This is a genomic window from Nitrosospira sp. Nsp1, from assembly GCF_900100985.1.
In the GTDB taxonomy this organism is placed as follows: Bacteria; Pseudomonadota; Gammaproteobacteria; order Burkholderiales; family Nitrosomonadaceae; genus Nitrosospira.
Genome location: NZ_FMUF01000012.1, coordinates 1 through 57,671, shown reverse-complemented (window position 1 = coordinate 57,671; position 57,671 = coordinate 1). Strand labels below are relative to the sequence as shown.

The following is a 57,671-nucleotide window of genomic DNA, read 5'->3' as shown; positions in this document are numbered from 1 at the left end:
GACTCCGCTGCTGCTAGTGAAATAGAGACTGCGATTGATTCTACAAAAGATGCGGCGGGTGAAACAGTCGATGCTGCAAAAGAAAAGATAGCGGGCGCCGTTGATGCCACCAAGAACGCAGCAAGCGACGCCAAGGATGCGTTAAGCGAGAAAGTAGATGCCGCTAAAAATGCAGCCGGCGCCAAGACAGAAGAAGCAACGAATGCTGTAGCGGATACGGCTTCAAACGCGAAAAAAGGCGTCCTGGATGCACTGAAGTGACATTGAAGTAATATATGCGGTAAAAAAAACCCGCCCTCCGGATTGAGAAGGGGCGGTTTTTTTATGGTTGTTACAGAAATCCCTCGCTACAAGAAAAAATCCCGGATTCGGATTCAAGCATCACTCAAAACAGCTGGCGCCAGCTAAAGCCATCGCTCTGATCGGCGACACCAATCCAGTCTAATTCACAGTTCAAGGCGCCGCTCAGCATGGTTTGCGCAAGCAGCGGAGTATTGTTTTTTTGGCTCAAATGCGCCGCGATGACGTGTTGAAGGCGACTGCAGTCAAGACTTGCAAGAAGATTCGCTGACGCAGCGTTCTCGAGATGACCGAGGCGCCCGCCTACGCGTCGTTTGAGACTTTGCGGATAATTGCCGTTTGCGAGCATCTGTGCGTCGTGATTGCATTCCAGCACCAGCGCATGGCAGTGTCTCAAGATTGCCTCGATGTGGGGCGTCGAACACCCGGTATCGGTCAGTACGCCCAGCCGCAATGCACCGTCGCCAAACACGAACTGTGCGGGTTCCTGAGCGTCATGCGGAACCGGATAAGGCTCGACCTCGATATCTCCAATGGAGAAACGCTGGTAGTCCTCTATGATATTAACCCTTGGCAATAACGCAAACGCCTTCCTTGTACTGCGCAAGGTGCCGTGCGTCAACCAGACCGGGGTGCCAAATTTGCGGGCAAACCGCGCTACACCACTGACATGGTCATCGTGCTCGTGAGTAACGACAATTCCATCGATCATGCCGGGCTCGAGGCCAAGCCGCATAAGCCGGATGACGGTTTCCTTCAGTGTAAAACCGCAATCCAGCAGCAACCGGGTATTTGCTACTTCGACTACAAGACCGTTACCTCGTGAACCACTACCTAAACAGGCAAATCGCATGTTTGATGAGAAAGAAAAAGTTTTGAAAAAATGCAATACAGAGGCATGCATGCCACGGTCTTCCGGCATGGCGGTCGACCTCTGGAATTTATGCAGCTCTCGTTGAAATGGTTCTGGACGCTTGCTATGGGAGGCAATATTCGCTAGGCCGTGCGCAAACGTTACAGTACTGAATAACCGATATCCATTATTCTAAATCCGGCAGCTGGCGCTCATTATTCAGCTTATTTTTCACCAAGCGCCATGGCTGAGCTTTGACGATCTCGCCAAGGTGCGTATCAAGGATTATACGTTAATGGATTGCGCTGGCTTGAGAAGCCTGTTACTACCTGAAAGTAATTCGAATATTTTATCCGGGGGTAGCGGCCGCGCAAAATAGTAACCCTGGATTTCGTCGCACCCACGCTCACGCAGGAAATCGAGTTGTTCAACCGTTTCCACACCCTCGGCTACAACCCTGACATTAAGACTGTGGGCCATATCGATAATTGCGGTTGTGATTGCAGCGTCCGCGGAATTTGTAGTAATTTCCATAATAAAGGAACGGTCGATTTTCAACACATCGATAGGGAATCGTTTTACATAGGCGAGACTCGAATAACCGGTCCCGAAGTCATCGATCGAAATCTGAACTCCCAGTATTTTCAATCTCTTGAGAATACCGGTTGTTTTTCTGGCATGCATCATCAGCGAACTCTCGGTCAGCTCTAATTCCAGCAAATCAGAATCAATACTGTTCTCTCTCAGCGCTCTTTCTGTTTGTAATTCAAATTCGAGCAATTCCGGATGAACATCATTCTCCTGCGTCGCCCGAATAACATCCTCGTTGAGTGTGCTCTGCAGGAATTGCCTGCCGGACACGTTGACCGATACCGGGATCTCCCCTGCCCCCGCGCGCCGCCATTCCGCGATCTGCCTACAGGCGCTATCGATAACCCAGGCACCCACCCGATTGATCAATCCGGTTTGCTCGAGGTCCGGTATGAATTCCGCTGGCGCGACGAACCCATACCCCGGCCGCTTCCATCTTATCAGTGCTTCCACCCCCGTGATCCGCCCCATGGAAAGCTCGACTTTCGGCTGATAATGCAAAACGAATTCATTTCGGTCGAGGGCCTCCCGCAGTGCATTTTCCTTTTCCAGCTTCTCGATTGCCCGTACGTTCATTTCTGCCGTAAAGAAACGATAGGTATCCCTGCCCGCGCTTTTCGACCGATACATCGCGGCATCGCCATTTTTGACGAGGGTATCCGCGTCCACGGAATCTGACGGATAAATGCTGATGCCGATGCTCGCTGTTACGGTGATTTCATGACCTTGCAATGTAAAAGGTTGGCGTAACACTTCTCTGATCTTGCTCGCAACCATGCCTGCATCCCCTGAACCGTCAGGAGTAACCAGTATGCAGCCAAACTCATCACCGCCAAGCCGCGCTACCATGTCGGTGATACGCAGGCACTCCGATAAACGATGGCTGAACTGGCGCAGCAACTCGTCTCCCAGCGCATGCCCCAATGTGTCGTTTATATTTTTGAAGTTATCGATACCGATAAATAGCAGGGAGATGATGCGGTGATTTATCTCCGCCTGTTTGATGATCTTCTGAAGCGATTCATCAAACAGAATACGATTGGGGAGGTTTGTAAGGGCGTCATAATGCGCAAGCTGCGGTGGCCGGGGGCCCGCCTCCCTGCGAAGCGTGATGTCTTCCATCATCCCCACGACTCGATATACCCCATTCGAATCCTTTATCGGAAAAGTGCGGGAATGCACCCAGCGTATCGTGTTATCCGGTAGGAGCAACCGATAATCATGATCGACTCCACCGTGCGGCAGTGCAGCCGCTTCATGAATGACTCGTTGCCTGTCTTCCGGATGGACTGCCTCGAGAAATTTTTCCGGTGTGTCGGAGCGCGCGATACGCCGGCCGGTCATCTTCTCCCATGCAGGATTAACATAACGAAACGTTTTATCATGGATGTCCCAGATCCAGAAGATTTGAGGGAGGTTGCCGGCAAGCTGATCGAACAGCTCTTCCGTTCCGTTCTGGGAAGCGGTCCGCTCGCTGAGCGTGGCATCAAGACCCGAAATAAATTGCTGTAGCTCTTTCTGCAGTAGTTTTATTTCCAGAACATCATGGATATGCGTCAATACCTTGAGCCGATCGAAAGGCTTGGTGATAAAGCCTTTCGCACCGGCGCGCAGTGCACGCTCCTTCTGCTCCGGCTGGGCGGTGATCACCAGAACAGGGAGACAGCCGCCGGACTCAAGCCGGGATTCGGCGTCCTGCTCCATTTCCGATTCTATCAACCTCAGGCCTTCCATCACCTGGAATCCATCCATTTTTGGCATCATCAAATCGAGCAGAATGAGATCATATCGATTAGCGCGATGAAGATCGCAAACCTCGAGCGGATCCACCGTCGAAGTCACTGAAGTGTAGCCAGCGGCGGAGAGCATGGCACGGATCAGTTCGACATTGACTCTCCTGTCGTCGACGATCAGGATGCTGGCATTGAGAATATCGGAAGAAGTCGTCATGGAGCTCTACTTAATGTTTGTCAAAACCATTAACCCGGATGTTTTATAAATTCGCGTGATGATTGCGCAGGATTTTGTTTTGTAGGGAGATTTTGTGAAAGAGTGGCGTAGTTATTCATACGCCCGACTGAACGAAATTTTCATACGAAACAAAAGACCAGCAAGGGCGCGCGTCAATTTATGAAACATGCGGGTTAACAATGGTTTATCCGTATTGGTTGCCCATCTTCGGCTCATCTTAACGTTTGATCATTCGGTTTATGCTCGTCACCTGTCTTCCCTTCGTCCGCATCAGGAAGTTTCATTCGCTTAAACGCCGATCCCATGTACGGAGCAACAGCTACGCGAACGCATCATAGTCCTGTTCATCGTAAGCAACGATACTCGCTGAGAAACATTGAACATGGACAGGATTGGAACCGGCTTTAGCCAGAAGATGTACTATTGAACATAAGCAGAATTCGTGCCAAATTTTTAAAGGCACTGTTTCCGGGCATGAGAGGGTTTTTGCAGGAGGACGGGAATATCTATTGTAAAATTTACCGATAAGCAGCCAGGCTAACGTGAAGATGGTGTCCTCGTGCAAGTTGGCCGTCCAGGCCGGTAACCTTCCAGAAGAGGAGACCCTTTTCCCTGTTTGGAATAGCAAGAAAATCAGTATAAACCGAAAAAAAAATAATTGTAATCTCGTCCAGGCGAATATCGGACTCTCGCTCATCCTCATCCGCCAGTAAAGCGTACGATATACTACCCATCGAATAAATTCCGGACCGGTCCATGCTGCACAACATAACTGTATTTCTGGCACACTGGGCAATAATTGCGATCTCGCTATGGCTAACGAGCTTTCTCTTTCACGGCATTTCGTTTACAAGTAAAAAATCCCTGCTTATATCGGCGCTGTTGCTAGGTTTTGCCAATGCCGTCATCAGACCCGCCGTCATCGTTTTAACGATTCCATTGACGCTGATCACATTTGGTTTTTTTTTGCTGGTCATCAATGCCCTCATGATGCTTCTGGTATCGGCGCTCGTTCCTGGGTTCAAGATTTCCGGCTTTTGGACGGCATTTTTTGCCAGCATCGTGGTAACGATCATTAGCTTATTCGCAGGTATGCTTATTTTCCCATCAGAAGATACTCTGCTCAATGTTCCCGCCGGCCCCGTACCTCAAGGCATAATGATCTGAGACTGCGGAAGGTGAGTGGATGAGTATGTGGCAGGCTGCTAGGCTTCCGCCTCCATCCCGCCAACGTTCAACAACACCGACAATTTTTCGGCATCGGCACTGGACTCGAATGGCAGCACGCCCAAAAGTGGGCAACCCAACCGCTGCTTCAAGGCGGATACATTCTCATCGAATACGGTCATCTGGGGATCGATCCGGTTCGCGATCCATCCCGCGAGCGGCAACCCGGTCGCGCGCACAGCCTGGGCGGTCAGCAGCGCATGGTTAAGGCAGCCAAGTTGCATCCCTACCACCAGAATCACCGGCAAACCCAATGCTTTCGCCATGTCAGCGCTGTCTTGATGGTCATTGAGCGGCACGAGAAAACCGCCGATGCCCTCGACAATCACTACATCGGCAATTTTTCCCAGTTCCAGGCAGGCCTGATAAATGATATCGATGTCGATTTCGATGCCCGCCCGAGCCGCCGCGATATGCGGTGCAATCGGCGGGATTAATGCATAAGGATTTATCTGCTCACGCGGGGCGGTCACATTGCTTGCGGCTGCGAGTAATTCCACATCCATCCATTTACCGTTCTCGCAACCCGCCGCTACCGGCTTCATGCCTATAACAGTGTGGCCCTGCTCCGCAAAAGCATGCAGCAATGCGCAACTGACCAGGGTTTTGCCTACACCCGTACCGGTACCGGTAATGAAATAACCTCGTGACATAAGAAGTCGCCGCTCATGCAAGGCCGAGTTGTCGTCTGAGCTCAGGCGTCACGATGGTTGTCCGCGGCTGGGGTTTCCAGGCATGGCCATAAATCACTTCAAAGGTCGCCGGTAATTTTCCTTCTTTCCGCAGAGTCTCGTACTGGCTTATCGCTTTTTGCCATGCGTCTTTCCCGGTTAAACCCCGCCGCCTTCCCTGGGTGACATTGTGGGCGCCGATGGCTTTGAGATCGCGCATGACGCCGACCACGTCATCATAGGTAAGCGTAATATATTCCATATCCATAACCGGCGTAGCGAAACCGTTATGTACCAGCATGTCGCCGATATCGTGCATGTCCGTGAAGCGATTGACATGACTGTAATCATCGATGTGGCGAAATGCCTGGCGCAACTCTTTCAATGTATCCGGCCCGAAAGTGCTGAACATGAACAAGCCGCCGGTTTGCAGGACCCGACGCACCTCGGCAAATGTCTGTTTGAGGTCATTGCACCATTGCAGCGCCAAATTGGACCACACGAGACCTGCACATGAATCCGCCAATGGTATCTGCTCCATGTCGCCCACTATATAGCTGGCCTGATGCCCACGCTTGTCGCCAACAGCTCCCAACAATTGCCGCCACCAGGGTACCGCGGGTCGGGCCTGAAAATGCATTGCCGACGCAATGTCGATCGCCAGCTGGCGGGCCGCCGGATAACGCATGAGCAACTCGCGCGTGCCGTAGCCGGTGCCGCTGCCGGCATCGAGGATGACGTCGGGCTTGTATTTAATGTATGCGAGACGCGCCAGCATACGATCGCAGATTTCACGCTGCAACACCGCTGCCTGGTCGTAATGCGGCGCTGCCCGCCCAAAAGCCTTGCGCATCTGGCGCTTATCGATGGTATGGTCGTAGTTCACTTGGTTTTCAATGCGTACCGGCTACCGGATAAGCCAGCCGAAGCATGCCGGCTACAAATTGCTCGGGATAAGATAAAAACGGCGCATGGCCGCAACCTGGCAACATGATCAGTTCTGAATTTTGCAACTGCCGGTTCATCCACCTCGCCGCGTCAGGATGTGTGATGACATCATTCTCGCCATGAAAAAGTAAAACCGGCTGCGTGATATTCCTGATCCTGTCACGCAGATCGCTCGATAACAGAATCTGTAATCCCGCCTCCAACGCAGTGTCATCCGGTTTATCGCGTTCGAACAAGCTCTTGCGCAACTGCGCCAATGCTGATGCTGTACCGCTGCCGCCACCGCTGATCTGCAACGTCAGAAATCTTTTCATGGTAACGGAATAGTCCCGCTTCAAATTTTCCGTGAATAATTGCAAGGTAGCGGCCTCCATCCCCCATTGCCAGTCTTTACGTCTGACAAAGCAGGGAGTGGTCGAAATCAACGCAAGTTTTCTGACACGTAATGGTGCTCGCAATGCAAGTTCGATGGCTACCTGTCCGCCTAGCGACCATCCGCAAACAATAAAGCTTGCGGGCAAAACATCCGCGAGTATCTCAGCCATGCCTTCAAGCGTATCACTTTGCGAAGCCGATACACGAGCCGGACTGGCGTTCCGGCTGAAACCGTGCCCCGGCAAATCTACCAGATGCAAACGGAAATGCTGTGCCAGATGATCGGATACATCCCGCCACATACCGCTGTGCATGGCCCATCCGTGCAGCAGAACGATATCGGGACCCGACCCGATAGATTCAATGTGAAGATTCATCGGTTATGGAATCCACCATTGAACCCAGGGCCATCGGGAATCGTTATTCGGTGCTTCACGACTCGCTATCCAGTTCTCTTAGCGCTGTCCCCAACCGTGTAACATCTTCCATATTGTGCGTAGCGGACAATGAAATCCGCAGCCGGGCCGCGCCTTGCGGAACGGTAGGCGGACGAATTGCCGGCACCAGAATTCCTCTGTCGCGTAATGCCTCGCTGATCCGCAGGGCTGTTTCGCTTTCGCCTATGAGCAGGGGCTGGATGGCAGTATCCGACGGCAATGGTTTCCAGCGTAACGATTGCATTTCCCGTTTGAGCGCTGCGGTGAGTTGCACCAGGTTCTCGCGCCGCCACTCTTCCCGCTCGATCAACTCCAGGCTGGTGAGCAAGGCGTGGGACAATAACGGAGGAGCCGCGGTAGTATAGATGTAACTTCGCGCATACTGAACCAGGGTTTCGACAACCTCCGCTTCTGCGGCGACGAAAGCGCCGGATACGCCTGCCGCCTTGCCGAGAGTCGCCATATAGATAATGCGTGGCGAACGGATATTGAAGTGTGCCGACACTCCCCTCCCCTGCGGACCCAGCACGCCAAACCCGTGTGCGTCGTCGAGCAACAACCAGGCGTTGTATTTTTCGCACAACGCCAACAGACTGGCCACCGGGGCAATATCTCCATCCATGCTGAACACCGCATCGGTCAGCACAAGCTTAAGTTTTGCCTGAGATGCCGCGAGTCGGCGTTCCAGCACAGCCATATCAAGGTGCGGATAGCGGATAAACTTCGCACGAGAGAGCAACGCGGCATCGTTGAGCGAAGCATGATTGAGCTTGTCGGCAAATATCGCATCGCCACGTCCCGCCAATGCTGTGATCACCCCTGCATTTGCCATATATCCGGTGGAGAACAGCAATGCCCGGGGGAAGCCCGTGAAGCGCGCCAGCACTTCCTCCAGCGCTTGGTGTGCCGAGAAATGCCCACTGATCAGGTGGGAAGCACCTGCGCCGACGCCATATTTCCGGGCCCCTTCGCAGACCGCTGCAATCAAATGCGGGTGATTGGCGAGGCCGAGGTAATCATTGCTGCAAAACGAGAGATATTCTCGTCCCTCCACGCCGACCTGCGTGTTTTGCGGGCCCTCCAGCGTCAGGCGGCGACGGTACAGCTTCTCCCTCTCCCGGCTGCGTAGTTGTTCGCGCAGGTGTTCAGCGAGGTCGTTGCGCATCTGGATGGCTTCGCAGCTAAGGGTTCGGGGATCTGCCAGTTTTGCGGATGGGGGAACGCTATATCGCGCTCAGCCCCAGTTTGTCAAATAACGCCTTGTCGCGATCGGCTTCCGGGTTGCCGGTAGTGAGTAATTTGTCGCCATAGAAAATCGAGTTGGCGCCGGCAAGAAAGCACAGCGCCTGCACCGCATCCGACATCTCCTGTCTACCGGCGGATAGCCTTACCATTGCTTTAGGCATGGTAATACGCGCAGCCGCGATCGTGCGCACGAATTCCAGGGGATCGAGCGCCACAGTGCCATGGAGAGGTGTGCCTTCCACTTGCACCAGATGGTTAATGGGAACGGATTCCGGATAGGGATCGAGATTGGCCAGTTGAGCGATCAGACCAGCGCGGGCATGGCGCGATTCACCCATGCCGACGATACCGCCACAGCATACATTTATGCCCGCACCGCGGACTTTCTGCAAAGTGTCCAGCCTGTCTTCGTAATGACGGGTTGTGATGATTTCCCCATAGAATTCCGGCGCTGTGTCGAGGTTATGGTTATAGTAATCCAGTCCGGCTTGCCTGAGCTGCTCTGCCTGCCCCGGCTTCAGCATGCCCAGCGTGGCACAGGTTTCAAGCCCCAGTGCTTTGACGGCGCTAACCATTTCCGTCATCTTCTCGATATCTCGCTGCTTGGGCCCGCGCCATGCGGCACCCATGCAAAAGCGGGACGCGCCCTGCGCTTTCGCCGCCGCTGCCGTTGCCACCACCTCGTCAAGTCCCAGCATTTCCTGATTCTCGACATCCGTATGGTAGCGCGCTGCCTGGGGGCAATAACCGCAGTCTTCGGGGCAACCGCCAGTCTTGACCGAAATCAATGTCGAGAGCTGTACCGCGTTGGCATCGTGATGTTGACGGTGAACCAACTGAGCGCGATGAATCAAATCGTTGAAAGGTAAATCCAGCAATGCCTCGATCCGGGCAATATCCCATCGCGGGGATTCGGCTGCCGTGCCGGCAACGAAATTACCAGCAGTGTTATTCCCGCATCGTTCCAGATCAGCGGCTATGTCGGAAGTAAGCTGGCTCATACCACATCCTTATCACGTTATATTTTCGTAAGCGATCGTCCGACCCACTTAGCAATGAACGAAGGAGCGGAAGCACCGGCAAGCGCCGAACCACTCCCATCATTCAGAATGACCTGTATCATTACGGATTGCGGCATTCTTGTCAATTTCTTGATACAAATTTTTGGACAATAGATTAAATATTGTGCAGACGTTATTCCAGAATAATTGCCTGCTTTGCGGCGCCAGCGCCAAGGGCGACTTGGGCGACTTTTGTGCATCTTGCCGGGACAGTTTGCCTCATTCGCCACCCCAGCATTGTGTCGTATGTGCATTACCCTTGATGGAATCTCGTATTTGCGGTGCCTGCCTCGCGAATCCGCCGGCATTCGACCATAGCGTGGCGGCGATGAGTTATGCTTTTCCGGTGGATGCACTTTTACATTCGCTAAAATACCAGGCGAACCTTGCCATGGCTTCCGTGCTGGCCGATTTGCTGACAGCGCGGATTGATCCTGATGCACTACCGGATTTCATCGTACCGATGCCGCTGCATCCCGCCAGATTGCGCGAGAGAGGCTTCAATCAGGCACTCGAAATTGCACGGGGCGTATCGAGAAAATTGGGCGTTGCGTTACTGCCAGGTATCTGCCGACGCATCAAAGATACGCCCTCCCAGACCGGGCTGCCATGGAAAGAACGTGAAAAAAATATTCGTAACGCATTCTCATGCGAGGCTGATCTCAGAGGCAAGCACGTTGCCATGCTGGACGATGTCATGACTACCGGCGCCACATTGAATGAACTGGCAAAAGCACTGCGCAAGAGCGGGGCTGCGCATGTCAGTGGATGGGTGGTGGCAAGAACGCTTTCCAGCCACGATAAAATTTCATGATTCCCGAACCGGAATGATCGACGTAATCCTGTACCAGCCCGAAATCCCGCCCAACACCGGCAATATTATCCGGCTGTGCGCCAATACAGGTTCGAAGCTGCATCTCATCCAGCCCCTGGGCTTTACCCTGGAAGATAAGCAGTTATTGCGCGCCGGACTGGACTACCATGAGTTTGCCAGCATAACGGTTCATGCAAGCTGGAAAGCGTGCGCGGAGCAACTGCAGGGCCGCCGCTTTTTTGCTGCCTCTACCAAGGGAAAACAGCGCTATGACCTGGCTTCGTTTGAGAGCGGAGATGCATTTCTTTTCGGTGCGGAGAGCCGCGGACTGCCGGCTGAAATACTGGAGAGCTTCCCCGAACGACACCGCATCCGCGTTCCCATGATGTCCGGCAGCCGCAGTCTCAATTTGTCCAATACGGTTGCGATAGTCGTCTATGAAGTCTGGCGCCAGATGGGTTTCGAGAAAGCCAAATAAAACCTGGGTCAAGGAGGGGGAGGGCTTCCGCCAACCCTTGCCGGCTCAATAATTTTCGGTCTTCGGCTCGCGGTTGAGCAGCGCTTCCACCGCCTCTCTTGCCGGCACGCCATCATGAAGTATGCTGCATACCGCTTTCGTGATCGGCATCTCAATTTTCAATTCCTGACTGAGCCGCAATACTTCCCCCGCTGTATGAACTCCCTCGGCAGTATGTCCTAATTCCCGCAGTATTGCCGGTAACGGGCGGCCCGCTGCAAGCGCGAGGCCCACTCGCCGGTTGCGCGACAGATCGCCGGTGCAGGTCAGGATCAGGTCACCCAGGCCGGTCAACCCCATAAACGTTTCCATGCGACCGCCGAGTTTCAGGCCCAGGCGGGCAATCTCCGCCAGACCTCGCGTAATCAACGCTGCCCGGGCATTGTAGCCAAGGGCGAGGCCGTCGCAGATTCCTGCGGCAATCGATATCACGTTCTTGACTGCCCCACCCGTTTCCACGCCAACGATATCGCTGCATGAATAAACGCGCAACCTCGCGGTGTGCAATTGGGCCGCGATCCGCCGTGAAAACTCCACATCATGAGATGCCAAAGTCAAGGCGGCGGGAAGCCTCTGCGCGACTTCCTGCGCAAAACTGGGACCTGACAATACGCCGCACGGCGCTATACCACCGTATTCTTCCTCCGCAACCTGATGAGGAAGCTTTGCGGATCGGGCCTCGAATCCCTTGCACCCCCATACGACCGGCACGGGCTTTCCACAGGCGGCGATTCCACGTAGCGTCCCGCGCAGCCCGGAAACCGGAACGACGATCAGGGCGAGTTCCGCCGCTTCAACGGCTACATCGAGAGCTGACGTCAACCGCAGAGAATCGGGCAAGGAAAAAGCGGGGAAATAACGTCTGTTGACACGCTCGGAAGCAAGCTCGGCAACATGCTGCGGATCCCTGGACCATAGAGTCACTTGGTGAGCGGAGTTGGAATTCGTACTGAGACTGATCGCCAGGGAGGTTCCCCAGGCGCCCGCGCCCAAAACGGCTATTCTCATGAACCCCAGACCTGGTTTGCTCTGACGTAACCGTTCTGGCCATCGCGATGGCGCACCCTGACCCAACCGTTGGCTGCCGACTCGAGCCATTCCATGATAACGCCTTGCTGTGCCTGGAATACAAGCGGTGAACTCGCATTCGCAGCCTGATACACCTCTGCGAGGGGGACAGTAACGATGACATGGCGTTTTTCGCTCAATGCTTTTGCTTCTACCCAGGCAAGGGTACCTTCGCTATCGCGAATCTTGACCCAGCCTTCGACTTTCACCACGGCCTCTACCGGCAGATCACGGCTGGCAGCGTATAGCTTGACGGCCTTGAGTGAGGGTGCGTCGTACATGATGACAGCATCATCGTTTATCGAGAAAAACTCAAACGCCGCAATGGCGGATGCCGGAAATGCCAGCACGACAATGCATAGTTGCGCCAGAACCCGCTTCAGCAGGACCATTCTCAATAATCCGGCACACGCATATTTCATATCTAATGCGTTATTTTTTGTGTTTCTTCCGCCTTTTCCACCTTCTCTGCCGTTGCCGAGTTCTGCTCGGCCTGCTGTTTACCCTGATAGTAAAGCGCTTCAAAATTGACGGGGCTTAGAATCACGGCGTGAAATCCGGCACGGGTAACAATGTCGGAAACCACTTCACGCAAGTAAGGGAAAAGAATATTAGGACACGCAATGCCCAGCACGGCGTCCATTTCACCTTCGGGCACATGGCGAATCTGAAAAATGCCCGCTTGCTGCACCTCCACCAGAAACATCGTCTTCTCTTTGACTTTCGCGGTGGCGGTTATCGTCAGCAATACTTCATACATACCTTCATCGATGCGCTCACTCTTGGTATGCAATTGAATGTTGACCTCGGGCGTTTCGCGATCAAGAAAAATCCGTGGCGCGTTAGGTATCTCGAGGGACAAGTCCCTGACGTAGATTTTTTCAATGCTGAAAACCGGCTGCTGCGGGTCGCTCATATGGAGTCCATGGGATAATCAAAAGGATAATCAAAAAAATAATCGAAAATATCTGTTAGCGTAAGGCATGCTCGCCGCAGGGATACAGATTCAAGAACCTTGAGCCGGCCTCGGATTCAACCGCGCATGACAGAAATTTGCCTCGGCCGAGAATCCCGCGAGAATGCGTTCAACCAATTGAATTGACCGGGGCTCGGACGCTCACTTTACCAAGGCTCAGTTCACTTTATTTTTCTATCGCGCCACTCAGGCTGCAAGAAGCTTTACCAACCCATCAGTGCGGTCAAGCTTCGCGAGGTCATCGTATCCACCTACATGAGTGTCGCCTATGTAAATTTGCGGGACGGTACGGCGTCCCGTTTTTTCCATCATCTCGGCACGCCGTGCAGGGTCCTGATCGATACGAATTTTTTCTATTTCCGTCACCCCTCGGGCACGCAACATTCGCTCCGCCATTATGCAGTACGGACAAAAAGCCGTGGAATACATGACTACCCTCGTCATTGGCTCCCCTTTATTTTTTTACTACCGGTAAGTTTGCCTGCCGCCATGCATCGATGCCGCCCGTAAGGTTATATACGTGCGTAAAACCATTGCTGCGCAGGATAGAACGAGATTTGCCCGACGAATTCGTCCCGGTGCGATGTATCAATACAATCGGCTTGTCCTTGAATTTTTCAAGCTCCGAGAGGCGCTGCTCAAGTTTATCCGAAGGAATATGCTTTGAATTGGGTAAATGGCCCGCTTCGTATTCACTACCTTCGCGCACGTCCAACGCCAGCCCGTCCTTGTAATTGATCATTTGAACCGCTACCAGCGTCTCCACCTCGCCGCCGGAGCGGCGCGTCAGAATTGGCCACAACAGCATGCCGCCGCTTGCAAGAGCAGCCACGATAAGTGCAATATTGTTTTGCAAGAATGACACGTCCATACTCCTTGATATACTTGACCGTGGATTTTATCAGAGACGGGAACATTGAGGAATTCTCTTGTTCCGTGAATAAAGAAGTGTACGCTCCCATGACTGCTCGGCGCAGAGGCCGGCAGGACGATCAAGGTATGGGCGCAACGCATTGGTAAATAGGGTACAGGGTGGCAGTTTATCTCGTCCTGGAAAACCACTGGCATTCAAGGTATTCAGGCTTGAACCCCTCTCCCATGCTGCGGCCGTGCCCGAAATACATTAAAATACTATAGCATTTCAAACCGCTTTGCGGAAAATCTCATCCTTTCTATAAACAAATATGAAAAAACTCATTCTCCTGCGGCATGGAGAAAGCACGTGGAATAAAGAGAACCGGTTCACTGGCTGGACCGATGTGGACTTGTCTCCAAAAGGTGTGGAAGAAGCTCAAAATTCCGGACGCTTGCTGCGGGAAGGCGGATTTACGTTCGATATTGCGTATACTTCGGTATTGAAACGTTCGATTCGCACCTTGTGGATCGTGCTGGACGAACTGGATCAGATGTGGATTCCCGTTAACTTGACGTGGCGGTTGAACGAGCGTCATTACGGCGCACTGCAAGGCTTGAACAAACTTGAGACGGCGCTCAAGTATGGCGAGGAGCAGGTGCAGATCTGGCGGCGCAGCTACAACGTCCGGCCACCCGCGCTCACCCCGGAGGATGAACGCTACCCCGGCTTCGATCCCCGCTATCGTAATTTGGAGAGAGAAGACATTCCGCTGACAGAATGCCTGCAGGATACCGTCGCAAGGTTTCTCCCCTACTGGAACGAAACCATCGCACCCCAGGTCCAGTCCGGTCAGCGCATACTCATCGCCGCTCATGGCAATTCGCTACGGGCGCTGGTCATGTATCTCGACAATCTTTCCGAGCAGGATGTCATGGAACTCAACATCCCTACCGGCGTTCCGCTGGTGTACGAGCTTGAGGAAGATCTGAAACCTATCCGAAGCTATTATCTCGGCGATCAGGCAGCGATCGAACAAGCAATGCAGGTTGTAGCAAATCAGGGAAAAATATCACCTTAGCCATGAGTTCTACTCATCCATTTCATTTGTACGTACGATAGTCTTCATCGTAGCTTGACAGTTTCCCAAGGTAAATCTGTATCGCTCCCGTGGCGTATGGTTTCTTCGGTAAGATACGTTTGAAAATTTCATTCCTGCGCGGCATCAATATACGGTTGAGTGTGATTTGCAAGCTGATTCTGGCTGGGGCACTGATACTGCCGCATTCGCTCCATGCAGCTCCCAGAGTCGAAAAGGAAGAGCTGAAGCAACTGCGCAGCCGAATTGAAAGCTTACAGGAAGAACTGGCGGATACGGAGGAGTCGAAATCAGGTGCGGCCGGTGCACTGCGTGAAGCGGAGCAGGCAATCAGCGCCGCCAATCGCAAGTTGATGACGCTTGCGCGGGAGCAACATGAAGCCAATGGAAAACTAAGCCAATTAAAAGCGCAGTCCGGGCTGGTCGCGGGGGATATCCAGGCGCAACAGTTGCAATTGGGCAAATTGCTTTATCGGCAATATCTGGATGGGGGTAGTAAAAAAGAGTATCTGGGCCTCTTGCTCAATCAGCATGACCCTAATGAAATTGCCCGTGATCTGCATTACTACGGCTATCTCTCCCGCGCACGCATGGAGGAAATAGATGCGCTCCGCGCAAATCTCCAACGGCTTGATACGCTCGCCAGCCAAAGCCGCGAAAAAACCGTGGAAATAACCGCGATCCAGGCTAAGCAGGCCGAGCATAAAAAACACCTTGAGAAAAAAAAAGCCGAGCGCGCAGAACTGCTCGCACAGATTTCGCTTCAGGCCGATCAGCAGCGGCTTGAAATCAGCAAGCTCAAGCGCGACGAAGATCGCCTCGCCCGTCTGGTAGACAAAATCGCTAAAATGCTCGCGCGAAAAAAACAGAGCTCCCCGCGCGGTTCCGGTTCCAGTTCCCTTAGCAACGAAAGATTACCCGACGCTTCTACACACGGAAACCCGTTCTCGTCGTTGAAAGGCCGCTTAAGTTTGCCGGTACGCGGGGAACTTGCGAACCGCTTCGGTAGTCCACGTGCTGATGGGGGTATTACGTGGAAAGGATTATTCATCCGTTCGGCTATGGGTGGAGAGGTGAAAGCCATTGCCGGTGGGCGCGTCGTATTTGCCGACTGGCTGAGAGGATTCGGCAATCTGATGATTGTAGATCACGGCGGCAGCTACATGAGCCTCTACGGCAATAACGAAACCGTGCATAAAAAGGTAGGGGATTCCGTTCGCGGAGGAGATACGATCGCTACGGTGGGAAACAGCGGTGGTAACCCCGAATCCGGTTTATACTTTGAATTGCGCCATCAAGGCAAACCGTTTGACCCTTTGAACTGGGTCAGAATAAAATGAGTGACGACACTGCGTGGACAAATCTGGAGAATGTTTAATGGGTAACAAGATGCGGCACTTTGGCTTGATCATCTTTGGCGTGATCACCGGCGTGATGCTGAGCCTCAATTTTTCTGCCAATGCCGACAAGGAAACCCAGGGGGTGCTGCATCCTCTTCCAATCGAAGAGCTCCGCGCATTCACTGAAGTATTCGGTCGCATCAAGAGTGATTACGTCGAACCGGTAGAAGACAGGAAACTTATCACGGAGGCGATCAACGGAATGTTGACCGGCCTGGATCCGCATTCAGCCTATCTGGATATGGACGCCTTCAAGGAACTGCAAATCGGTACGCAGGGTGAGTTTGGCGGACTGGGCATCGAAGTCAGCATGGAAGACGGATTCGTAAAGGTCATTTCGCCAATCGAAGACACGCCGGCGTTTCGGGCAGGCATCAAACCGGGTGACCTCATCATCAAGCTGGACGATACCGCAGTCAAAGGCCTCTCGCTTACCGATGCCATCAAGCGTATGCGGGGCAAACCCAACACTTCGATCACCCTCACCGTGCTGCGGAAGGGTGAGACCAAACCGATGGTGTTCACGCTGGTACGGGCAGTCATCAAGATACAGAGCGTCAAGTCGAAACTGATTGAACCGGGTTATGCATACATACGCATCACGCAATTTCAGGAGCAAACGGGCGAAAACCTGACCAAGGCCATCGATAAATTGTTCAAGGAGAGTACTGTGCCGATGAAGGGGCTGGTACTGGACCTGCGCAACGATCCCGGGGGACTGCTGAACGGCGCCGTAGCGGTGTCTGCCGCCTTCCTGCCGGCCAATTCGCTGGTGGTGTATACCGATGGCCGTACTGAAGATGCCAAGATGAAGCTCAAGGCCAGCCCCGAATTCTACCTGCGCGATACAAAAAGCGACTATCTGAAGCGGCTGCCGGCGGCGATCAAGACGGTGCCCATGATTACCCTGGTAAATGGCGGCTCGGCCTCTGCTTCGGAGATTGTCGCGGGCGCGCTTCAGGATCACAAACGGTCCGTCGTGATGGGCACGCAAACATTCGGAAAAGGGTCGGTGCAAACCATCCTGCCGTTGGGTAACAACACAGCCATAAAGCTCACCACCGCGCGTTACTACACGCCTAATGGACAATCTATCCAGGCCAAGGGGATTACACCCGACATCCTCGACGAATCCGCGAAAGATGAATTTGAACGTTTGCGTGAAGCCGACCTGGACCGCCACCTGTCCAATGGAAAGCCACAAGACGCCAAACCTGCGACAGAAGCGATAAAGGTTGCACCTAAGCCCGAGGCCAAGATAATCAAACCGGAAAATGGAGAAGAAAAAAACAAGAAACAGGAGCCCCCAGCGGAATTTGGCTCCAGTGGCGACCTGTTGCTGACCCAGGCGATGAATTATTTCAAGGATAGTCTGGTGAACAAGAATTCGGCAAAAGTAACGAATTGATTCAATGATGACTGCAGCGAAGCGGAGGAATTAGAGGAGCTATAGGTAATTCCTCCGTAGATCGCATTACTGGCGATGGAAAGCTTGCTCAGGTCATATGGAGCAAGCCGGCTGTAAAGCGATTGTTGCTCGGCGCAGTACGCTTTGCTTATTGCAACACCCTACGTTAGATACTGACCGGCAGTCTCGGGTCTGGCAAAGAATCGGATGCCTGGCTCCCCATGAGCGATAGATGTCATGTCGATACGAGCTATCTTTATAGCTCAGCCAGCCCTGCCCTACTGCACACGTGCTTATGCTTACTCTGAGTGGGGCATTAACAGGCAAGCGCATTGCACCGTATGAGAATTACCTCCCCGATAATGCCGACACCATGCCAGCGGGCGATGGGCACATGTTGTCCTATAAGCCGCTTGCAGCCCATCTCTGCCGGCAGCAATAGATCTTGCTGATCTCTTGCTCAAGTGCCTCAACAATTGCGCGCCGCTGCGACCAATGAATGACGATCAACTGTTGCGCTACAGCCGCCACATTCTATTGCCGCAAATCGGCATACAAGGACAGGAAGCTTTAATTCGGTCACATGTACTTATTATCGGTGCAGGCGGACTGGGTTCGCCTGCGGCGATGTACCTCGCTGCAAGTGGTGTCGGCAGACTTACCATTTGCGATAGTGACGAAGTCGACCTGACCAATCTCCAGCGCCAGATCATTCACGGTACGAGCCGCATCGGGATGAGCAAGACAAATTCCGCCAAAAAGACACTGGCCGGAATCAATCCCGAAGTCAATGTGATTACGCTGAACGAGCGCATGGATGAAGAGAAATTGTTGGAAGTCGTTACGAGTGCCGATGTCGTGGTAGATGCGAGCGATAATTTTTCCACCCGGCTCGCCATCAACCAAGCCTGTATCATTCGTAAAAAACCGCTTGTATCGGGTGCGGCAGTGCGCTTCGATGGACAAGTCGCCGTATTCGACCTACGCCAGGAGCACAGCCCCTGTTATCAATGCCTGTTTCCCGGAACCGGCGAAAACGAGGATATGCGTTGCGCCATTATGGGTGTGTTCGCGCCACTGGTAGGTATTATTGGTTGTGTGCAAGCAGCGGAGACGCTAAAAATCCTGCTGAATATCGGCGAAACGCTGAACGGCCGTTTGCTGCGGCTCGGTGGTTTGACGATGGAATGGCGTTCGGTCAAACTGAATAAGGATCCGGCGTGCACGGCATGCGGTACAACTGAGCCGGTTATGATCGAATAGCCACTCGGCATTATCACAAGACTTCTCATCCGATTGTCAAATCGTTTGAGCCCGGTGAAAACTGGAAATGGTGCGACGTCGATGGGCTTTTCATGCCTTCTTGGCGGAGCATGATTCTGTCATGCGATCCCGATTTCCACGAGTACGCTTTTCTGCGGTAATCTGCTCGAAGCTGCGGTTCCGGGTTTCACCCAAGCGGGCAGGAGAACATCATCTGGCTAACGCGTTGCATGCTTCACCTGATTCAGCCCGGCACACGCGGTGTCGCAGTTCTCCTTTGCCAACACTTCAATCATTGGCGGGAGCAGCATGTCTGAACGCTTCACTTGAGAATATTGCCCTTCGTTGCGCTTCCCAATACTCCATCGGGTCCCGTTTGAAGCCGCTTTTGGCAAATTGATGCCAACGGCCCGCAATGTAGCACATCAGCATGTTTGCCTGGGCGGATATGTCCGAATCGGACGCGATTTCACGCTCACCGGCTGCGAAGCGCAGCGCCTGTTTCAGCGTCGCCTCCAACCGGTCGTGCAATTGATTGATGCGTGTTTGCAGGCGATCATTTTCATTGATCAGCGCATCGCCGATCAATACTCGCGTCATACCGGGGTTCTTTTTCGCAAAACCAAGCAGTAGCGCTAAAATTCCTTCTACTTGCTTAACACCGCTTGACTCTTCCGTTGTCAACTTATTGATAAGGCTGAACAGTGTTTTCTCGATAAACTCGATCAAACCATCATACATCTGCGCCTTACTGGCGAAATGACGATAAAGTGCGGCCTCGGAAACATGCAGGTTGGCAGCCAGCGCCGCTGTAGTGATTTTCCCCGCACGGGGCTCTTCCAGCATCCCCGCCAGAACCTGCAGGATTTGATCTTTTCTCTCGCCGGGCTTGGCTGCCATGTATTCCTCGATTCGATAACTCTGTCATTCAAATTCTTATAAGCCTGTGTCGAACCAGGGCGGTTCAGGCGTGAATATTCACGAAATAAGTCGGAAAATATCGTAAGCAGCGAAAATAACGACATCTGGTCAATGGAGCCGGAATCGAGTTCGGGCACCGCCGCGGATCTCCGGTGAAGATCCGCCTATCCACTTAGCTCGCCTTTATAAGCGTACCCACACCCTCATCCGTCATCACCTCAAGCAGTAATCCGTGCTCTACCCGCCCATCAATAATGTGACAGGATTTGACGCCGTTTTTCACTGCATCCAGTGCAGAACCGATTTTTGGTATCATGCCGCCGGAGATGGTTCCGTCGGCAAATAATTCATCCACTCTCTGCGCAGTCAATCCGGTTAACAGGTTACCATTCTTGTCCAGCACACCGGGAGTATTAGTAAGCAGTATCAGCTTCTCGGCATTTAAAACTCTCGCCAGCTCTCCCGCAACCAGATCGGCATTGATATTGTAGGATTCTCCATTCTTGCCCACGCCGACAGGGGCGATTACCGGAATAAAATCGCGTGTTTCCAATAGCTCGATCAGAGCAGGGTTTATGCTTTCAATCTCCCCAACCTGGCCGATATCGAGCCATCCGCCCGCTTTCTCACTGTCCTGCATAAGCATTTTTTTTGCGCGGATGAAGCTACCGTCTTTACCGGTCAAACCAACTGCAAGACCTCCATGCTGGTTGATAAGGTTGACGATTTCCTTATTGATCAGTCCCAGCACCATTTCCACCACATCCATCGTTTCGGCATCGGTCACGCGCATTCCCTGGATAAACGCGCCCTGCTTGCCCACCCGCTTCAGCATATCGTTGATCTGTGGTCCGCCGCCGTGAACGATTACTGGGTTCATTCCCACAAGCTTCAGCAGCACGACGTCGCGGGCGAAGCCTTGTTTGAGATGCTCCTCGATCATGGCATTACCGCCATATTTAATGACAATCGTTTTACCGTGAAAACGCCGAATATAAGGCAAGGCCTCGGCCAGGATTTTCGCTTTATCTTTTGCAGCAGTTTGGGATGATGACATGGCTCTTCTCGGTGGCGTGGCTCTCGATAACTTTACGAGTATTTTTCAGGTTGAGTATTTTAACCCGGATGTTTCATAAATTCGCGCGATGATTGCGCAGGATTTTGTTTCGTAGGGAGATTTCGTGAAAGAGTGGCGTAGTTATTCATACGCCCGACTGAACGAAATTTTCATACGAAACAAAAGACCAGCGAGGGCGCGCGTCAATTTATGAAACATCCGGGTTAGTATCAGAGCGTTGAGAAAAGAAGGAATTCATCTTCGCCGCTCTATCACAGCTCAAACTTTATGGAAGCATTGGTTATAGCAGGCTATCCTCTGGATATGCTGCGCTGATCCATTAAGCGGTAATCAGATGAACCATTTCTGATATTGCCGATCTCGCAGTCATGCACAGCCAAGGAAACCACCAGATGGAGAAATTATCCTGAATGGGCAGTTGTGGCTCATTAGTCAACTCATTTGTCAACTAAGCGCTATGACCAAAAGGATTTCTTCGTACCCCTTTCGTACCCCGTGAGCTTCACCTTTTTTTATGAGCTCACCCTCCCCACTACGTCCAATTGCCGGGTTTAGGATTATCCGTGACAACGGCACAAATCGCGACTTCTCAGCGAAAGCAGTCGCTTCCTTCGGTATCAGGTTCAGGTTATTAATGGGAGGATGGCGAGAGCAGATACTTACCCTCCTGCACAGCCATATCGGGGAGTCAAGAATTTGACGTTATGCCTCGCACAGTATCTATAGGAATTGCGTGATTATCGTGCTGATCTTCGTCATATTGTTTCCCTCACGTGTACCGGCTTCTCGTCGAACCAGCGGTACAACGTGGGCAATACAACGAGTGTCAGCAAAGTGGAAGTGATCAGGCCGCCGATCACCACGACGGCCAGCGGACGTTGCACTTCGGAACCGGGGCCGGTGGCAAAAAGAAATGGCACCAGACCCAACATGGCAACGGTGGCCGTCATCAGCACCGGGCGAAAGCGCTGCTCGCAGCCCTTGATGATCGCGTCGGCCACGCTTGCCCCTTCATCACGCAACTTCCGGACATAAGAAATCAGCACTACTCCGTTCAGTACGGCGATGCCCCATAAGGCAATAAAACCTACTGAGGCTGGAACCGAAAGATATTCGCCCGTGACGAAAAGTCCGATGACCCCCCCGATGGAAGCAAATGGCAGTACCAGTATGATGAGTCCCGCAAGCTTGACTGAATTGAACAGCACGAACAGCAGGAAGAAAATTGCCGCGATCGTAAGCGGGACTATTACCGAGAGCGTCGCCATGGCACGTTCCATATTCTCGAACTGTCCACCCCAGACGAAGTAATAACCGGTGGGAAGCTTGACCTCCTGGGCGACACGCTCCTGAATTTCTGCAACGAAACCGCCGAGATCGCGTTCGTGTACGTTAGCGCCAACCACCACACGACGTTTGGCATATTCACGGGAAACCAGTGCCGGGCCGTCAACAACCCGGATGTCCGCCACTGCGCTTAGCGGTACAAGAGCGCCGCGTCCCATAGCCCCATCCGGTCCCGCATTTGCGGCTGGACGTAGCAAAAGATCGCGAATCGCCTCTACATCGTTACGGAATCGCTCAGGGAAGCGCAGGAGGAGGGCAATGCGTCGCTCGCCCTCAAATACGGTAGTAACCGCTTTGCCACCGATAGCTGTTGCGATCAACTCGTTTACATCAGCAACGTTGAGACCGTGGCGGGCAATCGCGCGACGATCGATATCAATAGTGAGCGATTGCTGGCCGGATAAACGCTCGATCCGGATATCACGTGCACCGCGCACGGACTTGAGGATACGGGCCACCTGCTCGGACAACTTGCGCAACTCTTCCAGATCGTCGCCGAAGATCTTGATCGCGACCTCCGAGCGCACCCCGGTGACCATTTCATCCACCCGCTGTGCGATAGGCTGAGACAACACGATAGATACACCGGGAAGCACGTCCAGAACCTTGCGGATGTCCTCCTCTACCTCACTTTGCGTGCGACCTGATTCGGGGTCCAGTGTTGCAATAGGATCGGACTCGTTCTGCGACGCAGGATCCGCAGGTGATTCGCCACGACCCAGCTTGGATACCACGGTCTTGACCCCTGGCACTGCGGCGATCATTCTCATCGCTTCCGATTCCATCTCGATGGCTTCATCCAGCGAAATCGATGGGACGCGGATAATAACGGGCGTAATCGAACCTTCCTGCATGGTTGGAATGAAAGATTTGCCCAAGAATGGAAACAGGAGAAAAGACAGTCCAAGCAAACCCAAGGCTATGAGGATGGTAATTTTCTCGTTAGCCAGCGCCGAGTTGAGCAGCCGCCGATATCCGGATTTGAGCAAAGCGATAATTCTGGTATCGTTATCGGCGCCACCCTTTAGAACATAGGCGCAAAGAACCGGTGACAGCGTCAGCGAGACAACCAGCGAAACTGCCAGCGCAATGGCAATAGTGAAGGCGAGCGGGCTGAAAGTTTTCCCCTCCATTCCTTGCAGCGCCATCAGCGGCAGGAACACGAGAATAATGATGGAGATGCCGAAGATCACCGGCGTCCCCACCTCGACCACAGCGTCAATAATAGTTTGCAGCTTCGATTCGGGCGTCTCGTCGGCATGACCCAGACGATGATAGACATTTTCCACCACCACTACCGTGGAATCCACCATCAACCCAATGGCAATAGCCAACCCGCCAAGCGACATCAGGTTAGCGGAGATCTCCTGCTGGTTCATCACCATAAAGGTAATCAGCGGCGTAATGACAAGGGTCGCAACCACGATCAGGCTGGAGCGCACATCACCTAGAAAGATGAACAATATCACTACCACAAGCAGAATGCCTTCGATCAGGACTTTGCTCACCGTCCACAGCGCCGCATTGACGAGATCAGTCCGATCATAGAATGGCACAATCTGGAGTCCACCCGGAAGCAGACCGCGCTCATTGATCTCAGCAACCTTCTCCTTTACCCGCCCGACGATTTCCTTGGCGTTCCCGCCGCGCAACATCATCACAATACCACCTACCGCCTCGGTATAGCCCCCCTTGATCATGGCGCCTTGACGAACCTCGGCGCCAAATTCTACCCGGGCGACGTCACGCACAAACACGGGTATACCGTCCCGCTCCTTAACAACAATGTTTCTGATGTCATCCAGCGTCTGGATCAGGCCGACGCCGCGGATCAGGTATTGTTCGGCACGTAATGGCAAGATGTTGCCGCTGGCATTGGCATTGTTGCTCGCGATGGCCCGGTCGACTTGCGCCAGCGTCAGATCGTAATGACGTAACCGGTCGGGATTGACCAGCACATGATATTGCTTGACAAAGCCTCCCATGGAATTGATCTCCGCCACGCCCGGCACTGCGCGTAGCAGCGGACGAACCACCCAATCCTGAATGGTGCGGCGTTCGGTCAATTCTTCCGGCGTAAGCGCACGCTTATCATCGTCAGGATGAATAAGATTGTATTGGTAGACCTCGCCGAGACCCGTCGTGACGGGCCCGAGCATCGGTGTAATGCCGGGCGGCATTTTGCCGGCTACCCCGAGTAACCGTTCCATCACTAACTGGCGTGCGAAATAAACATCGGTCTCGTCGGTAAACACCAGAGTAATAAGAGAGAGTCCGCTTTTATTTAACGAACGCATTTCCACAAGGCCCGGCAAGCCGGTCATCGCGATTTCCACCGGTACCGTCACCAATCGCTCTATCTCCTCCGGGCTGCGGCCAACCGCCTCGGTGGCAACCTGTACCTGTACATTGGTCACGTCCGGGAACGCATCGACCGATAATTTCGTGGAGGCGCGAACGCCTGCACCAATCAGAGCCAGCGCAACCACCACCACGATCAGGCGTTGTTTGAGCATGGCACGAACGATTAAAGAAAGCATTGTTTATTCCAATCCGGCGAGCTTAGGCCCGTTGTTTAAATGAAGCGCAGCACCCGCGACGGTTTTCTGTTCGATGGTGAGTCATTCCCAGTTTGATGCATCTATTAGCATTGTTCTGATCCAGAAACGACCGCATATTTTACTGATTGAGTGTTTCCAGCATTCAATTCGTGGAGTTGGTTTAGCTATGCATTACTCTGTCTCCCCTTATTTTTCACAACGCTATCCGATTTAGGAGGTTTTTCCCATTTCTCGGTCAAGCCGAGTACGCCCCGTGGTCTTTACGGGTCACCTCTACTTTGTGCTATTGCCCAGGGCTACGCCGTCTGTCGTGCCAGGCGTGCATAACGCCCAAGACTGCAGGCAAACACGTGGACAGAGCATAAGCCTTGAAGTCTCCAGCCCACTCCATACGTATCACAGATGGCCCATTTCAGAGTGAAGATGTTGCCTTCGATTCTGATGCGGAAACGCTTGAGCGTCTTGCAAAGCCAGTCGCTCCCACTCATCTCTGCTACTGTCATACCGCGCTTCCTGGGTAACCCTACCGCCTTGACGCCGCTCTCGCGAACTGCTTCTCGCCTTCTTTGCGGCATAACCTGCACGAAGAAACTCGCCTATGAGCAAGTCACGTGCCGGAGATCGGAGAATTTTTTCCGAATCTCGCGCGAACCCTGGCGATTAGACTGAGACGGGGACTCGCGTTCTTGGTGCCATTTCCGCCGGGCTTGCCGGGTTGGTCATCGAACCAGGGGTAGATCATGGGCATTAACACCATCGTCATCATAGATGCGGTGGTCAGCCCCGAGATCACCACGATGGCCAACGGCTTCTGCACCTCGGAGCCAAGACCGGTGGCGGTCAGAAACGGTGCCAGGCCCAGCAGGGTAGTAGCTGCGGTCATCAGCACGGGACGAAAACGCGCCTCACAACCTTTTTTTACTGCCTCGGGCACACTTAGTCCTTGCTCACGCAGTTCCCTGATAAAAGAAATCAACACCACCCCATTCAATATCGATATGCCCCATACCGCGATGAAACCCACTGATGCCGGTACTGACAGATACTCGCCGGTAACAAACAATCCGATAACACCGCCGACGGAAGCAAACGGCAAAGCCAGGAAGATGAGCGTGGCAAGCTTGACCGAACCAAACAACATGAACAACAGGAAGAAAATTGCGGCCAAGGTAATCGGCACGATCACCAGGAGCGTCGCCATTGCGCGCTCCATGTTCTCGAATTGCCCGCCCCAAACGAAGTAGTACCCGGTAGGCAATTTGATTTCTCTTGCGGTACGTTCCTGGAGTTCAGCCACGAAACCGCCGATGTCCCGGTCATGCACGTTGACGCCGATCACCACCCGGCGTTTGGCGTATTCGCGCGAGATGATCGCAGGGCCATCGACAACGCTGATATTCGCCACCGCGCTCAACGGAACCAGGACGCCGCCGCGCGCTATCAGACCGCTGGGGCCGCCGGGGCCGCCCGGAGGGCGCAGCAAGAGATCACGGATGGCCTCGACATCGTCGCGAAAACGCTCGGGGAAGCGCAAGAGGAGCACAAAACGCCGCTCGCGGTCAAAAACTGTAGTGACTGCCTTGCCGCCGACCGCCGTCGCGACCAACTCGTTGACATCGGCAACGTTGAGGCCATGGCGGGCAATGGCACGGCGATCGATGTCGATCATCAATTCCTGTTGGCCCGACAAGCGTTCGATACGGAGATCGCGTGCGCCGCGCGTCGACTTGATGATGCGCGCCACCTGCTCAGATAGCTTACGCAACTCCTCTAGGTCATCGCCAAAGATCTTGACCGCGAGTTGCGAGCGTACCCCCGTCACCATCTCGTCCACCCGCTGCGCGATCGGTTGCGACAGCGCGATATTCACGCCTGGCAGCACCGACAGCGCCTCACGAATATCCTCCTCGATCGCCTGCTGGGTGCGGCCAGAGCCCTTCAGATCCAGTGCCGCAATGGGGTCGGACTCATTTTGCGACGCAGGATCGGCGGGCTCCGCGCCCCGGCCAAGCTTGGATACCACGCTTACCACCCCCGGCACCGCAGCGATCAGTTTTGTCGCCTCCATTTCAAGCTCGATCGCTTTAGGCAGCGAAATCGAGGGGACACGGATAATCACGGGTGTCACCGCGCCTTCCTTCATGATCGGAATGAAGGATTTTCCGAGCAACGGAAACAAGGCGAACGCCAGCCCGAGAGCACCCAGCGCTATCATGATCGTGATCTTACGGCTCCCCAGCGCCCGATCGAGCACGCGCAAGTAGATGGACTTGAGGGTGGCGACGATTTTGGTGTCCTTCTCACTTCCGCCTTTCAGGATGTAGTCGCTTAGCACCGGCGACAGCGTCAGCGAAACAACCAGCGCCACCAGCAGCGAGATGGCGATGGTGACGGCAAGCGGGCTGAACGTCTTGCCTTCCATGCCTTGCAGGGTCATAAGAGGCAGGAACACAAGGACAGTGACGACAACACCGAAGACCACCGGCGTCCCCACCTCGGCAACTGCCTTGACAATCGTCTCAAGCTTGGATTCGCCTGTGTCGCGGGCCTGACCCAAGCGTAGGAAGATATTCTCCACCACTACTATGGTGGGGTCTACCATCATGCCGATTGCAATTGTCAGCCCCCCCAACGACATCAGATTTGCCGCGATACCCTGCTGGTTCATTATCATAAAAGTAACCAGCGGCGTAATGACCAGCGTCGACACCACGACCAGGCTGGTGCGCAGGTTACCGAGAAAAACAAATAAGACCACGATCACCAGGATCATGGATTCCATCAACGTGCTGTAAACCGTCCCTAGTGCGGCGTCCACCAAATCGGTACGATCATAAAAAGGCACGATCTGGAGTCCACCCGGCAATAGCCCGCGTTCATTGATATCTGCAATTTTTTCTTTTAACCGCCCGACGATTTCCTTGGCATTCCCGTTGGCCAACATCATTACGATACCGGCAACCGACTCGGTGTAGCCGCCCTTGACACTGGCCCCTTGGCGCACCTCTTCGCCGAACCGTACTTCGGCCACGTCACGCACGTATATCGGCACACCATCCACCTCTTTAAGCACGATGTTACGAACATCGTCCAGTGTTTTGATCAGACCGACAGCACGGATTAAATACTGTTCCGCGTGCAGCGGCAGGATGTTGCCGCTGGCGTTTGCATTGTTGCTCGCGATGGCCCGGTCGACCGCTCCTAGCGTCAGATCATAGTGACGCAGCCGGTTCGAATCGACCAGCACGTGATATTCCTTGACAAAGCCGCCAATGGAGTTGACTTCCGCCACGCCCTGCGTCGCGCGCAGCAGGGGGCGCACCACCCAGTTCTGAATCGTGCGCCGTTCGGTCAGTTCGGCGACGGTGAGGGCGCGCTTGCCGTCGTTCGGGTGCTCGATCGTATATTGGTAGACCTCACCCAAGCCGGTGGTAACCGGCCCGAGTACCGGCGTGATACCCGGTATGAGCCTGGGCGTGACTTCGATCAGCCGTTCCATCACCAGCTGGCGTGCGAAGAAAACGTCGGTCTCGTCAGTAAACACCAGGGTAATGAGCGACAACCCGCTCTTGTTCATGGCGCGCAGCTCAACCAGCCCCGGCAGGCCGATCATAGCGAGTTCCACCGGAACCGTGACCAGCCGCTCAATCTCCTCCGGGCTGCGTCCGATCGAAACGGTGGCGACGATTACCTGTATGTTGGTCACATCGGGGAAGGCATCGACCGAGAGATTCTTCGAGGCAAACACGCCTGCCACGCACAGGGCTAATGAGACCACTAGCACCAGAAGGCGTTGTCTGAGCAGGGCGCGTACGAATGAACCAAGCATGACTTATCCTAGATCCGGTATTGACCGCTTATTTAATAGATCAGTGTCATGATTAATCACAATATTTCATATTATTTGACGCTCACCTTACGGGTGAGGGCCGTTACGAGGTGAATTGCACGGTTTTTGCGGCACATGGCCGCGTTGCAATTTCTTGGAATGGAACGGCGCTCCCAAGCATCGCCCGATGGACCCTGCGCAGCGCAGGGGATGCCGCGATCACGTTCCACACGCAAGGGGCGCCCGCATCCCGCCTCGGGTCGCACCTTTCTGCGGAAGGCACTGCTCCACCCTGTGCGGCTGTATTCCGCGTCACTGCGCCTTGCCCTATACCCCAAAAACCGTACACTTCACCCTGTCCAACTACCAGATTCAGGCTTATTCCAATTCGGCTAGCTTCCGCTCGTTGTCCAAGTGAAACGCGCCGTCCACTACTATGTTCCGCTCAGGCGTGAGCCCCTTGAGCACAGGACGCATATCAGCCACTTCGGGGCCCAGTTCAACGGGAACGCGGAGAAATCGATTGTCGCCCTGAGCAAGAAATACGTAATCCTTATTAGCCTCGCGCACCACCGCGGTTTCTGGTACGACAAGGCTTTTATGCGGGTTGTCGGTGACATGCAGTGTGGCCAGCATGTCGGGCTTGAGCTTGCGTCGGGGATTATCAACTGCCGTGCGTACCATCACCGTCCGGGTCAAAGGGTTTACCGTATCGGCAACAAATATAATCAGGCCATCGAAGTTGATATCACCCAGTGCTGGAACATGGATCTCCACATGTTGACCGACCTGCACATCCCGGGCAATTTGCTCCGGCACATCGCCCACCACCCAAACCGAAGACAGGTCAGCTACCCGAAATAGCAGATCGGAGGGCTGTACTACTTGCCCGATGATGACGTTCCGCCCAATAACGATGCCGCTTTTCGACGCTTTGATGGCAACGGATGGCAGAATATGTCCCTTACTTATCAGATCTTTCAGCGCAGCGCTATCCACGCCCAGCAACCTCAGCTGATCCTTCGCCGCCTCCAGCTCGGCACGCGAAACTTCCAATTCCGACTCGCGCCGTTCCACCTCCGCAATAGCGATCACGTCTGCGGAAAGTAAATGGTGAGCACGCTCTGCCGCTTTCTGGGCCAGTACAGTCCGCGAAGACGCTCTTAAGTAGGCAAGTTGCGCCTGCGTTAATTCGGGGCTGGAAATACGCGCCAACGGCGCTCCGGCTTCGACGCTCTGACCCAGCGTCACGTATAAGTCGACGATGCGTCCTGTCACATAGGACCCGATACTGACAAGCCTCTCCTCATCCACCTCGACCTGGCTTGGAACCTGCAACTTATCGGCAAGATCGACCATTGTCGGTTGGCCGATCGTGATGCGTTGCGCCAGTTCCGGCCGAATCGTGATGCTGTTCACATCCTCTGGCTCTTGTACCACGGCTTCTTTGCTGGGGGTTGCAGCCTCCTTGCTGCCGCCACAACCCCCAGAGAGCAGAACGGCAAATACAACCACACCCGTTATCGGCAACATAATTTTCATTCGTGGGCTTGCTCCCCTGGATAATAAGCCCGCAGCCGATCGATTTCGGCAGCAGCAGCCTGTAAATCAAAGCGTGCCTGCAATGACTCCGCTAATATCCCCCGAAGTACACGCTGGGTGTCGAGCACCTCAATCAGAGGACGCTCGCCAAACCGGTAAGCTGCCTGGGCAATTTGCAGTGCATTCTCGGCCTCCTTGATGATACCGCCTTCGAACATCTCCACCCTGCGCTGCGCGATTTGCAGGCCTTGCCAGGCGGATTCAAGCAACTGGCCGATCTCGAAGCGACGGTAATCCAGCGTTTCCCGCACGCGTGCAGAATCGGCGATAGCAGCGTCGATTTCCCCACGACGCTGGTATAACAGGGGAACAGTCACTCTTAGACCACCCCTGTTGTCCGTGTACTGAGCATCCTGATAATTGCTGTATACGACGTCCACCGAGGGCAGCACCGAAGCGCGTTCCTGATTGATTCGCAGACGTGCTCGTTCCGATTCGGCCTGCAAGCGCAACACATCGGGGTTGACAGCCGGCACTTCCAGGCGCAATTGCTCCAGCGGAGGCAGATTGACCGGATCGAACAAGGACGCGTTTATTGCGAAATCAGGTTTCAAGGCGCCCGCCGTAAATTGCATCAGCGCAACCCGCGCTCGTTGCGCATTCAATAGCGCCGCTTCTTTGCGGCTCGCGGCATTCAGCACCTCGGCGTCAGCTCTGATCAACTCGAAACGCGCTGTTTCGCCCACGCCTACGCCCACTTGGATGCGCCGCCGCACTTCTTCCATAAGGTCGAAAACGCTCGCTTCCATGCGCGCTATCTCCTGGCGCAGCAGCAGTTCATATGCGCGTACCCGCAACTGCGCCGCCAGGTCTGCGCGAACCTGATGGAAACTGGCGCGGCTGGCCTCTACGCCAGCCTCGGCCGAACCGATGCGCGCGCTCCGCACAAATGGATTCTCAATAGTTTGACTGACAGTTACCTGACGCGTATTCGTCGCTGGATTTGCCGCCTGGATTCGGGGATGCTGAGGCCCACCTATGACGCTCACTGTCGGATTAGGATAGGCTGTCGCCCCAACCACGCCTGCTTGCGCCATCTCCACTTGCGATTGAGCGGCACGCACCAGTCCGTTGGCTTCCAGCCCCAGCCTTTGCAAGGCTTCGATGGAGAGTGCCCCGGCAGGCGCGGGCGGAGATGCGGCAGCGGAAGGCAGGGTGACGGACGGTATGGCGGAAGGTGGCCCTGCGGACGGCACGGTGGATGGTACTGATGTAGAAGGTATCGTAGGACGCACTTTAACAGGCGGTGCGCCGGATCCGGGGGGAGCAGTTACAGGTGCGGCTGTAGGTGCAATCGTAGGTGCAGGCGCAAAAACAGGTGCAGTGAGCTCAGGCATGGTTGCCGACCCCTGGGCCGAGGCGGGCGTAAATGGCGAAACAAGGATGAGGCTGGGCAAAATACGATAAAGGAGTGATATATGCATGTACTACCTTAAGTTTTTCTAAAGCAATGGCAGCTCCAACGGAAGTGAGTAAGCTGAATTCCAGGCACGATGGCCGGAATCGGCCACAAGCATTTTGACACAACCATAAAAAATTCGATTGCTAAAAAAGAAAACGTAATTCGGCCTCTGCGCGTAGAGGATAAAAAGTAGTCTAATTGAGAACTTGCATCAAGAAAAGTAGTATCTTACTGATGATATAATCGGTTTTTTCGAATTATCACCTTCTCGGTCACGGCAAGGCTGTACCCGCGATGCTCAACTATAAGCAATTACATCATTTTTGGGCTGTCGCAAAGGCCGGCAGTATTGTCAGGGCGAGCGAACGCCTGAATCTCACACCACAAACCCTGAGCGGCCAGATCGGATTATTGGAAGAGTCGCTTGGCGTAGCGCTTTTTCTGCGCGTTGGACGACGCCTGGAATTGACGGAGACGGGCCGGCTCACGCTTTCCTACGCCGATGAAATCTTTCAGGTCGGCAACGAGCTGGAAGAGGCCCTGCGCAGCCACCCTGAAAGCCATTTCATTTCATTCCGCGTGGGCGTCGACGATGCTGTTCCCAAGTCCATCGCCTATCGGTTGCTCACCCCGGCGATGACGCTCGCCGAGCCTGTGCGCATCGTCTGCCGTGAAGACAAGCTTGTCCGCTTGCTGGTGGAGCTGGCCATCCAGCGCCTGGATCTGGTACTCGCGGACCGTCCCATGCCAGCCGAGACTAATGTAAAAGGCTATAGCCATAAACTCGGTGACTGCGGCATCACGTTCTTTGCCGAACCGCGGCTTGCGGCACAGTTCAAGCAAGCATGGCCTCGTATTCTTGATTCGGCGCCTATGCTCATTCCCGGAAAGGAAGCCGCTGTGCGAATACCGCTAATGCGCTGGTTCGGTGCGCAACAGCTTCGCCCGCGTATTGTGGGGGAATTTGACGACAGTGCGCTGATGCAGGCCTTCGGCCAGGCCGGCATCGGCATTTTTATCGCGCCGTCGGTGATAGCCGATGAAGTGCAGCGCGAGCACGGCGTTACAATTATTGGTCAAACAGACGACGTCACCGAGCAGTTTTACGCCATCTCCATGGAACGCCGCCTGACTCATCCCGCCGTCGTTGCTATCAATGATACTGCCCACCGGAAACTATTCGCAAATCTGTATCCCGGTAGCGCTCATAAAGCCGGCAGGCAAAATTGACTTCAGTGGAGAAATTGCTGCCTGTGCCTCGACAGCACTATTTCTCACTTTCGGTCGCCAAAAATAGTTCATTGATTCTTTTGACGAAGCTGGCAGGATCTTCAAGCTGACCGCCTTCAGCCAACAATGCCTGGTCGAACAGAATGTGGCTCCAGTCATCGAAGTGAGCCTCGTCCGATTTCAGGCGTTGAATCATGGGATGGTGGGGATTGATCTCCAGAATGGGCTTGGCATGATCCACTTTCTGCCCCGCTGACTTAAGCAGACGCTCCAGATTCCCGCTCATGTCGTGGCTATCGGCAACCAGGCAGGCAGGAGATTCCGTGAGGCGTAACGTCACGCGTACATCCTTCACCTGCTCGCCGAGAACGCTCTTTATTTTCTCGGTAAGCTCCTTGTATTCGTCCGCTTCTTTCTCTTGCTCCTTTTTCTCCGCCTCATCCTCCAGTTTTCCCAGGTCCAGGCTACCCTTAGCCACAGATTGCAGGGGTTTACCCTCGAACTCCGTCAGATTTGCAACCAGCCATTCATCCACGCGATCGGACAGCAATAATACTTCGATTCCTTTCTTGAGGAAGACTTCCAGATGGGGACTGCTTCGGGCTGCCTTGAGGCTATCGGCGGTAACATAATAAATTTTTTCCTGACCCTCCTTCATGCGGGTAATGTAATCGCTGAACGACATAGTCTGCTCGTCGGAGTCGGTATGGGTGGAGACGAAACGTAACAGCTTGGCGATACGTTCACGATTAGTGAAATCTTCAGCCACTCCCTCTTTGATTACCTGCCCAAATTCCTTCCAGAAGGTCTTGAATTTGGCTTTGTCATCTTCCTGGTCGCTTTGAGCCAGGTCTTCAAGCAGGCCCAGGACTTTTTTCGCGGCGCCCGCGCGTATGGCTTCTATATCTTTCGACTCCTGTAATATCTCGCGCGAAATATTTAGCGGCAGGTCGTTCGAGTCGATTACACCACGCACAAAACGCAAGTAGTTCGGCAGCAACTGCTTGGCGTCATCCATGATAAAGACCCGCCGGACATAAAGCTTGATGCCATGGCGGGATTCACGATCAAACAAGTCGAACGGCGCGCGCGACGGAATATAAAGCAGTTGCGTATATTCCTGCTTACCCTCTACCCTGGCGTGAAGATAGGCCAGCGGCGGCTCGAAATCATGCGCTACGTGCTTGTAGAATTCGTTGTATTGCTCAGTTGTTATTTCGCTCTTGGGTCGCGCCCATAGCGCACTTGCCTGATTAACGGTCTCGTCTTCATCGGTAATCGCGTTTTCATTTTTTTCCTGCGACCACTCCTCTTTCTTCATCACAATGGGGAAGGTAATATGATCTGAATACTTCCGTATGATAGAGCGGAGCCGCCAACCGTTGAGCAGGTCATCCTCGCCTTCGCGCAAATGCAGCGTGATCTCAGTGCCGCGATCTGTTTTCTCCACTGTCTCCAGCGTATAATCTCCTTCACCACCGGATTCCCAACGGATCCCATGCTCAGGCGTCATGCCGGCACGACGCGTAACGAGCGTCACCTTGTCCGCAACGATGAAAGCCGAATAAAAACCGACGCCAAACTGGCCAATCAAATGCGCATCCTTGGCCTGATCGCCGGTTAACGAACTGAAGAATTCACGCGTGCCCGACTTGGCGATTGTGCCTATATGGTCAATGACCTCCTGCCGCGACATGCCAATACCGTTATCGGAAATCGTGAGGGTGCGGGCTGCGGCATCATAGCCGATGCGAATCTTCAGATCTGAGTCGGATTCGTACAGCGCGCCATCGGAGAGGCCCTCGAAGCGTAGCTTATCGGCCGCATCCGATGCGTTGGAAATCAGTTCGCGCAAAAAAATTTCCTTGTTACTATATAAGGAATGAATCATCAGCTTGAGCAACTGCTTGACTTCAGTCTGGAAACTTAGATGTTCTTTTGTAGCTGTGTCTTGCATGGTTTTATCTCCTGAAATAACGCAATAGGATAAATTAGGGCGCATTGGAAGTTTTCAAGCCGCCCAGCGCTAATAAACCGCCAAATCTTGCTTCAACCTAAATCCGGTAGTTGGACGGGGGGAAGTGTACGGTTTTTGGGGTGCTCCATTCCAAGGAGTTGCAACGTAGCCATGTGCCCCAAAAACTGTGCAATTCGCCCCGTAGCGGCCTCACCCGGAAGGTGAGCGTCAAATAATATGAAATGTTGTTATTAATCATAACACTGATATATTAAATGAGCGGTCAACTGCCGGATTTAGGTTCAATGCGTGATTTGCTTCCTATTAATCCATTTTGATTTACAGTCCAGGGTCCAGTCATGTGCATCATAAAAACTTTCGTCCGTTGTCTCGTCTTTTGCATGTTCTGTTGTGTTTTACCTGTCGCCGCGCAAGACCAGGCTCGCCCGCTTCCGCTGGATAAAATTAAACTACCTGCCGGCTTTTCAATCGAGTTGTGGGCAGAGGTACCCAATGCGCGGGGGTTGGCATTGGGAAAAAAGGGCACTGTATTCGCTGGCTCCACCTCGGCAGGGAAGGTCTATGCCGTCACGGAAGCTGACGGTACACGCAAGGTGACAACCATCGCCAGCGGGCTTGACCTTCCCTTAGGAGTGGCGTTTCGGGATGGCGCGCTATATGCCTCTGCTGTCGACCGAATTTTACGATTCGATGATATCGAGGAAAATCTGGATAAACCGGCGAAGCCGACGGTGATAACAGACAACTTTCCGAATGAGAAGCACCATGGCGGCAGATTCATCGCTTTCGGACCCGATAACCTGCTTTATGTCGCGGTCGGGGCACCGTGCAATGCTTGTGAGCCCGATCCGGCGCGTTTCGCATTGATCTCGCGCATCAAGCCCGACGGCTCGGGCTACGAGGTCTTCGCCAACGGCGTGAGGAATACGGTGGGTTTCGACTGGCACCCTGGAACAAAGGATTTATGGTTCACAGATAACGGCCGTGACTGGCTGGGCGATAATCTGCCGCCGGACGAACTCAACCGTGCGCCCGCAAAAGGCATGCATTTTGGTTACCCATACTGTTATGGAAGCGATACTCCAGATCCAAAATATGGTGCAAAGCGCGATTGCAACAAGCTAACTCCCCCGGCAGCCAACTTCGAGCCGCATGTTGCAGCGCTAGGCATGCGTTTCTACACGGGCAAAATGTTTCCGCCGGAATACAGGAATAATATTTTCGTTGCGGAGCATGGCTCCTGGAACCGTCGCAACAAGATTGGCTATCGCCTCAGAGTGGTGAAACTGAAGAACAATAAGGTCGTGAAACAGGAAGTGTTTGCTGAGGGCTGGCTGGAAAAGGAAAATGCTTGGGGAAGACCGGTGGATGTGCTGGTTATGCCAGACGGCGCACTACTGGTTTCAGATGATTTTGCGGGCGCCATTTATCGCATCAGCTACAAGAAACCGTAGGGGTCACGAGCCAATCGCTCCAGGGGGTGATTGGCTGACTGGCTCCGCGCCAACGTAACGCTCGCGCCCCTGGATCCGGGCTGAGGGTGGAACGCAAAAAACTGCCTGCAAGCAAGCGGAGCGCTTCATTCCACCCAACTCGGATCTAATTCGTTTGCCGTATGCCGTTCACCTGGACTTCGACACGGCGGTCGGGTTGCAGGCATGCGATCAATGCCTCGGTTCTCTCACCGCCCTGACACGTGTTGCCGGTTATTGGATCGGCTTTACCCCTGCCTTCAATCCGGATTTTGTCGGAATCCACTCCTTTCGTTACCAGATAGTTCCTGACTACTTCAGCTCGAACCCGGGAAAGGTGATTGTTATATCCGTCAGAACCAAGTCGGTCGGTATAACCGACGATACTGATCGAATCATAAGAAAACGTCTTTAGCTTGGCCGCAAATTCATCCAGTTGATAGCGCGATGAGCCAGGTTTCAGGACGGCTTTATTGAAATCGAATAACTCGTCGGTGGCGAAGCGCACTTTTACAGGCACCTCTGCCGGGGCGGGAGCAGGTGCGGGGGCTGCGGCCACTGTTTCACGTGGATTTATCTTCATGATCACGCTGCTGAAGCCGAGGTTGAACTCCAGGCCCCTGGATGTAGAGACAAACACGACATTCACCCCGTTCTCATTTCTCAGTGCGGCGGCATTGGCGCCGCCGGCTATCGTCAATCCGCCGTCGACACCCGCATAATTGCCATTGAAGTCGTCTATATTGTTCAGGTTATATACCCTTCCGACTGCATCAATCCTGGATGCGCCAATGTCTAGAAACGAAAATCCCTGGATGTCGACCGGGTAGTCCATCCCCCGATAGGTTAACGTACCGCTGCCCCAACTAAAACCAAAAGCGAGTGCGAACGAATTTACCCGCAGTTTAAGGGTTGCATCGGGGAAGCTTTCCTCGGCCTGAGCCCCGATCGGTCCCAAACTAAAAATAACTGCCGTTACGAGTCCCAAGATCCATTTCATTTTCATTTGCACGCTCCTCTGTACGGGGTTTTGCCGATATGGTTATTCCGGAAGAATCAAACATTCGCAGTACATTCCATATATAGCTGCTGCCGAGATACAGGTCAAGTCGAATCTGGTAAAGGGAAAGTGAGCTGGGCTGTCTAACAGCCTGTTGGACTTAAAGAATCGCAGCGAAAAAGTGACTGGATGAGGGAGATTTTGAGGGTTTTGAAGGCCAATAGCTATTCTATTGGCTAAAAAAGCAGAAAAACATGAACCCGCCAGACGCTTTTGCAGCCGATTTCCTTTAAGTCCGACAGGCTGCCAGGCAGGTATTCTTGCGATTTTGTCTTACTGATGAGGCATCTTCCCGATGCATGCCGGTTCCCTCCGATACGCCTCAGCTCGGCCTGATATGCAGCATTCCAGGTAAGATCAATGGCGCCTGGTCCGCCATCCCCTACATGGACCTATCGGACAACGAACCGCTGGGAGACCCAGGCTTTGGCGCACTACATTGACTGTTGAATGGCGTAAGCACACAAAGCAATCAGCACCTGAGGAAAAAGCCCGAATCCGAGCATTGCCAGTCCGTTTGCGCTTATCAGCACCTTGACGTCGTTCTGCGGCACAATGAGTACATCGGTTTCAGGTTCATCGAAGTACATCAGTTTAACGATGCGCAAATAATAAAACACGCCGACCAGCGAAAGAAGTACCGCCACCACTGCCAACCAGATGTAACCTGCACTCAATACTGCCTGCAAGACCGACAGCTTGGCATAAATGCCCACCGTCGGAGGAATGCCGGCCATCGAGAACATCAGCAGCAGCATCATAAACGCATACCATGGGTTGCGCCGGTTGAGCCCCTTGAAGTCATCAAGCTTTTCAGCCTCGAATCCTTCGCGCGACAAGAGCATGATTATGCCAAATGTACCCAGCGTCATCAGCACATATACCACAACATAAAACATTGCCGCGCTGTAGCCATTTTCATCCGCAGCGAGGATGCCAAGCAACACGAACCCCATGTGCGAAATGGTCGAATACGCGAGCATACGCTTGATGTTGGTCTGGGCAATGGCGGCAAAATTGCCGACAACCATGGACATAACGGCGAGAATAATGAGCATTCCCTGCCAATCCGCCGACATCCCCCCCATTCCCTCCGCCAGCAAGCGCATGACGAAGCCGAACCCGGCCAATTTGGGCGCCGAACCGATAAACAACACCACGGCTGTCGGTGCGCCCTCGTAGACATCGGGAACCCACATATGAAACGGCACCGCGCTCAGCTTGAAACTGATGCCGGCGACAATGAATACAAGCCCCACCACCAGGACGGCATGATTGATTACGCCTGACTGTATTACTTCGGTTACGCGAATAATATTCAGGGAACCTGTCGAGCCATATATCATGGACATGCCATACAGCAGGAAACCCGAAGCCAGCGCTCCCAAGACGAAAAATTTGATTGCCGCCTCGGTAGATCCAGGCGAATTACGTCTCAACGCCACCATGGCATAGAGCGATAATGACTGGAGCTCCAGCCCCAGATAAAGGGTCAGGAAGTGACTGGCGGAGATCATGACCATCATGCCCAGCGTTGCAAATAGCGCCAGACTGAAAAACTCCCCGCTGAGCATGCCGCGTACGGCAATATAACTTCGCGAATACACCAGCACCGCGGATACGGTGATATACACCAGTATCTTCAGTATATCCGCCATCGCGTCGTCGACAAACATGCCGGAGAAGGTATAGACGACGCCGGGAGCGGAGGTGACGAACGAGATAAGCACGCAACCGAGCAACGCAATCTGCGCAAGCAAGTATGCGATATAGGGTTTTTTTTCGCCCCACGCAAGATCGGCCAATAGCACCACGCATACCATACCCAGTAGAAAAATCTCTGGATAGGCGGGTGCGAAATCAGGCTGCGTAAAATTCATTATCATCCTCAAACAAGCAACAAGCAGGCCACTTTATTTACACTACAATTTGCTGCGTCCGACATGCACAAGCAAATCATCGACCGTGGTATGCATCACTTCCATCAATGGCAATGGATAGAGACCCATTCCCAGTACCGCAACAGCTAGAATTGCTAATATCAGGATCTCCCGACCACCGATATCCTTCATCTCTTCCACGGCGGGATGTACGATTGCGCCGAATATGACGCGTTTATACATCCAGAGCGTATAAGCCGCTCCGGTGATCAGCGTGGTAGCTGCGAAAAATGCATACCAGAAGTTCACCTTCATGGCGCCCATGATGACCATGAATTCCCCGACGAAACCGCTGGTACCGGGCAATCCCGTATTCGCCATCGCAAAGAGCATGAAAAATGCGGCGAATACCGGCATTCTACTGGCCAACCCGCCGTAGTCGGCTATCTGGCGCGAATGCAGCCGGTCGTACATAACCCCTATGCATAGAAACATCGCAGCGGAAATAAAACCGTGCGAAATCATCTGCACCATCGCGCCTTCCAATCCATAGGCGTTGAACAGGAAAAAGCCAAGCGTGACAAATCCCATATGCGCAACAGATGAATAAGCGATGAGCTTTTTCATGTCCGCCTGTATCAGTGCGACGAGGCCGATATAGACGATCGCAATCAGCGATAATGCGATCATCATGCCGGCGAGATATTGGCTTGCATCCGGCACGATCGGCAGCGAAAAACGCAGGAAACCATAACCGCCCATTTTCAGCAGAATTGCCGCCAGTACAACCGAACCTCCCGTAGGCGCTTCCACGTGGGCATCTGGTAGCCAGGTGTGAACCGGCCACATCGGCACTTTTACCGCAAACGCCAGCGTGAAAGCGATAAATATCAGGATTTGCGGCATAAGCGGCAACGGCAGCTGGTGATAATCAAGTATTGAAAAGCTGCCTCCGGAAACCTGATAGAGGTAAATGAATGCCACCAGCATCAACAGCGAACCGAGCAGCGTATAAAGAAAAAACTTGATGGACGCATAGACGCGGTTGGGTCCTCCCCAGACACCGATGATCAGAAACATCGGAATCAGCGACGCTTCCCAGAAAACATAGAACAAAATCGCATCAAGCGACGAGAACACACCGTTGACGATGCCGGACATGATGAGAAACGCGGCCATATATTGAGATACGCGTTTACTTATCACCTGCCACCCCGCCATTACTACCAGTGGGGTCGTAAAGCAGTTGAGCAGAATCAATGGCATGGCAATGCCATCTACGCCGAGATGGTAATGAATATTGAAGCGCTCGATCCAGAGGCTATATTCGACGAACTGCATGCCGTTCGACAGCGGATCAAACTGTGTATAAAGCGGTATCGCAACCAGCAACCCCGCAACTGATCCGATGAGGGCAATCCATCTTGCCAGTTGCGCATTACGGTCGCCGCCGGTGGCGAGCACACCAACGCCGGCAAGAATAGGCAGCCAAATGATCAAGCTTAACAGGGGAAGACCGAACAGCATGTTTATTCCATTTTATCCATTAGCGCGCAGCGGATGAAGGGGCCGAAAACCCTCAATAATATTTTGTTATTTTATGACCCGGACAACCAGAAGCTCATCAATACAAATACGCCAACGATCATGGTGAATGCGTAATGGTAGATATAACCGGACTGGAAGCGGCGCATCAGCACTGCGGTTCCGGCTACCACCCGCGCCGTGCCGTTGACGAAAAATCCGTCAATCACTTTTACATCGCCGAATTTCCATAATCCCTTGCCAAGCCCCCGCGCACCGCCCGCAAAGAACCAGGAATAGAATTCGTCAATGAAATATTTACGCTCGAGCAGTATGGAAAACGGCCCGGCAGCGCTTTTTATTTTCCCTGGCAAATCGGTTCTCACCAGGTAAAAATACCATGCCGTCACGATTCCGCCGACAGAAAGCCAGAATGGTATGGTCGTTAGGGCATGGGTCATCATTGCCAATATGCCATGATATTCCAGCGACATTTTTGCCATTGCCTCGTGCTGCGGCATGATTTGTATGGTGCTGCCAAAATAATTCCCGAACAGGATGGGACCGATGAGCCAGCCTGCTCCGATGGAAGGTATGGCAAGGACAATGAGCGGTAGCGTCACGACCCAGGGCGATTCACGCAGATGCTCTTCGGTGTGATGATCCATTCGCGGCTTGCCATGGAACGTCATGAAAAGCAGACGGAAGGTGTAAAACGCGGTGACGAATACCGTTGTTACCCCACAGAAATAGGCGAAGCCGGCACCAGGGATCGTGGTGAAGTGTAATGCTTCGATGATGGAATCCTTGGAGAAAAAGCCGGATAAACCAGGCACGCCTGCGCTTGCCAGCGCAGCGATGAACATGGTCCAGTACGTAACGGGCATATATTTCTTCAGGCCGCCCATTTTCCGCATATCCTGCTCGTGATGCATGGCAATAATTACGGAACCCGCGCCCAAAAATAATACGGCCTTGAAAAAGGCATGGGTCAGCAGGTGGAAAACGCCTGCCGAGTAAGCCGATGCGCCGAGCGCCATGGTCATGTAACCCAATTGTGATAGGGTCGAATACGCCACGACACGCTTGATGTCGGTCTGCACAATTGCCACCATTGCCATGAATAGCGTCGTAATGCCGCCGATCACCAGCATCACTGACAATGCTGTTTCAGTTAACTCAAATAGCGGCGACATGCGCGCCACCATGAAAATTCCTGCCGTCACCATCGTGGCGGCATGAATCAATGCGGAAATAGGTGTTGGACCTTCCATCGAATCCGGCAGCCACACATGTAACGGAAACTGTGCGGATTTACCCATTGCGCCGACGAAGAGCAGAATACAGATGGCAGACAACAATTCCCATGATGCGCCTGGAATGATCTCGATTGTCTGCGTCGCGGCCTGTGGAGCCTGGGCGAATACAGCCGCATAGTCCAGTGTGCCGAAATACATCAGTACCAGAGCAATGCCGAGAAGAAAACCAAAATCCCCGACGCGATTAACCATGAAAGCTTTCAGGTTGGCATAAATTGCCGTTGGACGTGTATGCCAGAACCCGATAAGCAGATAAGAAACGAGTCCTACCGCTTCCCATCCAAAGAAAAGCTGGAGAAAGTTGTTGGACATCACCAGCATCAGCATGGAGAACGTGAAGAGCGAGATGTAGCTGAAAAAACGCTGATAACCGGGATCCTCGTGCATATAGCCAATGGTATAAATATGCACCATCAAGGAAACAAAACTCACCACAACCATCATCGTGGCGGAGAGCTGATCGATCAGGAAGCCGATTTCAAAGCGCGTATCGCCGGACGTCACCCAGGTATAAACGGCTCCGTCATAGATATTCCCCTTCATCACATCCAGAAAGATGGTAACGGACGCGGCGACGCAGACGAGCATCAGGGCAATCGTAATACGATGGCTCCAGGTTGGACCGATCAGGCGACCGAACAACCCGGCGATAAGAGCACCTGCCAGAGGCGCCAGGGGCGCCAATAGATATAATTTTTGCATCTCAGTCATGAAATTCAGTTTTTATTTTTTGAATCACCAAACACCTGAACCGGTTTCCCACTCGCAAAATTACCCTTTAAGTTTGTCCAGGTCGTCCACATTGATGGTGTGCAGACTACGGAACAGCACCACCAGAATCGCCAGGCCAATGGCGGATTCTGCCGCGGCCACCGTAAGGATGAAAAACACGAAAATCTGCCCTGCCGTGTCCTGGAGATAATACGAGAATGCGACAAAGTTCATGTTTACGGCCAGCAGCATCAGTTCGATCGCCATCAACAGGATGATTACATTTTTCCTGTTGAGGAAAATACCGACAATGCTGATGGCAAACAGGATCGCACCGAGAACCAGGTAATGGGATAACGAAACCAAACTGCGCCCCCTTTCAGGACAACGTCAAAACACAACCATGTAAATTAATTTTATTCTTTCTTTTCGGATGGCATCGACACCATACGGATCCGGTCTTCGCGCTTCACCGCTACCTGCTTTGCCACATCCATCGATTTGGTGCCGGTACGCTGCCTCAGCGTCAGTGCGATAGCGGCCACTATCGCCACCAGCAGAATGACAGCCGCCAGTTCGAACGCATAAACGTATTCCGTGTAAATCAAGCGTCCCAACTCTTTGGTATTACTGTAATCCGCAGCGCGCGCCGGCGGCGCCGGCATTTGATCGGCACCGAACTGCTTGCCCATCAATACTGCGGCCATCTCGATTGCCATCACCAATGCGAGGAATGCCCCAAACGGAAACCATTTCCAGAATCCTTCGCGCAGGTAATCAAGATTGATATCCAGCATCATCACGACAAACAGGAACAGCACCATGACTGCACCGACATACACCAATACCAGCGTGATGGCGAGAAACTCCGCCTCCAGCAACAACCACAACCCCGCGGAAGTAAAAAAAGCCAGCACCAATAGCAATGCGGAATGTACAGGGTTGCGTGCGGTGATGACGCCGAGGGCGGATGCCACCAGTACCACCGAAAAAAAATAAAAAATTATATCCGGAAAACTCATATGGGCATTTCTGTCAATTCGAAGCTATAGAGCGAACTCACGCAGGTTAACGAGACAAAGCCCCCTCTTTTCATTTTTTCCAACGAGGGGGTGTGAAATGAAACGGACAATCCGCATCTCCAAAATATGACTTGAAAAATGGCCCCGTGAATGTCACCACAAGATTTACCGGTAGCTCGCATCCGCTGCCCTATCCTTCGCTATCTGCTCCTCATACCGGTCCCCAACCGCCAGGAGCATCTGCTTGGTATAAATCAGATCTCCGCGTTTCTCTCCGTGGTACTCCAGGATACGGGTCTCGACAATGGAATCCACGGGACAGGATTCCTCGCAAAAACCGCAAAATATGCATTTTGTCAGGTCTATGTCATACCGCGTGGTTCGGCGCGTGCCGTCATCGCGCTGCTCGGATTCTATCGTAATCGCCAGTGCCGGACACACCGCCTCACACAGCTTGCAGGCGATACAACGTTCTTCCCCGTTTGGATATCGTCTGAGCGCATGCAAACCCCTGAACCTGGGAGACTGGGGTGTTTTCTCCTCCGGGAAGTGCACGGTGATTTTACGCGCGAACATATATCTCCCGGTTAGCATCATCCCCTTGAGCAGTTCGAACAACAGGAAGGTACGGAAAAAATCCTTGATACGATTCATGGCTTTCTCCTCTCTCAGTGGAACCACAAATTAAGGGGAAACACGTTCCGGATCGACGGCGGGAATTGCATCACCAAACCTATCACCAGTATCCAGACAAGCGTAATCGGAATGAACACTTTCCAGCCCAGGCGCATAATCTGATCATAGCGGTAGCGAGGAAACGTGGCGCGGAACCAGAGAAAACAAAACAATAAAGATCCTATTTTCAATAGGAGCCATATGAAACCGGGAATCAGCGTAAATGGCGCAATATTGACCGGCGGCAGCCAGCCACCCAAAAATATGATAGCGGCGAGGGTAGCCACCAGAATCATATTGGAGTATTCCGCCAGAAAAAATACCGTGAAAGCCATGCCGGAATACTCGACATGGAACCCGGCTACAATTTCAGACTCACCCTCGGCCACATCGAAAGGTGCGCGATTGGTTTCCGCGACACCGGAAATAAAATACACCAGAAACATGGGAAACAAGGGAATGAAGTACCAATTAAGTAAACTGCCACCCTGCTGACCCATGACGATGTCCCCGAGATTCAGGCTCTGCGACATCATCAGTACACAGACCAATGCAAAACCCATGGCCAGCTCATACGATACTACCTGCGCCGCGGAGCGCATCGCGCCGAGGAACGCATATTTGGAGTTGGACGCCCAACCCGCAATGATAACCCCATAAACGCCCATGGAAGTCATGGCCAAAATGTAAAGCAACCCTGCATTGATGTCCGCCAACACCACCTCCGGAGAAAATGGCACTACCGCCCAGGCTGCCAATGCGGGTGCGAATGTCAACACCGGCGCGAGCACAAACAGAACCTTGTTTGCACCGCTGGGAATGATGATTTCTTTCATCACTGCCTTAACCGCGTCAGCAATGGGCTGTGCCCAACCGCCCAGCCAGGGAATGCCAAAGAATGTCACCCGGTTGGGGCCGACACGCATCTGCATGAAGGCGATAATCTTGCGCTCAGCAAAAGTAAGGTAAGCGACGGCGAGCAGCAATGGCAGCACGATGGCGAAAATCAACAGCACGTCCTTCGCCACGACGTACAAGGCTGGGCCCCACTCCGGACCGAAAAAATTCCCGAATAATTGTTGTGCGTATTCCATCAAATTACCCTGACTTCTTCCATCACAATTTTTCCACCGCGATTTCGCCGAACATGCCGCCTAACGCTGCAGTCAGAGGATGAGCGGAAGCCAGGCGCACGCAATTGGCAGGCAATTTATCGTCCCGGGCTGCGGGCAGCTCGAGCTCGCCTTCTCCCTGTCTCAGCCTGACATTGTCTCCGTCTTGTATGCCAAGCCTGCCCATGAGATCACCCGGCATCCATGCCACCGGTGCGGCTGCGTCGCGCGTGCGCTGCAGCGACTCGGCACGCCGCACGATGGGATCGGCCTGGTATATCGGTACCTCTCCGATACGCTGTATTCCGCTGCCGGTCGATTCGCCTGACGACCCAATGTCATCCAGGGAAAAACTCTTCAGATGATTATCCAAACGAGCGCTGACGTCGCTTGAGCCAGACAGGATCTCCGCACGCACTTGCTCGGGCGTTTCATAATCAAAACCATCGACCTCCAGCATATTGCCCAACACCCGCAAGATCTTCCAGGCTGGACGCGTTTCCCCGAGCGGCGCCACCACGCCATTAAAGCTTTGCACCCGGCCCTCGATATTGATGAACGTACCCGACGTTTCGGTGAACGGCGCGCCGGGAAGCAATACATCGGCATACTTTCCCTGAAGGATGGCATGGCTTTTGTATGCGGTTATCATCACAACCAGCTCCGCCGCTTCCAGCGTTTTCACGGCTTGCCGAGGGTCGTAGCTATCCAGCTCCGGTTCCAGGTTCATCAGGATGTAAGCCCGGCACGGTTCGGCCTTGATGGCTGCAGGGCCGCCAACGCTCATCCCCAGCATTTGCGAAGCATTCAGGCTTCCCATTCCCGATTGAGCGTCAGCTGACCCTGCCGGCGCATCATTGGCCGGAATTGCGCCGGCAATATAAGCACCGACACTGTTGGCGGCCTCGCCTAATACACCGAATCGCGCGTCGGTAATTTGCGCGAGATGCTGTGCCAGCGTATGAATATCCGTATATTGCGGATGATGTTGAGCCAGGTTGCCGAGGAATATTGCCGCGGGCTTGTTATTGATGAGGCTTGTAGCCATCGCACGCGCGGTATCGCTGACGCTGATTGCCGCCAGCGCATTTTCTACCTTGGCAGGAATTTTCTCTCCGGTCGACTCGGCTGCGGCTTTGAGGACCTGCGCCAGCATCGCTGCCATTGCAGCGGGCGCGACGATAGCGCGATTCGCTATGCTGGTAAATAGATCATCGTCCACCGGATTGATCAGGTTCAATTGCGCACCCTGCTTTACCGACTGGCGCAAACGCTGCGCGAGCAACGGGTGATCCTTGCGCAGGGTGCTGCCAATGATAAGCGCTGACTTCAGTTGGGAAACTTCCGCGATGCTCATCCCGAGCCAGGGAATCCCCTGCGAACGATCCGCACGAAAGTCGGATTGGCGCAGACGGTGATCCACATTCCCGCTGCCCAGTCCTCTAGCCAGCTTCTGAAGCAGGTAGAGTTCCTCCAGCGTGCTGTGAGGAGAACCCAGCGCACCGATACTCTGCGCTCCATATTTTTCTTTTGCGGCTTTCAACTCATTGGCCGCGAATTCAAGCGCGGTCTGCCAGTCGCATTCCTGCCAATGGTCGCCGCGCCTTATCATCGGCTTGCGTAGACGCTCTTCCGAGTTTAATCCCTCATAGGAGAAACGATCTTTATCCGATAGCCAACACTCGTTGATTGCCTCATTTTCGCGCGGCAATACCCGCATCACACGGTTCTGTTTCACCTGGACCACCAGGTTGGAGCCGAGGCCGCAGTGCGGACTCACGGATTTCCTGCGAGATAACTCCCAGGTGCGTGCGGAATAGCGGAATGGCTTACTGACCAGCGCCCCTACCGGGCAAAGATCGATCATGTTGCCCGACAACTCCGAGTCCACCGTGCTTCCCACAAACGACAGGATCTCGGCATGCTCACCGCGGCCCGCCATGCCCAACTCCATGATGCCTGCAATTTCCTGGCCGAAGCGTACGCAACGGGTGCAATGGATACAGCGGGTCATATCGGTGGAAATCAGCGGACCCAGATTTTTATTCGCCACTACCCGCTTGGCCTCCGTGTAGCGTGACGAACTCGCGCCATAGCCCACCGCCAGGTCTTGCAATTGGCATTCACCGCCCTGGTCGCAAATGGGGCAATCCAGCGGATGATTGATGAGCAGGAACTCCATCACGCCTTTTTGCGCTGTCACCGCCTGTCCGGAGTGGGTTGAAACCTTCATGCCTTCCATCGCAGGGGTCGCGCAAGCGGGCAAGGGCTTGGGCGCTTTCTCCACTTGCACCAGGCACATGCGGCAATTGGCGGCAATGGAAAGCTTCTTGTGATAGCAGAAATGAGGAATGTATATACCCAGCTGATTGGCGCCGTCCATGACGGTGCCATTCTTGGGCACGGATACCGGTTTACCGTCGATTTCGAAATTGATCATGGGATAGATACTCCGCTCGGCTTAACGAGTAGATGCAGAAAGATGAGCTCATCGCCTTCATCCATGCCATTCCCCAACCGGGCTATACCAGACATTTCTTGTGCTCGATATGGTAGGCAAACTCGTCGCGAAAATGCTGAATCATGGCTCGCACCGGCATGGCGGCGGCATCACCCAATGCGCAAATGGTGCGTCCCTGGATATTATCGGCAACATTATTGAGCAGATCGAGATCCTCCATCCGCCCCTTGCCGGTTTCGATACGATGCACGACACGATAGAGCCAGCCAGTGCCTTCCCGGCAAGGCGTGCATTGGCCGCAGGATTCTTCAAAATAGAAGTATGACAGCCGCTCCAGCGCCTTCACCATGCAGGTCGTGTCATCCATGATGATGACCGCACCCGAGCCCAGCATGGATCCTGCCTTGGCAATGGAGTCATAATCCATGTCCGTCTGCATCATGATATCGCCCGGCAACACCGGCATGGATGAGCCACCGGGAATACAACCCTTCAGCTTCCGCCCGCCCCGCATGCCGCCCGCCATCTCCAGCAATGTTGCGAATGGCGTACCCATGGGCACCTCGTAATTGCCCGGCTTGTTGACATGGCCGGAAACGGAGAAAATCTTGGTGCCGCCGTTGTTGGGCTTACCCAGCTGTAAAAACTTTTCGCCCCCGTTGCGAATGATCCAGGGCACCGAGGCAAATGTCTCGGTGTTGTTGATGGTGGTAGGCTTGCCATAGAGGCCGAAGCTTGCGGGAAATGGCGGCTTGAAGCGCGGCTGGCCTTTCTTGCCCTCCAAAGACTCCAGCAGCGCCGTTTCCTCGCCGCAGATATAGGCGCCGTAACCATGATGGTTGTATAACTGGAAACTGAAATCGGAACCGAGAATATTATTCCCCAGCAATCCCGCCTCTCGCGCTTCATCCACCGCCTCTTCCATGCGCTCGTAGGTGTCCCATATTTCGCCATGGATATAGTTGTAACCGGTCTTGATGCCCATCGCATAGGCACCGATCATCATGCCTTCGATCAGGATGTGCGGGTTGTGACGCATGATGTCGCGATCCTTGAAGGTGCCCGGTTCACCTTCATCCGAATTGCACACCAGGTACTTGTCGCCCTCGTACTGCTTGGGCATGAAGCTCCATTTCAGTCCGGTCGGAAAACCCGCACCGCCGCGGCCGCGCAGGGCCGATTTCTTGACTTCCTCGATGACTTTTTCAGGCGGTATCTTTTCGTTCAGAATTTTTCTCAGCGCGGCATAACCCTCGCGCTGCTCATAGCTCCGGAGCCGCCAGTTGTCAGGATCGGATGGATGCACCCCGGCCAGCAGTATCTGCGTAGTCTGGGTCATTTGCTCAACTCCTCCAGCAATTGATCGATCATATCGTCGGACATGAAACTGCACATGCGTTTGTTATTGACCAGCAGCACGGGCGCATCCCCGCACGCCCCCATACATTCGCCTTCTTTCAGCGTGAATTTTCCGTCGACACTCGTTTCATTGAAACCAATGCCCAGTTTTTTCTGGATATGCGCTACCGCTTCATTGGCACCGGACAGAGCGCAAGGAAGATTCGTGCAAATAGTGATCTTGCATTTTCCCAGCGGCTGCAAATTGTACATGTTGTAAAACGTCGCCACTTCATATACCGCAATCGGTGGCATTCCAAGATAACGGGCGACGAAGTCCATTGTTTCGGTAGCAAGCCACCCTTTCTCATCCTGGGCGATGGCAAGCGCCGACATCACCGCCGATTGTTTTTGATCGGAGGGATACTTGGTAAGCTCGTGGTCGATTTTTTTTATGGACTCGGCGCTTAACATCTTGATAACTGTTTAACTGTCTGTGATGTCATCTGTCTATTTCGCCAAATACAATGTCCTGCGTCCCGATGATGGCTACAACGTCGGCGATCATATGCTCGCGCGCCATTTCATCCAGCGCTGCCAGATGGGCAAAGCCCGGTGCGCGGATTTTCAGGCGATAAGGCATATTGGCGCCATCCGAAACCAGATAAATACCGAATTCGCCTTTAGGATGTTCGATCGCCGCGTAGGTTTCGCCCGGCGGCACGTGGAAGCCCTCGGTAAAAAGCTTGAAATGATGGATCAATTCTTCCATATTCTGTTTCATTTCAACGCGGGCGGGCGGCGCAACCTTATGGTTATCGGTTATTACCGGGCCCGGGTTCTTGCGCAGCCAATCGACACATTGCTTGATGATGCGGTTGGACTGGCGGAATTCCTCGATTCGGACCAGGTAGCGATCATAGCAATCGCCGTTGACCCCTACCGGTATGTCAAAATCCATGCGGTCATAAACTTCATACGGCTGTTTTTTCCGCAAATCCCATTCCACACCGGAACCCCGCAGCATCGGACCGGTAAAGCCCAACGCTTTGGCACGCTCCGGCGAGACTACACCAATTCCAACGAGTCGCTGTTTCCAGATCCGGTTGTCGGTAAGCAAAGTTTCATACTCATCCACATAGGTAGGAAACCGGTTGGTAAAGTCTTCGATAAAATCCAGCAACGAACCGCTACGATTTTCATTGAGCACCCTGGTGCTTTTTTCGTCATGGATTTTCGATGCCTTGTACTGCGCCATGGATTCCGGAAGATCTCGATAGACGCCACCGGGACGGTAATAAGCCGCGTGCAGTCTGGCTCCCGAAACCGCTTCGTAACAATCCATCAGGTCTTCCCGGTCGCGGAAAGCATAGAGAAACACCGTCATCGCACCCACGTCCAGCGCATGAGCGCCCAGCCATAAAAGATGGTTGAGTATTCGGGTAATTTCATCGAACATCACGCGAATATATTGCGCACGCGCGGGCACCTCGAGCTGAAGCAGTTTCTCGATAGCCATCACGTAGGCGTGTTCATTGCACATCATGGAGACGTAATCCAGCCGATCCATATACGGCACCGATTGAATATAAGTCTTATATTCAGCCAGCTTTTCGGTCGCGCGATGAAGAAGCCCGATGTGCGGATCCGCCCGTTGAACGACTTCGCCGTCCAGCTCCAGCACCAGGCGCAGCACGCCATGCGCCGCAGGATGCTGGGGGCCGAAGTTCATGGTGTAGTTACGTATCTCAGCCATGCTTCACTCGCTCTCTCCGTAATGCTCTTCGCGGATGACTCGCGGTACTATCTGGCGCGGCTCTATACTGACGGGCTGATAGATCACGCGTTGCTGGTCGGGGTCGTAGCGCATCTCGACATTTCCGCTCAGGGGAAAATCCTTGCGAAACGGACTGCCGATAAAACCGTAGTCGGTGAGAATACGCCGCAAATCCGGATGACCCGTGAAAACGATGCCGTACAGATCGAATGCCTCACGCTCAAACCAGTTTACCGATGGCCATATATTTATTACCGAATCCAATACCGGAAATTCATCGTCATCGGCGAATATCCTGATTCTCAATCTGTGGTTATGCCTGATGGAAAGCAAATGATAGATGGCAGCAAACCGTTTATCCATCCGGTCGCTTGTGGAGCCAAATTCCGCACCATAGGTTGAATAGTCCATGCCACACAGATCAATGAGCATTTCAAAATCCAGCTCGGGATGATCGCGCAGCGTTTCCATCGTCCACAACAAGTCCGCCTGACGCACCGAAATGGTGAGCTCGCCTAATCGCTCGCTGGCGCTGACAAGTTTATCGGCCAACACATCCTTGAGGCGAAGAGAGAGCGTTTCCAAACGAGAGGACGACATATATGACTCAGCGCGCGATGGTATTGGTGCGGTGTATCTTATTCTGCAGCTGAATAATGCCGTAGAGCAGAGCTTCCGCTGTCGGTGGGCAACCGGGAACATAGATATCGACCGGCACAATCCGGTCGCAACCGCGAACGACGGAGTAGGAGTAATGATAATAACCACCGCCGTTGGCGCAGGAACCCATGGAGATTACCCAGCGGGGCTCCGCCATCTGGTCGTACACCTTACGCAGTGCAGGCGCCATTTTATTGCACAACGTACCCGCAACGATCATTACGTCCGATTGACGGGGACTTGGGCGGAATACGATACCGAACCGGTCGAGATCGTAACGTGAGGCCCCGGCCTGCATCATTTCCACCGCACAGCACGCAAGACCGAAGGTCATCGGCCACATCGATCCGGTACGCCCCCAATTGATAACCGAATCCAGGCTTGTGGTAACAAAACCCTTTTCCATCGCACCGTTGTTAGCGCTCATCATCTAATCCCACTCCAACGCACCTTTGTTCCATTCGTAAATAAAGCCAACAACAAGAATGCCGAGAAAAACCATCATTGCGATAAAACCGAATAGACCAATCTCATTCAATACCACCGCCCATGGAAACAGGAATGCGATCTCCAGATCGAACAGGATGAACAGGATGGCCACGAGATAATAACGCACGTCGAATTTCATGCGCGCATCTTCAAAAGCTTCGAAGCCGCATTCATAGGGAGACAGTTTCTCGCTGTCCGGACGATTGGGCGCAAACAACCAGCCAAGCGTCATCGCCAGAATGCCGACAACAAGGCCAATCAGGATAAATAGCAGAATGGGAAAGTAATTTTCAAGCATATGTAATCAAAAGTTAGGACCGGAACAGGTAGCCTTCATATGCCTGGCCTGATTCTCAGCCTTATTACATCAGATGGTGCCGACGGCGAGACTCGAACTCGCACAGCTTTCGCCACCGCCCCCTCAAGACGGCGTGTCTACCAATTTCACCACGTCGGCAGCCTGCTTGAGCCCTAATCTAAAGCCTAACCTGATTAGAACCCAATTTCAGCCAATTGTTCAATTAGCTCATCATTAAAATTATTCCGGGATTTCGATCGCCTTGGAAGGCACTCCTTCATCCACGGGCTTTACCGGAGCCTCCTCGACCGGCTTGACTGATCGAGCCGGGATCGCTTTATCCATGACCCCACCCGCTTCGGTCTTATGGCTGGAAAGATAGGTAAGCCCGAGGCTGGTAATAAAAAAAACCGCTGCCAACACGCCGGTTGTCCTGCTGAGGAAATTTGCTGAACCGCTGGCGCCAAACAAACTTCCTGATGAGCCGCTGCCAAACGCAGCACCCATATCGGCACCCTTACCGTGTTGCAGCAGAACCAGCACGATTACGCTGACAGCCGACAAGAGGTGCAGTATCCAGATGATTGTTTCCAAAACCTACTCCAAAATGAGTTAATTTTTTGCCGCGTCGCAGATGGCGATGAATTCGTCGGCAACAAGCGATGCGCCGCCGATCAACCCACCATCGATGTCGGGCATGGCGAATAGCTCAGCGGCATTATTCGCCTTTGCGCTACCGCCATAAAGAATCTGTAGACCAGTGGCCACTTCGGAATTATTGGCGGCAATTCTACCGCGAATAAACGCATGTACTTCCTGGGCCTGCTCCGGCGTAGCCGTTTTACCTGTACCGATGGCCCATACCGGCTCATAAGCCAGTACCGACTTGGCAAGCGCATCAATACCCACCAATTCGATTATTGCATCCAGTTGCTCCGCCACAACTTGCTCGGTAATGGCAGCTTCACGCTGATCAAGGGTTTCGCCAACGCATAAAACGGGTGTCAAGCCAACCGACTGAGCCGCCCGAAACTTGAGTGCCACGGTATGGCTATCCTCACCATACAAGGCTCGCCGTTCCGAGTGACCCACGATTACGTAGCGGCAGCCGAAATCCATCAGCATAGCCGCTGAAACTTCACCCGTGTAAGCGCCCTTGTCATATTGGCTCACGTTCTGGGCGCCCCAGCGAACATGCGTCGCCTGCAATATCGATTGTGCCTGCGACAGATAAGGATAAGGCACACACACGGCCAAACTGGTCCCGTTCATCCCTTCGGTTCCAGCGATCACCGCATTCAGCAAATCCCGGTTCTGCACCGTCCCGCCATGCATTTTCCAGTTACCCACAACCAACTTTGAACGCATAGCCATAGGAACCCGCCTTTGAACTGGAAAGCTGCGAATGTTACCCGTGAATGCATACGGGGTCAATCACGAGGCGAACAATATCACAGGGTACAAAAGCAAGAAATTTGCGAAAACGGCACGGATGAGGCGGAAAGAATAAAATGAGGGCGCACCATGGCGGCTGTTCATAGGTGCGCGAGGCCGCAGTTATCGGTCATACGGCAAAAGCGACTGATAGACCCATTCCCGATCTATCCGAAACGTCCCGTAATGTAATCTTCCGTCTGCTTGTTTTTTGGTTTGATGAAAATCGTGTCAGTAACGTCGAACTCGATAAGCTCGCCCAAATACATATAAGCGGTGTAGTCCGATACGCGTGCCGCCTGCTGCATATTGTGCGTCACGATAAGGATCGTAACCTTATCCTTCAGATCGGCAATGAGCTCTTCTATGTTGGCTGTGGCAATTGGGTCAAGTGCAGAAGTGGGCTCGTCGAATAGCAGGATTTCGGGATCGGTTGCAAGTGCGCGGGCAATGCACAAACGTTGCTGCTGGCCGCCCGAAAGGTTGTAGGCAAGCTGATTCAAACGATCTTTTACTTCACCCCAAAGCGCGGCGCCGCGCAACGCTTCTTCAACTTTCTCGTCCAGTATGGCACGCTGCCGGACACCTCGCACGCGCAAGCCATACGCAACGTTCTCGTAGATGGATTTGGGAAACGGATTGGGTTTCTGAAATACCATGCTGATGCGCATCCGTACTTCAATCGGATCCACGCTACGCGAAAGAATATTGACGTTGTCCGGATGCAGAATAATATCGCCCACATAACGATTGCCGGGGTAGAGATCGTGCATACGGTTGAAACAGCGCAGAAAGGTGGATTTACCGCATCCCGATGGGCCGATCAATGCGGTTACCTGCTTTTCATGCAACACCATGTTAATGTTTTTAAGCGCGGAGAAGGCGCCATAATAAAAACTCAGGTTTCTGACTTCAGATTTGTACCGAACAGGCGCGGCATCCAATCCGAGATGCTCGACCGCTGAATTTTCTACCATTTCAGGTTCTTGCGCATACGATAGCGCAGATAGATGGCTATCGCATTCATGGCAAGGGTCATCACCACCAGTACCAGCCCCGCGGCTGCCGCATTGGCCTGAAACTCTTCCTCAGGCCGGGAGACCCAATTGAACATCTGGATGGGCATCACCGTGAACGGGGCCATCAGCCAATCGAAAGATAGAAAAGGGAATTCATCTTTAATGGGAGATGGCGGCAAAAACGCGATAAATGTCAACGCCCCAATGGTGATGATCGGCGCGGTTTCCCCAATTGCACGAGCCAGACCGATAATAACGCCAGTTAAAATACCGGCAGCGGAATAAGGAAGCAGATGATCAGACACCGTCTGCCATTTGGTCGCCCCGAGAGCATAAGCACCCTCCCGGATGACCAGTGGAATGGCGCGTATGGCCTCCCGCGTCGCCACGATGACTACCGGCAAGATCAGCAACGCCAACGCGAGGCCAGCTGAAAGAATGCTTTGGCCAAACCCGAATTGATGTACAAACAGACCTAATGCCAGCAGCCCGTAAATAATGGACGGAACGCCGGCGAGGTTGGTAACGTTGATTTCAATGATCTCGGTAATAATATTTTTGGACGCATACTCTTCCAGATAAATTCCAGCGCCGATACCCATCGGCACGGCCGCCATCGCGGTCACCAGCATGACCAGAATGGTGCCAACCCAGGCGGAAAGTATACCCGCCGACCCGGGGCGGCGGGATGGGAAGGAAGTAAAAAAATCCCAGGACAAACGCGGCATCCCCTCAATAAGCATATGAGCGAATAACGCCATGAATGTAAGTACCGCAATCATCAGTGCCAACACACCGACAATCATGAAAATCAAATCCCACAGCTTATGGCGTGCAATGATCGTGCGGATTTCGCTCAGATCTTTATCGTCTCTCATCCAGGGATTCCAGGAAAGAACGAAGCATGCTCATCAGAAAGCCCCGAGACTGAACAGCCGGAAAGGTAGGGAAGAGTCATTTTGTCAAGTAGCAATAGGATCAGCAATCGCGCTGATTTTAATACACTTCGCGATAACGCTTACGCAGAACATGCCCGATGATATTGAACGTCAATGTCAATAGCAATAATGTAAGACCAGCGGCAAAAATAGTTTGATAGCCAATGCTGCCGTGAGGCAGGTCACCCAGGCTTACCTGTACGATGTAGGCGGTAATGGTAGCTGCGGGTTCCATTGGATTCCAAGTCAGATTGGGTTGCATGCCGGCGGCTATCGCCACCACCATCGTTTCACCCACAGCACGGGAGATACCAAGTATATAAGCAGCGGCTATGCCCGAAAACGCGGCAGGCATCACCACCCTTATCGCCGTCTGGAACTTCGTGGCTCCCATCGCGTAGGAGCCTTCCCGCAAATGCATGGGCACGGAACGCATGGCATCTTCAGCCATGGAGCTTACATAGGGGATAATCATGATGCCCATCACCAATCCGGCGGAAAGAAGACTGAAACCAGGCAAATCCGGAAAAATCTTCTGTAGCAGGGGCGTTACGAATAGTAATGCGAAATAACCATACACGACAGTTGGAACACCGCCCAGCAACTCGAGAAATGGCTTGGCAACTTCACGTACGGCAAAAGGTGCGAATTCGGAAAGATATATGGCAGTGATAGTGCCCAGGGGGATGGCAACCAGGAGCGCCACGCCGGAACTTACCACAGTACCGGATATGAGCGGGAGGATGCCGTAATGTGCATCGTCAAACAGTGGCGTCCATTGGGTATCGGTCAGAAATTTCCAAAGCGGGACGTGTTCGAAAAATACAAATGATTCCTTTACCAGCATCACCACAATGGCAACGGTAATCGCGACCGAAACAAATGCCATCAGAAACAGTAGCACTTCAATAAAGCGCTCGCCCAGATGACGGCGATAGCTATACCCGAGTCTTTTGGGGTGGGTGATTTCGTCGGGAGGGTGTGCTGTCGCAGGCAACTGCATTTTAAAAGGGGCGATCCTTGGGCAGGGCTACATATTACGATGGGTATATTACAGTTTCGTGACACATCGGAACAGTGCCAAAAGGCGTCGGCAATCCTTTCCACCATTTCAACCTCAATCCGGTAGTCGATTGACCGCTTATTTTTCAGCTGTTTGTCAGCTCATTTGTCACCGAGCGTTATCACCATCCAGCCCGGAAATCCTATCGGGCTTTCATCGAATCCTGTCCGGGAAAGCGGCACTATTGCTCGATACAAGTAAAACCGCTGCTCCCTCGCGTGAACGCGGGAAACAGCGGTTCGGGTGAATGGATGAGGTGTGCCAGATGCTGTAGCTATAGCCGGAGCCGGTGTGATCCGACTCACTCCTCCTCATCCTCCTCGTCGTCATCCTTCTTTTCGGGTTTGAGGACCAGTTTGCCCTGTTTCTTGCTCTCGTTCAAGTCGGTCTCGGG

At 53.3% G+C, this 57,671-nt stretch carries 52 protein-coding genes and 1 tRNA gene (1 of these 53 running past the window's edge); 11 read left to right on the top strand and 42 right to left on the bottom strand.

Translation table 11 applies throughout. The annotated features are described in order from the left end of the window. Nucleotides 1–261: the 3' portion of a hypothetical protein gene (locus BLP78_RS09210; protein WP_090458614.1), read on the top strand. The gene continues 147 nt to the left of window position 1, outside the view; the window shows 261 of its 408 coding nt (coding positions 148–408); the start codon falls outside the window, past its left edge; it ends in the stop codon at nt 259–261. Nucleotides 262–385: 124 nt separating this feature from the next. On the opposite strand, the gene BLP78_RS09205 is transcribed toward BLP78_RS09210, so the two are convergent. The 3 genes from BLP78_RS09205 to BLP78_RS09195 form a co-directional block, all read right to left on the bottom strand. Continuing rightward, nucleotides 386–1,153, bottom strand: a complete 768-nt coding sequence (locus BLP78_RS09205; RefSeq protein WP_090458675.1) for an MBL fold metallo-hydrolase — start codon at nt 1,151–1,153, stop codon at nt 386–388. A 285-nt stretch (nt 1,154–1,438) separates the two neighbouring features. Beyond that, nucleotides 1,439–3,694 carry an EAL domain-containing response regulator gene (locus tag BLP78_RS09200; protein WP_090458613.1) on the bottom strand — a complete coding sequence of 752 codons (2,256 nt, stop codon included), beginning with the start codon at nt 3,692–3,694 and terminating at the stop codon, nt 1,439–1,441. A 539-nt stretch (nt 3,695–4,233) separates the two neighbouring features. Beyond that, entirely contained in the window at nt 4,234–4,449 is a 216-nt protein-coding gene (locus BLP78_RS09195) for a hypothetical protein (protein ID WP_090458611.1), read from the bottom strand. Nucleotides 4,450–4,471: 22 nt separating this feature from the next. Between BLP78_RS09195 and BLP78_RS09190 the strand changes: the two genes are divergently transcribed. Continuing rightward, nucleotides 4,472–4,882, top strand: a complete 411-nt coding sequence (locus tag BLP78_RS09190; protein WP_090458609.1) for a phage holin family protein — start codon at nt 4,472–4,474, stop codon at nt 4,880–4,882. Between the two features lie 38 nt (nt 4,883–4,920). Here BLP78_RS09190 and bioD read toward each other — a convergent pair whose 3' ends face one another. From bioD to bioB, 5 genes are read right to left on the bottom strand one after another with little or no spacing between them, the layout of a single operon-like run. Beyond that, nucleotides 4,921–5,595 carry a dethiobiotin synthase gene (bioD, locus tag BLP78_RS09185; protein WP_090458608.1) on the bottom strand — a complete coding sequence of 225 codons (675 nt, stop codon included), beginning with the start codon at nt 5,593–5,595 and terminating at the stop codon, nt 4,921–4,923. Between the two features lie 13 nt (nt 5,596–5,608). Further along, nucleotides 5,609–6,499 carry a malonyl-ACP O-methyltransferase BioC gene (bioC, locus tag BLP78_RS09180; protein WP_090458606.1) on the bottom strand — a complete coding sequence of 297 codons (891 nt, stop codon included), beginning with the start codon at nt 6,497–6,499 and terminating at the stop codon, nt 5,609–5,611. 7 nt (nt 6,500–6,506) lie between these two features. Then, nucleotides 6,507–7,313: a pimeloyl-ACP methyl ester esterase BioH gene (gene bioH, locus BLP78_RS09175; RefSeq protein ID WP_090458605.1), complete on the bottom strand. Its 807-nt coding sequence runs from the start codon at nt 7,311–7,313 to the stop codon at nt 6,507–6,509. A gap of 55 nt (nt 7,314–7,368) precedes the next feature. Further along, entirely contained in the window at nt 7,369–8,538 is a 1,170-nt protein-coding gene (bioF, locus tag BLP78_RS09170; protein WP_090458603.1) for an 8-amino-7-oxononanoate synthase, read from the bottom strand. Nucleotides 8,539–8,596: 58 nt separating this feature from the next. Next, on the bottom strand, nt 8,597–9,619 hold the full coding sequence (bioB, locus tag BLP78_RS09165; RefSeq protein WP_090458602.1) for a biotin synthase BioB: 1,023 nt from the start codon (nt 9,617–9,619) through the stop codon (nt 8,597–8,599). 163 nt (nt 9,620–9,782) lie between these two features. Between bioB and BLP78_RS09160 the strand changes: the two genes are divergently transcribed. Both BLP78_RS09160 and trmL read left to right on the top strand, forming a co-directional pair. Then, nucleotides 9,783–10,493, top strand: coding sequence for a ComF family protein (locus BLP78_RS09160; RefSeq protein WP_256330189.1), 711 nt, complete (start codon nt 9,783–9,785; stop codon nt 10,491–10,493). Between the two features lie 13 nt (nt 10,494–10,506). Then, the gene (gene trmL / locus BLP78_RS09155; RefSeq protein ID WP_090458600.1) at nt 10,507–10,971 is read left to right on the top strand and encodes a tRNA (uridine(34)/cytosine(34)/5-carboxymethylaminomethyluridine(34)-2'-O)-methyltransferase TrmL; all 465 of its coding nucleotides are present in this window, start codon (nt 10,507–10,509) and stop codon (nt 10,969–10,971) included. A gap of 45 nt (nt 10,972–11,016) precedes the next feature. On the opposite strand, the gene BLP78_RS09150 is transcribed toward trmL, so the two are convergent. The 5 genes from BLP78_RS09150 to BLP78_RS09130 all read right to left on the bottom strand — a co-directional run bounded on the left by BLP78_RS09150 (nt 11,017) and on the right by BLP78_RS09130 (nt 13,925). Beyond that, nucleotides 11,017–12,018 carry an NAD(P)H-dependent glycerol-3-phosphate dehydrogenase gene (locus tag BLP78_RS09150; protein ID WP_090458598.1) on the bottom strand — a complete coding sequence of 334 codons (1,002 nt, stop codon included), beginning with the start codon at nt 12,016–12,018 and terminating at the stop codon, nt 11,017–11,019. After that, nucleotides 12,015–12,500 (bottom strand): SH3 domain-containing protein, encoded by a 486-nt coding sequence (locus BLP78_RS09145; RefSeq protein WP_090458597.1) that lies wholly within the window; start codon nt 12,498–12,500, stop codon nt 12,015–12,017. Before BLP78_RS09145 ends, BLP78_RS09150 begins: the two co-directional genes overlap by 4 nt. A 2-nt stretch (nt 12,501–12,502) precedes the next feature. Next, entirely contained in the window at nt 12,503–12,994 is a 492-nt protein-coding gene (gene secB, locus BLP78_RS09140; protein ID WP_090458595.1) for a protein-export chaperone SecB, read from the bottom strand. Between the two features lie 246 nt (nt 12,995–13,240). Further along, nucleotides 13,241–13,498 (bottom strand): glutaredoxin 3, encoded by a 258-nt coding sequence (grxC, locus tag BLP78_RS09135; protein WP_025041995.1) that lies wholly within the window; start codon nt 13,496–13,498, stop codon nt 13,241–13,243. A gap of 10 nt (nt 13,499–13,508) precedes the next feature. Next, nucleotides 13,509–13,925, bottom strand: coding sequence for a rhodanese-like domain-containing protein (locus BLP78_RS09130; RefSeq protein WP_176752828.1), 417 nt, complete (start codon nt 13,923–13,925; stop codon nt 13,509–13,511). Nucleotides 13,926–14,238: 313 nt separating this feature from the next. Here BLP78_RS09130 and gpmA point away from each other — a divergent pair, with 313 nt between their 5' ends. From gpmA to BLP78_RS09110, 4 genes are all read left to right on the top strand, one after another. Then, entirely contained in the window at nt 14,239–14,988 is a 750-nt protein-coding gene (gpmA, locus tag BLP78_RS09125; protein ID WP_090458594.1) for a 2,3-diphosphoglycerate-dependent phosphoglycerate mutase, read from the top strand. Between the two features lie 119 nt (nt 14,989–15,107). Continuing rightward, nucleotides 15,108–16,346, top strand: a complete 1,239-nt coding sequence (locus BLP78_RS09120) for a murein hydrolase activator EnvC family protein (RefSeq protein WP_256330188.1) — start codon at nt 15,108–15,110, stop codon at nt 16,344–16,346. 37 nt (nt 16,347–16,383) lie between these two features. After that, nucleotides 16,384–17,814, top strand: a complete 1,431-nt coding sequence (locus BLP78_RS09115) for a S41 family peptidase (protein WP_090458592.1) — start codon at nt 16,384–16,386, stop codon at nt 17,812–17,814. 495 nt (nt 17,815–18,309) lie between these two features. Continuing rightward, entirely contained in the window at nt 18,310–19,077 is a 768-nt protein-coding gene (locus BLP78_RS09110) for a HesA/MoeB/ThiF family protein (protein WP_090458591.1), read from the top strand. Nucleotides 19,078–19,365: 288 nt separating this feature from the next. Here the strand turns inward: BLP78_RS09110 and slmA are convergent, their stop codons facing one another. The 7 genes from slmA to BLP78_RS09080 form a co-directional block, all read right to left on the bottom strand. Then, entirely contained in the window at nt 19,366–19,977 is a 612-nt protein-coding gene (slmA, locus tag BLP78_RS09105) for a nucleoid occlusion factor SlmA (protein ID WP_090458589.1), read from the bottom strand. A gap of 193 nt (nt 19,978–20,170) precedes the next feature. Next, entirely contained in the window at nt 20,171–21,055 is an 885-nt protein-coding gene (gene argB, locus BLP78_RS09100) for an acetylglutamate kinase (protein WP_025042005.1), read from the bottom strand. Between the two features lie 776 nt (nt 21,056–21,831). After that, entirely contained in the window at nt 21,832–24,963 is a 3,132-nt protein-coding gene (locus tag BLP78_RS09095; protein ID WP_090458587.1) for an efflux RND transporter permease subunit, read from the bottom strand. A 317-nt stretch (nt 24,964–25,280) separates the two neighbouring features. Continuing rightward, complete coding sequence (locus tag BLP78_RS15285; protein ID WP_143002931.1) at nt 25,281–25,487, bottom strand: hypothetical protein; 207 nt, start codon at nt 25,485–25,487, stop codon at nt 25,281–25,283. Nucleotides 25,488–25,591: 104 nt separating this feature from the next. Beyond that, nucleotides 25,592–28,813: an efflux RND transporter permease subunit gene (locus BLP78_RS09090; protein WP_090458586.1), complete on the bottom strand. Its 3,222-nt coding sequence runs from the start codon at nt 28,811–28,813 to the stop codon at nt 25,592–25,594. Nucleotides 28,814–29,191: 378 nt separating this feature from the next. Next, a complete protein-coding gene (locus BLP78_RS09085; protein ID WP_090458584.1) occupies nt 29,192–30,355 on the bottom strand; it encodes an efflux RND transporter periplasmic adaptor subunit in 1,164 nt (387 codons plus the stop codon). Beyond that, entirely contained in the window at nt 30,352–31,512 is a 1,161-nt protein-coding gene (locus BLP78_RS09080; RefSeq protein WP_256330187.1) for a TolC family protein, read from the bottom strand. Before BLP78_RS09080 ends, BLP78_RS09085 begins: the two co-directional genes overlap by 4 nt. Nucleotides 31,513–31,519: 7 nt before the next feature. Here BLP78_RS09080 and BLP78_RS16005 point away from each other — a divergent pair, with 7 nt between their 5' ends. Further along, nucleotides 31,520–31,822, top strand: a complete 303-nt coding sequence (locus BLP78_RS16005) for a hypothetical protein (RefSeq protein WP_256330186.1) — start codon at nt 31,520–31,522, stop codon at nt 31,820–31,822. A gap of 289 nt (nt 31,823–32,111) precedes the next feature. Continuing rightward, nucleotides 32,112–33,047 carry a transcriptional activator NhaR gene (nhaR, locus tag BLP78_RS09075; RefSeq protein ID WP_090458580.1) on the top strand — a complete coding sequence of 312 codons (936 nt, stop codon included), beginning with the start codon at nt 32,112–32,114 and terminating at the stop codon, nt 33,045–33,047. 37 nt (nt 33,048–33,084) lie between these two features. Here nhaR and htpG read toward each other — a convergent pair whose 3' ends face one another. Next, nucleotides 33,085–35,004 (bottom strand): molecular chaperone HtpG, encoded by a 1,920-nt coding sequence (gene htpG / locus BLP78_RS09070; RefSeq protein WP_090458579.1) that lies wholly within the window; start codon nt 35,002–35,004, stop codon nt 33,085–33,087. A gap of 359 nt (nt 35,005–35,363) precedes the next feature. Here htpG and BLP78_RS09065 point away from each other — a divergent pair, with 359 nt between their 5' ends. Next, entirely contained in the window at nt 35,364–36,479 is a 1,116-nt protein-coding gene (locus BLP78_RS09065; protein WP_090458577.1) for a PQQ-dependent sugar dehydrogenase, read from the top strand. A gap of 145 nt (nt 36,480–36,624) precedes the next feature. On the opposite strand, the gene BLP78_RS09060 is transcribed toward BLP78_RS09065, so the two are convergent. The 21 genes from BLP78_RS09060 to pstC all read right to left on the bottom strand — a co-directional run bounded on the left by BLP78_RS09060 (nt 36,625) and on the right by pstC (nt 57,217). Continuing rightward, nucleotides 36,625–37,503 carry an EipA family protein gene (locus tag BLP78_RS09060; protein ID WP_090458575.1) on the bottom strand — a complete coding sequence of 293 codons (879 nt, stop codon included), beginning with the start codon at nt 37,501–37,503 and terminating at the stop codon, nt 36,625–36,627. Between the two features lie 488 nt (nt 37,504–37,991). Beyond that, nucleotides 37,992–39,437: an NADH-quinone oxidoreductase subunit NuoN gene (gene nuoN, locus BLP78_RS09055; protein WP_090458574.1), complete on the bottom strand. Its 1,446-nt coding sequence runs from the start codon at nt 39,435–39,437 to the stop codon at nt 37,992–37,994. 42 nt (nt 39,438–39,479) lie between these two features. After that, complete coding sequence (locus tag BLP78_RS09050; protein WP_090458572.1) at nt 39,480–40,964, bottom strand: NADH-quinone oxidoreductase subunit M; 1,485 nt, start codon at nt 40,962–40,964, stop codon at nt 39,480–39,482. Between the two features lie 71 nt (nt 40,965–41,035). Further along, complete coding sequence (gene nuoL / locus BLP78_RS09045; RefSeq protein WP_090458570.1) at nt 41,036–42,991, bottom strand: NADH-quinone oxidoreductase subunit L; 1,956 nt, start codon at nt 42,989–42,991, stop codon at nt 41,036–41,038. Nucleotides 42,992–43,051: 60 nt separating this feature from the next. Continuing rightward, nucleotides 43,052–43,357 carry an NADH-quinone oxidoreductase subunit NuoK gene (nuoK, locus tag BLP78_RS09040; protein WP_025042016.1) on the bottom strand — a complete coding sequence of 102 codons (306 nt, stop codon included), beginning with the start codon at nt 43,355–43,357 and terminating at the stop codon, nt 43,052–43,054. A 50-nt stretch (nt 43,358–43,407) separates the two neighbouring features. Beyond that, nucleotides 43,408–44,013: an NADH-quinone oxidoreductase subunit J gene (locus BLP78_RS09035; protein WP_025042017.1), complete on the bottom strand. Its 606-nt coding sequence runs from the start codon at nt 44,011–44,013 to the stop codon at nt 43,408–43,410. 165 nt (nt 44,014–44,178) lie between these two features. After that, nucleotides 44,179–44,667, bottom strand: a complete 489-nt coding sequence (gene nuoI / locus BLP78_RS09030; protein WP_090458568.1) for an NADH-quinone oxidoreductase subunit NuoI — start codon at nt 44,665–44,667, stop codon at nt 44,179–44,181. Nucleotides 44,668–44,681: 14 nt separating this feature from the next. Next, nucleotides 44,682–45,782, bottom strand: a complete 1,101-nt coding sequence (gene nuoH / locus BLP78_RS09025; protein WP_090458567.1) for an NADH-quinone oxidoreductase subunit NuoH — start codon at nt 45,780–45,782, stop codon at nt 44,682–44,684. A 22-nt stretch (nt 45,783–45,804) separates the two neighbouring features. Then, nucleotides 45,805–48,240 (bottom strand): NADH-quinone oxidoreductase subunit NuoG, encoded by a 2,436-nt coding sequence (nuoG, locus tag BLP78_RS09020; protein ID WP_090458565.1) that lies wholly within the window; start codon nt 48,238–48,240, stop codon nt 45,805–45,807. Nucleotides 48,241–48,322: 82 nt separating this feature from the next. Continuing rightward, nucleotides 48,323–49,600, bottom strand: coding sequence for an NADH-quinone oxidoreductase subunit NuoF (nuoF, locus tag BLP78_RS09015; RefSeq protein WP_090458564.1), 1,278 nt, complete (start codon nt 49,598–49,600; stop codon nt 48,323–48,325). Next, on the bottom strand, nt 49,597–50,073 hold the full coding sequence (gene nuoE, locus BLP78_RS09010) for an NADH-quinone oxidoreductase subunit NuoE (RefSeq protein WP_090458562.1): 477 nt from the start codon (nt 50,071–50,073) through the stop codon (nt 49,597–49,599). The genes nuoF and nuoE overlap by 4 nt, the downstream gene beginning before the upstream one ends. A gap of 28 nt (nt 50,074–50,101) precedes the next feature. After that, a complete protein-coding gene (locus BLP78_RS09005) occupies nt 50,102–51,355 on the bottom strand; it encodes an NADH-quinone oxidoreductase subunit D (protein ID WP_090458559.1) in 1,254 nt (417 codons plus the stop codon). A gap of 3 nt (nt 51,356–51,358) precedes the next feature. After that, complete coding sequence (locus BLP78_RS09000; protein ID WP_090458557.1) at nt 51,359–51,976, bottom strand: NADH-quinone oxidoreductase subunit C; 618 nt, start codon at nt 51,974–51,976, stop codon at nt 51,359–51,361. Nucleotides 51,977–51,983: 7 nt separating this feature from the next. Then, complete coding sequence (locus BLP78_RS08995; protein ID WP_348529549.1) at nt 51,984–52,466, bottom strand: NuoB/complex I 20 kDa subunit family protein; 483 nt, start codon at nt 52,464–52,466, stop codon at nt 51,984–51,986. Then, nucleotides 52,467–52,823, bottom strand: a complete 357-nt coding sequence (locus BLP78_RS08990; RefSeq protein ID WP_025042027.1) for an NADH-quinone oxidoreductase subunit A — start codon at nt 52,821–52,823, stop codon at nt 52,467–52,469. A gap of 74 nt (nt 52,824–52,897) precedes the next feature. Continuing rightward, nucleotides 52,898–52,982: transfer RNA gene (locus BLP78_RS08985), tRNA-Leu, on the bottom strand. A gap of 81 nt (nt 52,983–53,063) precedes the next feature. Next, the gene (gene secG / locus BLP78_RS08980) at nt 53,064–53,417 is read right to left on the bottom strand and encodes a preprotein translocase subunit SecG (protein WP_090458555.1); all 354 of its coding nucleotides are present in this window, start codon (nt 53,415–53,417) and stop codon (nt 53,064–53,066) included. An 18-nt stretch (nt 53,418–53,435) separates the two neighbouring features. Beyond that, entirely contained in the window at nt 53,436–54,191 is a 756-nt protein-coding gene (gene tpiA / locus BLP78_RS08975) for a triose-phosphate isomerase (protein WP_090458667.1), read from the bottom strand. Between the two features lie 233 nt (nt 54,192–54,424). After that, a complete protein-coding gene (gene pstB / locus BLP78_RS08970; RefSeq protein ID WP_025042030.1) occupies nt 54,425–55,234 on the bottom strand; it encodes a phosphate ABC transporter ATP-binding protein PstB in 810 nt (269 codons plus the stop codon). Then, entirely contained in the window at nt 55,228–56,154 is a 927-nt protein-coding gene (pstA, locus tag BLP78_RS08965) for a phosphate ABC transporter permease PstA (RefSeq protein WP_090458554.1), read from the bottom strand. The genes pstB and pstA overlap by 7 nt, the downstream gene beginning before the upstream one ends. A gap of 118 nt (nt 56,155–56,272) precedes the next feature. Continuing rightward, nucleotides 56,273–57,217: a phosphate ABC transporter permease subunit PstC gene (pstC, locus tag BLP78_RS08960; RefSeq protein ID WP_090458552.1), complete on the bottom strand. Its 945-nt coding sequence runs from the start codon at nt 57,215–57,217 to the stop codon at nt 56,273–56,275. Nucleotides 57,218–57,671 lie beyond the last annotated feature (454 nt).

Coding starts and splice junctions, on each gene's coding strand:
- nuoL (WP_090458570.1), bottom strand. CDS start 42,991: ATGACTGAGATGCAAAAATTATATCTATTGGCGCCCCTGGCGCCTCTG.
- BLP78_RS09200 (WP_090458613.1), bottom strand. CDS start 3,694: ATGACGACTTCTTCCGATATTCTCAATGCCAGCATCCTGATCGTCGAC.
- BLP78_RS09205 (WP_090458675.1), bottom strand. CDS start 1,153: ATGCGATTTGCCTGTTTAGGTAGTGGTTCACGAGGTAACGGTCTTGTA.
- BLP78_RS09085 (WP_090458584.1), bottom strand. CDS start 30,355: ATGAAAATTATGTTGCCGATAACGGGTGTGGTTGTATTTGCCGTTCTG.
- nuoI (WP_090458568.1), bottom strand. CDS start 44,667: ATGAATCGTATCAAGGATTTTTTCCGTACCTTCCTGTTGTTCGAACTG.
- BLP78_RS09050 (WP_090458572.1), bottom strand. CDS start 40,964: ATGCTGTTCGGTCTTCCCCTGTTAAGCTTGATCATTTGGCTGCCTATT.
- BLP78_RS15285 (WP_143002931.1), bottom strand. CDS start 25,487: ATGACAGTAGCAGAGATGAGTGGGAGCGACTGGCTTTGCAAGACGCTC.
- BLP78_RS09150 (WP_090458598.1), bottom strand. CDS start 12,018: ATGAGAATAGCCGTTTTGGGCGCGGGCGCCTGGGGAACCTCCCTGGCG.
- BLP78_RS09115 (WP_090458592.1), top strand. CDS start 16,384: ATGGGTAACAAGATGCGGCACTTTGGCTTGATCATCTTTGGCGTGATC.
- nuoG (WP_090458565.1), bottom strand. CDS start 48,240: ATGATCAATTTCGAAATCGACGGTAAACCGGTATCCGTGCCCAAGAAT.
- bioF (WP_090458603.1), bottom strand. CDS start 8,538: ATGCGCAACGACCTCGCTGAACACCTGCGCGAACAACTACGCAGCCGG.
- BLP78_RS09090 (WP_090458586.1), bottom strand. CDS start 28,813: ATGCTTGGTTCATTCGTACGCGCCCTGCTCAGACAACGCCTTCTGGTG.
- BLP78_RS09035 (WP_025042017.1), bottom strand. CDS start 44,013: ATGAGTTTTCCGGATATAATTTTTTATTTTTTTTCGGTGGTACTGGTG.
- nuoH (WP_090458567.1), bottom strand. CDS start 45,782: ATGGAATACGCACAACAATTATTCGGGAATTTTTTCGGTCCGGAGTGG.
- BLP78_RS09110 (WP_090458591.1), top strand. CDS start 18,310: ATGAATGACGATCAACTGTTGCGCTACAGCCGCCACATTCTATTGCCG.
- secB (WP_090458595.1), bottom strand. CDS start 12,994: ATGAGCGACCCGCAGCAGCCGGTTTTCAGCATTGAAAAAATCTACGTC.
- nuoE (WP_090458562.1), bottom strand. CDS start 50,073: ATGTTAAGCGCCGAGTCCATAAAAAAAATCGACCACGAGCTTACCAAG.
- argB (WP_025042005.1), bottom strand. CDS start 21,055: ATGTCATCATCCCAAACTGCTGCAAAAGATAAAGCGAAAATCCTGGCC.
- BLP78_RS09195 (WP_090458611.1), bottom strand. CDS start 4,449: ATGGGTAGTATATCGTACGCTTTACTGGCGGATGAGGATGAGCGAGAG.
- BLP78_RS08995 (WP_348529549.1), bottom strand. CDS start 52,466: ATGATGAGCGCTAACAACGGTGCGATGGAAAAGGGTTTTGTTACCACA.
- nuoN (WP_090458574.1), bottom strand. CDS start 39,437: ATGAATTTTACGCAGCCTGATTTCGCACCCGCCTATCCAGAGATTTTT.
- BLP78_RS09060 (WP_090458575.1), bottom strand. CDS start 37,503: ATGAAAATGAAATGGATCTTGGGACTCGTAACGGCAGTTATTTTTAGT.
- pstC (WP_090458552.1), bottom strand. CDS start 57,217: ATGCAGTTGCCTGCGACAGCACACCCTCCCGACGAAATCACCCACCCC.
- BLP78_RS09000 (WP_090458557.1), bottom strand. CDS start 51,976: ATGTCGTCCTCTCGTTTGGAAACGCTCTCTCTTCGCCTCAAGGATGTG.
- nuoF (WP_090458564.1), bottom strand. CDS start 49,600: ATGACCCAGACTACGCAGATACTGCTGGCCGGGGTGCATCCATCCGAT.
- BLP78_RS08990 (WP_025042027.1), bottom strand. CDS start 52,823: ATGCTTGAAAATTACTTTCCCATTCTGCTATTTATCCTGATTGGCCTT.
- BLP78_RS09095 (WP_090458587.1), bottom strand. CDS start 24,963: ATGCTTTCTTTAATCGTTCGTGCCATGCTCAAACAACGCCTGATCGTG.
- grxC (WP_025041995.1), bottom strand. CDS start 13,498: ATGACGAGGGTAGTCATGTATTCCACGGCTTTTTGTCCGTACTGCATA.
- bioH (WP_090458605.1), bottom strand. CDS start 7,313: ATGAATCTTCACATTGAATCTATCGGGTCGGGTCCCGATATCGTTCTG.
- gpmA (WP_090458594.1), top strand. CDS start 14,239: ATGAAAAAACTCATTCTCCTGCGGCATGGAGAAAGCACGTGGAATAAA.
- pstA (WP_090458554.1), bottom strand. CDS start 56,154: ATGAGAGACGATAAAGATCTGAGCGAAATCCGCACGATCATTGCACGC.
- bioB (WP_090458602.1), bottom strand. CDS start 9,619: ATGAGCCAGCTTACTTCCGACATAGCCGCTGATCTGGAACGATGCGGG.
- BLP78_RS09145 (WP_090458597.1), bottom strand. CDS start 12,500: ATGAAATATGCGTGTGCCGGATTATTGAGAATGGTCCTGCTGAAGCGG.
- BLP78_RS09005 (WP_090458559.1), bottom strand. CDS start 51,355: ATGGCTGAGATACGTAACTACACCATGAACTTCGGCCCCCAGCATCCT.
- BLP78_RS16005 (WP_256330186.1), top strand. CDS start 31,520: ATGGAGAGTGCCCCGGCAGGCGCGGGCGGAGATGCGGCAGCGGAAGGC.
- htpG (WP_090458579.1), bottom strand. CDS start 35,004: ATGCAAGACACAGCTACAAAAGAACATCTAAGTTTCCAGACTGAAGTC.
- slmA (WP_090458589.1), bottom strand. CDS start 19,977: ATGGCAGCCAAGCCCGGCGAGAGAAAAGATCAAATCCTGCAGGTTCTG.
- nhaR (WP_090458580.1), top strand. CDS start 32,112: ATGCTCAACTATAAGCAATTACATCATTTTTGGGCTGTCGCAAAGGCC.
- tpiA (WP_090458667.1), bottom strand. CDS start 54,191: ATGCGTTCAAAGTTGGTTGTGGGTAACTGGAAAATGCATGGCGGGACG.
- trmL (WP_090458600.1), top strand. CDS start 10,507: ATGATCGACGTAATCCTGTACCAGCCCGAAATCCCGCCCAACACCGGC.
- bioD (WP_090458608.1), bottom strand. CDS start 5,595: ATGTCACGAGGTTATTTCATTACCGGTACCGGTACGGGTGTAGGCAAA.
- BLP78_RS09130 (WP_176752828.1), bottom strand. CDS start 13,925: ATGGACGTGTCATTCTTGCAAAACAATATTGCACTTATCGTGGCTGCT.
- BLP78_RS09065 (WP_090458577.1), top strand. CDS start 35,364: ATGTGCATCATAAAAACTTTCGTCCGTTGTCTCGTCTTTTGCATGTTC.
- pstB (WP_025042030.1), bottom strand. CDS start 55,234: ATGGTAGAAAATTCAGCGGTCGAGCATCTCGGATTGGATGCCGCGCCT.
- BLP78_RS09190 (WP_090458609.1), top strand. CDS start 4,472: ATGCTGCACAACATAACTGTATTTCTGGCACACTGGGCAATAATTGCG.